The following is a 57,122-nucleotide window of genomic DNA, read 5'->3' on the forward strand; positions in this document are numbered from 1 at the left end:
ATTAATCATACTTACAGCTTTTGTCCTGCATCAAAGGGATAAAAACAGGAAAAGCAGGACAGCATTGCTCAATCTTACGCTCTTTAAATATAAAACTTTTAATATGGCACTGGCCGCCGTCGCCCTTTTTATGCTGATGCTTGACTCTTACTTTTTCATACTCACTTTATTTTTACAGAAAGGATTACAGCTGTCTCCCATGCAGGCCGGCTATTTTGTAGTTGCCCAGGGACTGGGTTTTATCTCAGCCTCGCTGCTTACCGCTAAACTGCTTCTGCGATATGGCAGGGCGGTTTTAATTTTTGGTGTGCTAATGATTATTGGGGCTATAATTTTACAGTTATTCACCTTTTACCACAACGGATTGCCATACGTAAGATTAACAATAATGTTTCTGCATGGCTTGGGTGTAGCTTTGGTTTTACCATCCTTTGCCAATATTGCCATTAGCGGGTTAACGGAAAATCTGGCCGGCAACGCATCAGGGCTGTATGTTACGGTGCAACAGCTCTTTGGAGCATTTGGAATCGCCATCACAGGCGCGGTATTCTATCATATGGTTAAGGGCGGTGATAACTTCGAATCTTACTACAATGCCTTTTTGTATGGGATGGGCATTAATATCCTCTGCCTGACTGGCGTACTTTTACTGCTTGTCTTACTGCCCAAGTCATCACTTCCTAAAGGTGATTAAAAAAACTAAAAAAACATTTGAATAACCTCTTCTACTTCCTTAGATGTTGCTTATACAAGAACTTACGGTCCTGGGTAATGATGCCTGCCCTACTAGAGACAAAAGACTGTAAGAAGAAAATTCTTTTAAAAATGACAGCCACTAAAAACCGGATTCAACTTTTTAGCCCCGATAGAAGTGGAAATCCTTTTGTGCCGGCGTTCGGCACAAAAGATTGCAACGGATAGCGGGAATAGCTCCAAAAAAATACTAAATAAAATATCCATACCACATTTTACGACAGCCAATCTTATAACCATCTGAAAATAATACAAGTATATCAGATGATCGTATAATTTTATCAGGTTTCTAATTTTTAATTTTATGCTACCTTCTTCTCACTAAGCTTTAAAAAGCAAGGAATACAAAGAAGACCTTTACAAAAATTATTAACTATTTAATTGAAACATTATGATACCACAAGAAAACTACGATACCTACCGTCAGGATGACAGCATGTATCACATGGGCGAAGAATCCATCCAGTCCGAAACCATGGAACACACGGGTCCGGGTGTTAACCAGCATTACAGCGATGAGAGGTCTGCCGACCACCAGCCCACCGAACTGGACCATGACGATGCGGACAGAAGAACCCTTGATGAGTCCCAGGCCGATGAGGATGATGAAGATTAAAGATATTGCTCTTTCCAAATATTCAAAATAGAAAAGCCTGCGAAGTGACTGCATTTCGCAGGCTTTTTTTGGGATATTTTTTCTTATCTACGCTTTAAAAGCCCCTCCGACTTAATATCAAAAGGGACAGCAATTCAAATAAAACCCGTAATTTTGCCTTTTACATTAAAGCTGAAGCTGCCAAAGCTTGGGCGGTCATGAGATATGAAAAAGTTTGAAATAAAAGACGCAGGAGCCGGCATATGGCTGGTATCGCACAACGAGGTGCCAAAATTCACCTGCCGCTTTGAAAATAAAAAGTTCAATTACCAAAGGACCATAAGCGGCCTTACCAATCCCACAGGCGACAAAAACGAAATCCAGCTTCTTGAGAAAATGGAACAATGGCTCAGGCGCTATCACCGGGAAAAAACAGATGGATAGATTCCGGGATAACAGGACAGACAAAACGGATGGTCTGACCTCTTTTTCGATAAATAGGTATAAAATAAGGCTGGAAATAAACAGATTACAGGAAATAAAAAAAATCCAGTACCCAGCTTCAAAGCAATAAACTACCAGATTAGGAGTTTACTGCTTTTTTTTTTTTACACCGCTGTTATAGGCAATAGGATAAAAGTTATTTAAACAGAAATTTTCTGTTTCCTTCTAAAGCCAAAATAAGGTTCATGCCCAGGATATCCTCCAGCAGGGATTTCAGCTTTTCAAATGAACTGGGCTTGACTGCGTAAAATGCGGCTCCCAGATCGAGTGCTTTCTGAACATTGTCCGGATCACTGCTGGTGGAGAGCATAACAACATTCACTTCTTTGAGCCTGCCGCTATGGCTTCTTATTTCTTCCAGACATTCAAGGCCTGATTTGCGGGGCATATTGATATCAAGAAAAATAAAGTCAGGAAGCTCATCACTTGAAAGAGCAAACAGCTTATCCATTAAATACATCCCGTCCTCTGCCTGTTCCAGCACAGCATCGGGAGCAGCTTCGCTTAGCGCATCGGCAAAAAATTCCCTGTCGTCGCTGTCGTCATCTGCTAAATAGATACATCTCTGGGCATTGTCGTTGTCAGCGGCCATAATCAAAAATTTTATATTATTAAATGGAGAATTCTGCAGCAGCAGAACAGCATTTATAATTTACCGCGGGCGTAAATTCAGGGTTCGTAATAATGTCCAAAACCGGACCAAGGATAGTAAAGATAATTCTTATTTAGGAAAAAACACATTAAAAAAAAATCTTTTTACAATTTCTTAATTCAGCTGTATCTATAAAATTTCAATATTTACAGGCACCCGTTGCTATGGAAAAATAATGACTAAACAATTTTGTTAGTAATTATAACAAATATTTTTTTTTAAAAATATCACAATCTGTAATAATTGTGTTTTGTATAAATGATAAGATTATGGAAAGGTCAGTGGTACGTATCGATATCAATACATTTTTTGTCTCCTGGGAAAAACCGGCAAATTCAGCCCTAAACGGCATCCCGCTGATCATCGGCGGAGGCGAAAGAGGTATTGTGGCATTATTCTCGAAAATTCGGCGTCCGCTCGGCCATACCGATCCATCTGGAGATGAAACTCTGCCCGCAGGCCAAAATCATGAAAGGCGACACGGAATTATACTCAAACCTGCTCTAAAAAAAAGAGTCAACGGCTTTATTAAGCACAATTGACTCTCTCCATGAAACAAATTTTAAGATCTAAATTAGTTCACCTATCAGCTACTATCCTAAGTCGTTAATTTTTGATCATCCACCCCCGCTTCTTTTAGCTGTTGATATGGATTTTAATTTCTCTTGTGCCTCTTTAAGCTTCAAATAAATATCAATAGTAATTGGACCGGGATACAGGTTGCTTTGTACTACATGAGGCGGATATTTTTCATAAGTTTTAGCAAATTCCCCAATAATGTTCTGAATCGTCGGCAAAAACCAGGTTTTCTCTGTAAAGTTATTCATGAACAAGTCGTAGCGCTCTTGAGGATCTGCCCATAAGTCAAATATCTGCGGTACAGTGGCTACATAACTCGCAGCGCCTTTCCAGCCTAAATTAGAATCTACTGCCAAACCTCCTGTTGCCTGTCCGTTATCACCGCGTAAATTAAATACCGCTTTGAATTTCCCAACTCGTATAGCCCCCGGCAATAGTTCATCTTCTGTAAAGTAAAACCACATTGTTCGTTTTGATTTACCAGTACCAAATAAAACGGGCGACATATCATAACTGTCAAATATCGTTGGTTTCCCATCTCTGTCAACCGTTGGCAGTTCATGCCCGGATAGGGCTGCAAATGTTGCCATAAAATCAAGCGTTCCTAAAATGTCGCTATTCTTGCTATTTGCCTTAATTTGTCCAGGCCACCATGCCAATGTTGGAATACGGCTTCCTCCCTCTCTGTCTGTCCCTTTTGTTCCTCTAAAAGGAGTATAGCCGCAGTCTGGATATACATCCTGCCATGTACCATTATCTACAGTATAGATTATTAAAGTGTTTTCTGCAATTCCAAGATTACGGACCTCGTCCATAATACGGCCTATTCTTGCATCAAGTTCAACAATACAATCGGCGTATTTATTTTTTCCTGCAGATTTACCAGCATAGTCTGGGTGGGGCAGGTTAGGCTGATGGTTTTTAGCAAAAGAAATTTCCATAAAAAACGGTTTGTCTTTTTTTGCATTTTCCTTGAGCCATTTTAATGATTCTTCTTCGGTATACTGATCTAAAAACGGAATTACTTTACCGTCAATTTTTCTAACTTCTCTGTATGGTTTCCCAGCTTCTCCCTCTAAAGCTCCTTTGGTTCCTTTAACCCATGTTGCTCTGATATCATCCGGCATATCAGCATTCCATTCCGGATCGGTATAGGTGTATGCATTTAAGTGATACAAAGTTACGTTCTTCATAACATCAAATCCCTGTGCAATAGGCATAGAGTAATCTTCTTCGCCGAGGTGCCATTTTCCTGCAAAAAAAGTATTGTAGTTTTTACGTTTCAATAAAGACGCTAATGTCCACTCTGCTTTAGGAAGTCCACCACCGTCACCAGGAAACGCAACCGTTGTCATTCCGTTTCGATTTGGAATTCTTCCTGTGATCAAAGCTGCCCTTCCGGGCGTACAGCTTGGCTGTCCATAGAATGACCAGAACTGCATTCCTTCGTTGGCCATCCGGTCGATATTTGGAGTTGCAGCTCCTCTTGCTTCCCCGCCGCCGTAGGGACCTAAATCTCCCCATCCGGTATCATCTGACAATAAAATAATAATATTCGGGTTTTTCTTTGACTGTGCATTTGTAACAAAGCACTGTAAACTAGACATGACCAGTACTAATAGTAAAAAGTTTTTTAAAATTCTATATTTTTTCGCATGTTTTTAATGTAGCGGCCAAGCAAATTTTTTAAAGCAGTATGTAGAAGTATGTCATTGTTAAAAACAAGCTTACTTCTCATTATAATTTAAAAGAAAAGCCAGGCAAACTATGACCCGGCAAATTCCCCTTACTATGTGGCTACTTCCTACTGTAATCAGACTTACTTTGAAAAAAAACTTCGCAAAATCCGAATGCCATAATCAAACGACAGACAGTACAATTTACTTTGAAAGAAAATTTATTTTATTTATTTTTAGATAATAATATGACGTTAATTTTATGAAATGGATTACCAGAGAAAGACCAAAAATTGACCGGATTGCCTGTCCGTGGCTGATTAAAAAATTTATAGATCAGGAAGCTGAATTTATATATGTGCCCTTTGATGAAGTGATCAGCAAAGCAGAAGAATTCGGGGCCATTCCCTTTGATATTCCTAATGTGGAATTTACACATTATGATGAGCAGTGTACGTTTGACTATATTATTAAAAAATACAAAATTGATGATCCTGCTGTATCAATTATGGCGGCAATAGTGCGGGGAGCAGATACAGACCGTCATGATATTGCAAAAGAATCTGCCGGACTTTGGGCCGTTTCAGCCGGACTTTCTTATAATATTAATGATGATTATGAGCTGTTAAAAACAGGCATAATACTTTATGATGCCTTATACAGCTGGGCAGCTCATTTATACCAGCAGAATCATCTGCAAAATAGTCCTTTCGAAAATTTACTTCATCAGGTCTATAATAAGTTTTTGAGCGAAAAAAAATCTAAGAATAAAAAAACACCTTCCTGGGTGAAAGATTTAAAAGAAATGATCCAGGATCAGATTGACACTCAATTTACATTTGATCTAAGACAAATCTCAACCGACCTCGAACTCAATCCATCCTATTTATCACGAGAATTTTCCAAATATTTTGACGACCTAAATTTTGGTGAATATGTCAGAAAGTTGAGAATTGAAAAAGCTATTGCTCTTATCGAAAACTCTTCTTATACCTTAACAGAAATTGCCTATGTGACGGGCTTTTCAGATCAAAGTCATTTTACCAGGATCTTCAGGATGCATACCGGAAAGAATCCTTCTTCATATCGAAAAAAAGTAAAAAAAAGTAATCCAGATACAAAAGGTAAATAAGATACTATTTCCAGCTGTTTAATAGTCCTAGTTTTGTTTTAGTATTAAACCAAACATGTCATTTAAACATCTGCTTTTTCTATCCGTATTAATTACAAGCCCGGTTTTGCTGTCTCAAACAGTGTATCCTAAAGTTACAGGCTACTTTGGGATAATGCATCCGCTGGTTAGCCTTAGTAAAGACCAGACCAATATTAATTTCAGGGATTACTATGCTGTAGGGTTTCCGACTGGTATTAACATCTGGAAAAATGAAAAAATAGGTTTTTCTTTTGAAATAGTTCCTAATATAAAGGATGCTCAGGGAACAGACAAAGTAACTAATTTATTATTTCATCCGGGAGTTCTTGTTTCTTTAGGTAAAGGATATGCATTTGCCGGAAGGGCTGCTTTTGAAACCAGCGGCAGATATGGTTTTACACCAGTATTTAATAAAACTATAATCAAAAACAAAACCTGCAGTTACTATGCAGCGATACCGCTGCCAGTACGTTTTGGCAATAATCATCCCGCCTCTTTTACAATAGGCTTTCAATTCGGAATTGCTTTCTAAATATATGATCATGATCGAAAATCACACCTATTCTTTAAAAGCACTGACCTTGTATTTTTTAAAACTTGGCACTATTGGCTTTGGTGGTCCCGTTGCTCTAGTGGGGTATATGTACAAAGATTTAGTAGAAAACAGAAAATGGATTTCTGAAGAAGAATATAAACAGGGTCTGGCTCTGGCACAATTAGCACCAGGCCCTCTGGCTGCGCAGTTAGGTATTTATCTTGGGTTTGTTCATTATAGGATATTAGGTGCCACTTTGGCTGGATTTGCATTTGTTCTTCCTTCTTTTATAATGGTTGTACTGCTGGGTGTTGTCTATCAGCTGTATGGCGGACTTTCTTGGATTCAGGCCGTATTTTATGGAGTCGGCGCCGCTGTTATCGGGATTATAGCATTGAGTTCTTATAAACTTACCTTAAAATCGATCGGCAGATTCAGTTTAGATTCTTTTAAGTCCAAATGGCTTTTGTGGCTGTTTTTTCTATTTGCAGCACTTACCACCTATAGTACAGAACAGGAACAAGTACTTTTTTTTATCGCGGCGGGTCTTTTATATATGGTCATAAAAGCACCAGCCGGCTGGTGGAATAGAGAAACAGTAAATTCTTTCTGTCTCCTTCCATTTGCATTTTATAATTATGGAAGCACAAGGCTTACAGAAATTGCCGTTTTCTTCGCCAAGGCAGGTGCTTTTGTTTTTGGAAGCGGGCTTGCTATTGTTCCTTTTTTACATTCCGGAGTAGTAACAGAAAAAAACTGGCTCACAGAACAGCAGTTTCTCGATTCGGTCGCGGTGGCTATGATCACACCGGGGCCTGTGGTTATAACAGTGGGCTTTATAGGATATCTGGCTGCCGGATTCCTTGGTGCTTTAACTGCTGCACTCGCAACATTTTTACCCTGTTATTTCTTTACGATCGCATTAGCACCATACTTTAAAAAAATTGCCGCCAATAAATCGGTTAAAGCATTTGTGGATGGAATTACTGCAGCCGTAGTCGGTGCCTTAGCTGGATCTGTAATCGTTATTGCCAAAAGAAATATTATAGATGTCCCTACAATTATGATAGCTGCTGCAGCTATTTTTTCATTACTTTACATAAAAAAAGTTCAGGAGCCGCATATTATCATCATAGCAGCTGTTTTAGGAATAATCATTAAAACAGCCGGCATTTAAAAACAGCCATAAAACTTTTAGGTACGTTTTTTGTTTTATTACTATTATTAACTATTAAAATATTGGAATTATGAAATCATTAAGATATTTATTCGCCGGATTACTTCTAGCAGCAGTAAATTTTTCAAACGCGCAGGTCAATGTAAATGTCAATATCGGAACACCGCCGGCATGGGGACCAGCTGGATATAGTGACGCAAGGTATTATTATCTGCCAGATCTTGAAACCTATTATGACGTAAGCACATCTAATTATATTTATATCAGTAACGGCAAATGGTTAAGAGCAAGAACACTGCCTGGTGCTTATAGAAATTATGATCTTTACAACGAATACAAGGTAGTGCTTACAGATTACAGGGGAAATGATCCTTATGACAATTTTAAAACGCATAAAATAAAATACGGAAAAGGTTATAAAGGAAAACCTCAAAAAACAATTGGACAAAAACCTGGAAAATGGAACAATAAACAGGGAAAAGATAATGGAAATGGCAGGGGACACGGAAATGGCAAGGATAACGGAAAACACAATAACTAAGAGGCTCAAAAGGCCTCTTTTTTTTTCGTTGTAAGGTAGTGGCGACATCATGACGCACAAATATAGAAGTTACCCCAAATTTCGTCAGAAAAAGTTAAGTCCCCTTTTTAGAATACTTCATGGTCTAAGTTTTGCTGGCAGAGCGGTGGTACATATGCATTTAAGAAATAAATCCCCGCAGAATCAAGTAACGTCTTAACTATTATCAGTTATTATAGAATACATAATTGGAAAATGCCGATCATATATATTTTAAACATTGAAATTATGTAAATTTTAACTTAGAATTATGAAAACTCGATAATATAAATTTGCAGACATTTGATTTTGTAAAATTTAATAATTTTAATATTACAAACCAAGTTCAATGTACCCTTCCTATCTGGATATGTATAAAATTCATTTTTTTTAAAAAAATTTCACATGAAAAAAATACTTACAGGTACATTTCTACTAGTCCAGACCATCACCTTTTCTGCAAATCCTCCTCCCCCTGGTCTTCCTGACGATCCAGTTGTCGTTCCAATTGATTCATTGATTTATGTTTTGTTGGCAGCAGGCACCGTATTTGGCATTTATACTATTTCTAAAAGGAAATAAAATCTGTTAACTTATTATCATTTGCAATAAAATATAAATTGATACTATGATAAAAAAATTATCTTTACTTTGTATTTTTATTTATGTGGACTGTTTCGCTCAGATTCATATTGGTGCATCAACACCTATGTACGTCAAAAACCAGGTCCTATACGTAACGGGAAACATAAATCTGGCATCAGGGTCCAATCTTTATTTAAGGAACAATTCCCAGCTGCTGCAAGGCACAGCAGCAGCATCCACAAATTCGGGTGCAGGTACTGTTTCGGTTTATCAGGAAGGCACCTCTGATAATTTCGAATACAATTATTGGTGTTCTCCGGTCGGTGCTGCAAATGGTGCGGCAGGCAGTTCAAATTTCGGAATTACTTTACTTAATCGCCCTGTCACCTCAATTAATGCTGCACCGGCGACAATACTTCCCGCAGGAAATTATAACGGAACCGCGCTTCCTCTAAGCATAGCCTCTAATTGGATTTACAAGCTTACAAATGCAGGCAGTTACTCCCAGTGGACTTTTGTCGGGGCAGCATCTTCAATAGCGCCCGGAGAAGGATTTACAATGAAAGGAACCAGCGGATCTGACCCTGCAGACCCTGAAACAACGGGAGTTGTTAATAATAACGGCAGCGGCAGACAGCGCTATGATTTCCGGGGCAGGCCCAATGATGGGAACATTTTAGTTTCAGTAGGAACCGGCAATGCGGCGACACTTACAGGCAACCCCTATCCTTCTGCACTTGATCTAAATGCTTTTCTGATGGATCCCTCCAACAGCGCCTGTACCCGCGTAGCTTATTTTTGGGAACAGGACAAGACAGTGGATTCTCATTACCTTTCAGCATACAGGGGAGGCTATGGCACGTATTCACCAGGTTCGCTGGGAAGCAATGGAATTTATGTCCCTGCAACATTTAACAGTTACAACAGCGACGGGACACTCAACACAGTGGGAACATCATCTGGTTTAGTAATCCAGCGGAAATACAGTCCTATAGGGCAGGGATTTCTAATAAACGGAAATTCTAACGGACAGGTTACCTTAAAGAATGCCCATAGGGTATTTTATCAGGAAGGGGGCGCCTTATCTCAATTTGCTAAAAATTCAAATACCACAGACACACAGAAAGCGCAGGAAAATACGCAGATTATACACATCAAAATAAATACGATCATCAATAACGCTTTCACCAGACAGCTTGCCCTTGCCTTTATGCCGGAAGCTACAGACGGCGTTGATCCTGGTCTTGACGCACTGAACATGGATGAGGCCCTGCCTGCTGACGTTTCATTTTGGCTGGAGAACAGCAGGTATGTGATTCAGGGGGTAAATTTTGACCCTTCTAAAAAAATACCGCTTGCCGTACAGGCCGACAAGGCCTGCACCTTAAAGTTTTATATACCGGAAACTATTGACTTTGATGCTTCCCAGAACGTGTATTTGCTGGATGAATTTGATTCATCCTATCATGACATTAAAAGCGGAAGCTATCAGGTGAGTGTTGCAGCCGGCATTTATAACGACCGCTTTAAAATAGCTTTCGACAGCCAGACATTAGGCACTGCGGGAGGATCAAAAAGCAGTCTTACCCTCTATCAGGAAAATAAAAGCAGGACATTGAAAGCTTTAAATCCCAACCTTCTTAAATTTCGTTCTTTTAACCTCTATGATATGACAGGGAAAACAGTATTGACCAAGAAAGAACTGCCCCAGGAACAAGTCTACAGTTTTTCAACGGCAGGTTTAAGTTCCGGCGTTTACATAGCTGTTTTCCTAACCGATGAAAATGAAAAAATCACCCAGAAAATCATAATTTTCAATTCGGGCGGCTAAATCAGGATCAAAACGCTTTACTCAAAAATACTTTTGACTGCCAAACTATTATTCAAAATAAATTACTACCACTATGACAGCATCTAAACTTACAAAAAAGTACTGCATATCGATTTTGTGCATTTTATTTACCTATGCTTCCCACGCACAAATTGGAATTGGGACTGTCACGCCGAATGCAAGCTCGGTTTTGGACATCACCTCCACCACGCAGGGTCTCCTGATGCCGAGAATGACCACTGTGCAGCGAAACGCGATAACAGCGCCTGCTGACGGTCTTATTGTCTATGATACTGATCAAAGGGCTTTTTATTATTACGCCGCCGCTGCATCATCCTGGATCCTTATCAATAACGCGTCCAATTCAAGACTTAACTTTAAACGCATACGTTCGACAGATAATTTGGCTGTGGTGCTGGCTGCCGAACTTGCTGCCGGCGGAGGAGCGAAATATGTTTTAACTTCCAATACTTTATATGAAATCAACGGCACAGTGACCTTCAATCTACCTATTGAACTAAACAATGCCTACATTCAGGGACTGGATGCCAATGAAGACATTATAGCAAAAACCTCGGGTACTCTTTTCGACGGTACCACAGGAGGAAGTATCAGAAGTGTGACCATTACAGCTCCCGGGGCAACTGTATTCAACCTAAATGCATCATCATCAACTGCCACTTTTTTGTTTAGGGACTCTATCATTGCCAATTCAGGAAGCGTGGGAACTATATCGGGATTTGGACTTGTTTTTGCCAGCATAGTTAATTTTTCCGGAAATACAAACGGAATAACATACAGCAATATCGGACAGCTTCTGCTGAGCAATCAGGCATGGTTCAGCAATAACGGCGGCACCTATGAAAAATTGACCGGTACCTTTAACTTGGTATCAAAGCAGGGCGGTTTCTCGAATGTTGCATCAGGAGCTTATGGATTTGACGTATCGGCCGCTGGTATTTCCATTTTAAGCGATGCTGTTTTGGAGTCGGTGGTATTTACCGGCCCTACACCTGCCAATTACGTTCGTCCTTACGCTTCAGGAACTTATTCGGGATATAACTTCAGCAACAGCTGGAATGTCAGGGCGGCGGGTATTCCGACAGAAACCGATGCGAACGCAACAGGCGATTTTGCAATGGACTATGCAGTCGGAAGCGGGCTAGCGGTAGCTTTTACTAACAACTTAAATCCCAGTGATATTGTAAAAGTAGGATCTGGCACACCCTCTACTGTTTACTCCAATTTATTCCGATTTTCCACCGACGCTGCTAATCGTCTGCGATATGTCGGTAAAAAGAAAAGGATTTTCCAAATTTCGGGATCTATTTCATTTCAGGTTCCAGCTGCAGGCACTTACATCATTTATATTGCCAAAAATGGAACCATGCTGACACAATACAAGATCTACGGCAGGGGGGCCTCCACAAATGATATCGTGGTTCTTCCGCTGAACGCTACAACCGAAATGATTACCAACGATCAAATTGAGGTTTTCGCACAGCGTTACACAGGAAGCAATGGAAACATAGTGGTGCCGAATATGACATTAACCATCAAATAGAACTCTTAGAAAAAGTACATCCAGTGCCTCTTTGTAAAAGCTGAATAAAAAAGTTACTCCGCGGATAATTTTTATTCAGCTGCAATACTTGTCATACCCTGAAAAGAAACAGCTAATTGTGCCGGTCGAACCTGAAAAATTCAGCCAGGTAAACTTCAATTTATGGAAAACGCAAATAAGCTCTGCAATGAATCAACCCTGAATTGTCAGAAAATAAAACTGGATAAATTTGAAAAACTTCTTGAGGATTATTTAGAATGTGATAAAGCCTCTCGTTTCGGTCTTCCAAATGCTGCGTACTTTTCAGATATACTGAAGATTCAGACTATTGATTTAGAATACCTTATTAAAAAAGAGAAAGATTCCACAGTGTGCGAATACATAGATGGATTCATAATTAATACAGCAAAATTAAAAATTTTTGACACTAGTAAGTCTATCAATTATACTGCATCAGAATTAGGTTTTAAAAACATTCATCAGTTCACCAGATTGTTTAAGAATAAAACAGGAATGACGCCTTCTAAATACAGAGAGACGGTGATAAAACATTTTAAAGATAAATAAAAATTCAAGTCAGTATCAAAAACTTTGATCAATAATTTGAATGATAATGGAACTGCCTTCAAATTTTCCACAAAAAAGCCGGGTCATTTTAAAGATAATCCATTACTCAAAAATTTACTTGAAGGTTACATCGGATTGTGTCTGTCGCATCTGTAAAATAACCCGAAAGAATTAAGGACCGAAAATTATGCAGCCAGTGTACAAAATGATTTGGACATACTTGCACTAAGCATCTGATTGTTTCTCACGTTATGTACTACTTCAATTCCTGCCAAGCTTTTTTTGACGAACTGAAAACTTTTGAAAACTAATCTCTATTTAATGCGCCGCTTGATAAATTTATGATCCAGCACAACCTTGACTTCTGCCATGGTAAAGTTATAATGTTTGAGGCTTACCATAATTTGTACCAACACGATTACGAAAGGGTGAAAAACTGGACTGAAGTAGTGATGGTACTTCGCCGGGAAAGAAATTATCGGATAACACCAGGCACGAACGAAAAATAAGCCTTCAGAATCAAATGACTTTGACGGCTGTACTTTAATGCATTCTGCGAAAAATAAGCATTGAAACACGTTTGCATTACAAATGACATATTCAAAGCAGTGTATTTTATAATCTACTATTATATTCTATTTACCATATTTCCAAAAGGAGCGTAAATAGAAGGCTCACGCACGACATTGATGTCTAGAAGCAGCTGGTCCCATTCCTGTGCATACGTTTTTTTTTGGATGCACTTGTAGAAAATACCCAACAGTATAATTCCAGATTTCATAACCAGAAACTCTTCCGGTTTTTGAATATTCTGATGAATGACAGCACTAATCAGATTTTTTTAGTGGCAAATGGAAAATATCGGTTTTGACTTTGTTACAACAGGCAGAGAAGATTTTCTGATTTATTGGCAGATGTAAGTGACATCACCAATAAAATGCTCAGCAAAGCGCTCAAAGAATTGGAAACTAACAGGCTGGTAAAAAGGACTGTTATAGACCGCCACCCAATCATAATTAATTATGAGTTTCCAGAACATGGCATAAAACTGACTTCCGTTATCCGTAACCTTTCCGAATGGGGAGCTCAACATCGCCGCGAGATCATCAGAAGTTCCAGCCAAACGACGCTGGGTAACGCATAAAACCAATCCATTTGATGAATTGTTTTTTTTCTAAAGTTTACTGGCAAGTTACGATTGGGAGCGCAGTTTTTTATTTAGCAATAAAATTATACCCACCAATTTCTGTTGCATATACAGTAGTTTCATTAATCAGTAATTCATTGGAACGAGAAGCTGATCAACTTCTCAATTTAATATCCGCTCTCCTTACAGTGGCCAGCAGATCATGGGGATATCCCAATGATATTGAGCTGCTTTTATCCAACAGAGAAATCTGTTCTTCTGTCAAATTTATGCTTGCAGCTTTTAGACTGTGTTCAAAGTGTTCAAGTTTACGCGCTCCAATCAATGGAAATGCTCCTTTTGATAATACCCATGCAAATGCAACCTGACCTGGGGACGCATTTATATCTTTCGAAATACTTAATAATGTGTCAAGAATTGTCTTTGTTTTTTTATCTTCATTATAAACTGCATCAGCTACAAAATTAATACGTCCAAGTTTGCCTGTCCTATATTTACCAGTCAGTACTCCTCCAGCAAGCGGCGAATACATCATTGTTCCTAAGCCAAATTCATCTGCCATCGGAAGGAGATCACGTTCCGCTGTTCGTGCCAATAAATTGTATTCAATCTGAAGCGCAGATAACTTTACTGATGTTGCAATGGCCGCAACTTTCCATGCGGGAAAATTTGTAAGACCGGAATACAATACTTTACCATCCTTAACCAGATCTTCCAAACCTCTCGCTATTTCATCTAAAGGAGTAATACCGTCATCAAAATGTGGCATATAAAAATCAATGTAATCAGTCTTTAATCTGCGTAAGCTTGATTCAACTGCCTGCTTCATTGATTTACGATTATTACCTGTATTGCTGATTGATGGCGTTAATTCACTACTTCTGGTATATTTTGTACAGATAATAAAATTAGTTCTCTGCTTTTCCAAAAACTTTCCCACAATTTCTTCTGCTTGACCGAATTGATATACATCCGATACATCAATAAAATTCCCTCCTGCTTCTTTGTAAGCTGCGAGAATTTTTTGAGATTCTCCTGGATTCGCCCCATATCCCTTTAGAGTTCCGAAATTTGCCGCACCAAGTGCTAATTCACTTGCATACAAACCTGTACGTAAACCAAATAATTTATATTTCATATCTATATTTTTTACACTGCAAAGATATCGGCAGATATAATTTATGTCAAGTACGGATAAATTCAGCCGTATTAAAATCTTATCTTTGCATATTAAACTGCCTGTCATGTATAAGAGGAAAAAAAATATAACTGTTGAATGCGGCCTTCACTTGTTTTTGGAGATTATCAATGGAAAGTGGAAGATTACTTTAATTTGGCACATCTACAATGGAGTTATCCGTCCCGGGCAGCTCCAGCGAAAAATTCCCAAGGCTTCTCGAAGAGTTTTAGAAACACAGCTTAATCAGCTGGTAAAGCACGGAATCTTATCAAAAGAAACTTACAACGTAAAGCCTCCTAAAGCCGAATACTCCTTAACTTCATTAGGTGAATCACTTATTCCTATCATTGAGTCTACTGCTAAATGGGGGGAGAACAACCGAGCGCAGTTAGAAAAGTTAATCATATCTTAAAGTGTCTAAGATATATTATTATTTTAATTTCCAAAAATTTTACAAACTAATAATTAATTTATTTTGGTATTGCATATTTTGATCTAATTGAGAAGTAGAGCATTAATTTCAGTACCTTGCAATAAGTACCTTTTTTTTAAGGCAACTTGCGCCATTGGCCAACTTCATATAATCGTTCAAAAAAACGCATTTTAGGATACGTTAGATTGCAACAGATTTAATATGCATTCAGCATATATGAACCTGATTCTGAGGGGACAATTGTATTATACCATTACCTTGGAACTGCAAATCGATTCATATATTATTGCACCGGTAACTTAGCTCCTAGGTGAAAATAAAAAAATTTCCAAAGTTGAACTATACATTAATACACACTGTAATGGACTTAATATCGTTAGATGTAACAAAAGAACTACGGTCACCTCCCAATTAAACTGTTACTCAAAATTCTGAGACAAAAATCGTGGCAAGTAAGTTTTGGAGTTACTACCAAATTTGCTACAAAAAAGCAGGCAGATTTAATAAAAAGAGCTTAACTATTTTGTTCATTTATACATTTTTCCGTCAATCCCCAACAGGAAATCCAAACCAAATTCACAAATTCACAAAGTCACTGGAAGACAGACAACTCCATATAATAAGCCAATTTCTTCAAATCATCCAAAAAAAATGTTGAAATTTGTCCCGTCGGAGTCACTACAGCCAAATGGCGCCAATTGAAGACAATGGGCGCCATTTATTATTCAAAAAATTATTAATTAATATATTTGGTAATTTTTTGTTTTCGTTTCCTTTATTGGAATCGTACCAGAAAAAAATAGCGCAAACAATGCATTAAAAGGATTAATATTTATATGAGATTCTGGATTTAAATTTTTATAAATAAAATTTTCAAAATTTAAAATTTTATTTCCTAATCTTTTTATCTTAAAACAATAAAATCTGAAAGATTTAATGTATTGTCAGAGGTTAAAAAGTCGTGACGAATAGCAGTTCTCCGGAATAAAACAGGGCGCTGCAGCAGCCCTAGCCCCGGTAGAAGAGGAAATCCTTTTGTGCCGGGGTTCGGCACAAAAGATTGTAACGTATAGCGGGAAGAGCTCCTAAAAAAGAATTATATGCAATTGACGATTCTGACACTCAAATACATTCCGGTAAAAATTCTAATATATTATTTATCCAAACCATCCACAATTCTGTCCACCTATAACTTCAAAATCGATATACTGTCCTCAAGCTTTTCCCTTGCAATAAATGCTGTAATGAATTCGCGTACCTCGCTGTCACTTCCATTCTCAATCCCAAAAGAATTGATATGAAAGTCATCATCCTGGTCCAAAATGTGGATGATCTCCGTGTAGCCCTTTGCAATTAAACTGCCTTTTAATTTAATAATACTTGACTGCTGCCTGCCGTCCAGTTCTTTTCGAACTTTTAGCTTCATCCCCTTTTCCATCGCCGGTAATTTAAAATAATATGTTAGTGGTATTTCATCTCAAATATAAAACATTATTAAATGATAGATAGTTTCTTATAGAGAATTTAACTTCATTTTTTTGATTAAGTCCCGGGATGGATCCGAATGTAAATTTGATAAGAATTGCGTATTTACATATAAAAAAATATTGAAGCTATGGTATTACTTTTAAGTGCCTTAACAACCGAAATTTGTTTCGGATGTAAAATTTAGCAAACGATGAACAATTTCTTTAACCATAAATAAAAAACAATGGAAGACCTGATACAACAGTTCGAAAAAGACCTTAGGCAGCACCTTGAAAATGTATATAATGCTTCTTTGGAGCCCGATGATATTAAAAGACTTGACCAGGCCGAAAAAACGGTTTTTGATTTTGTGGATGATTACCTGCTGGAATCTGCCCTGATTGCCAGGGACGTGGAACGCCCCACCCAAGAGGTGCTGGACCAGTTTGCCAGATCAAAAATAAACTTCATTGAATAGCTTTATATGGAACCAGAAGAACAGCGTAATAAATATTTAAGGTTATGACATCAGAAATTATAATCCAATGCAGCGAGGCCATTGCGGCCAAATGCTGGAACATTGCTTTTGCAGAAAGCGCATCAGCGGGAAAACTAAGTGCTGAATTTTCTTTAACCCCGCTGTCGGGGAAAATTTTAAGGGACGGTATTGTCTGTTATGAAGTTTTTGTCAAAGAGCAGATACTTCTGTTGCCGCACGAACTTATAGAGAAGCATACGCCCGAATCAGCAGAGGTCACCAGTGCCCTTGCCCAGCGCACAGCGGTCATATTCAATGCCGATATAACTGTGGCCCTGACAGGGCTTACCAGTCCGGGAGGAAGCGAGACCGCGCAAAAACCGGTCGGCACCATCTTTTTGTACATCATTACGCCTTCGGGCACCATAGACCACAGGGAGGTTTTCCCCGGCAGTCCCGAGCAGATTATACAGCAGGCAGCCGATAAAGCCGCAGCATTGATCATTGAAAAAATAAAATCGGAGTAAATTGGATCACATTCGCAAAATTAAATCAGTACCTGCCGAGCACAATTTCAGTACCTGCCCTGCGAATTTACTGTAATAAATATACGTATTATTTCACATAATTTGGTGAAACACAATTATTCCAATACTCAACAATATTCTTTATCATTTCTTTCATTTTACCAAGCTCCGCTGGCTTAACAAAAAATCCCTGTACAGATTTGGAATAGGCATCAACAACATGTTTTTGTTCTGCTGTTGTTGAGAAAAAAAGATATGGAATAGATTTCATCCTTAAATCCTCGTTCTCATGAACTTTTGCCCGAAGTTCGATACCGTTTAACTTTGGCATATTGATATCAGAAAATATTATAAACGGCTCCACAGTTGTCTCAGTAAGATAATTAAGAGCTTGTTCTCCGTCACCAAAAAAAATAATTTCATTTGGATATTGAAGCTGTTCAAAAACATCTGCCAGGAATTGCTGGTCATCCACATCATCTTCTATAATTATTATCGGACCGCTTTTATTCATAATTCAATTATATTTATTTCTGCAGCAAGGTAACAATATAACTTCATTTAAGGTCAATATACCTGCGAGTTAATTTATATAATTGCAGGTCCGAGGTATTAGTTGAAATTATCCAATTTGCATATTATAACGCTTATGCATCAAGAACAAGGTAGAATCAGCTCTATTTTGTTTACTTCCATAGGCAATTAAGCAATTGGTTCAATCGTAACTGCCATTCAGCAAATATTTTGGCAGTTTCTAAAAAAAACTTGGAGCTATACCTGATTTTTAAAGCCGTTAATTTTTTTTAGTATGCCGGTAACAGTTTTACCACCAATGTTTTATAGCGGATTGCAACAATCATGAAAGGTATCAATGCATGATTATGTTACTACAGGTTCTTTTGGTGCATATTTTTGTATATTTGATACAATTGACTTGTTTAAACATTGTTCCTAACTATTATGAAATGCTTTTTAATTGACGACGACCAAGACGACAGGGAAATCTTTTCAGCAGCTTTAGATGCCGCTGATCCATCTTGCCAATGCATGACTGCCGAGTCAGCTGAAAGCGCCTTGAGAATATTGGACGAGGAGGCTGATTATGCACCGGATTTTATTTTCCTGGATCTTAATATGCCCCTTATGGACGGGCGTGCCTGTCTGGCTGAACTGCGAAAACGTCCCAAAATTGACAATATCACCGTGATAATTTATACCACTTCTTCCCACAGTAAGGATATTGAGGAGACACGTCGATTGGGTGCCTCACACTATTTGGTTAAGCCTGCCAGTTTTAACGGTCTGGTAACTTTCCTTAAAGCCTTACTCGAAGGAAAAAATGAAATCTACGAGCCTGCCGTCCAATTTTAACATTTGTCTAATGTTTTAGAATCACTTATCTTTATCCTTATATGAAGATAAATAATACTATGGAAAAGATAAGTGCTGATACAGCTGAGCTTTTCGAAATTCTCCCTGCCGCAGTTTTTGCCTGTGATATCAAGGGAAAAATTACGTACTTCAACCAAAAGGCAGCAGATTTTTGGGAGAAGCCCCATGAAATAAGTAGCGATATTTATTATCAGTCACTGAATATATATCACCCTGACGGAACGATTTTAAATATTGATCTGTATCCAATGCAGATGGCAATACGGGAAAGAACGGCCGTTAAGGATGCAGAAATCCTAATTGAGAGACCCGATGGTGTCTGCCTTTACGTGGAATCACACTGTACCCCAATATTAAATCCACTGGGAGAATTGACAGGTATAATCACTATGCTGATTGATAAGTCCGACAAAATGAGCCAGGTGCAGCACAATATAAGCAATCAGAAAAGCCAGGATAATTTAGTGAAGCATCTAGAGCTGAAAGTCATACAAGACAACCTGGACCTGCAAAAAAGTGAGGATCGTTATCATAAAATGGTTGAAGAAGTAGAAGACTATGCCATCCTGATGCTTGACACGGACGGCAATGTGCAAAACTGGAATTTAGGCGCACAAAAAATAAAGGGCTATACTGAAGAGGAGATTCTTGGTAAAAACTTTAGTTTGTTTTATCTCGATGAAGACAGGGAAAGAAATTTACCCCAGTCGCTGATCAGGCAGGCCGAACTTGAAGGTAAAGCCACCCATGAAGGCTGGAGGCTAAAGAAAAATGGGGAAAAATTTTGGGGATTTATTGTTTTAACCGCACTTCACGATGATGAAAATAACGTTATCGGGTTCTCAAAGGTTACAAGGGATCTGACAGAAAAAAAATTACTGGAAGACCAATTAAGGGAACACGCTAAAAACATAGAATTCCGCAACAAACAGCTGGAGGAATACGCCCACATTGCTTCACATGACCTGCAGGAGCCATTGCGCAAAATCAGGATTTTCTCAGAAATGCTGGCCAGTAAAATTACGGACAAAGAAGCCTTAACAGATATCCATAAGATTGAATCAGCAGCCGAGCGGATGACAGTGCTGATTAAAGATGTTCTTGCATACTCTGAAATTGCACAAGGTCAGCATATGTACAGCTGGACTGACTTGAACCACGTGCTCAATAATGTGAAAGAAGACTGCGAACTTGCAATTCTGGAAAAAAATATTAAAATAGAGCAGTCAATTCTACCCGAAATATATGCTGTTCCTATTCAGATGCACCAGCTATTCTCAAATCTGATAACTAATGCATTAAAGTTTTCCAAGCCTCTGGGAATAATTTCTATCCTTGGAACAATAATACCTAAATCACAGGCGAATGATTTTTTTGATTTTAGTGACGATACGAGTACCGACTATTTAGAATTAAAGTTTCGTGACAATGGATTGGGCTTTGATCCCAAATACAGTGATCATGTTTTTAAGCTGTTTCAAAGATTAGACACCACTAAAACCGGAACTGGAATAGGTCTTGCTCTTTGTAAAAAAATAATAGAAAACCATGGGGGTAAAATTACGGTAAAAAGTAAGGCGGGTGAAGGCACGGAATTCCTCATCTACCTTCCATTAAAGCTGCAGGATGGTACTGAAATCTGAAATAAATGTATTCCCAATACAAAGTGTAATTTGGATCTCACTGCTCTATTTTCACATACTGATGCTACAATTTAATAAGTAACCTGCTGCTGTACTGATAAAGCACATCAGTTTTCTTTATTGGAATCGTACCAGAAAAAAATAGCGCAAACAATGCATTAAAAGGATTAATATTTATATGAGATTCTGGATTTAAATTTTTATAAATAAAATTTTCAAAATTTAAAATTTTATTTCCTAATCTTTTTATCTTAAAACAATAAAATCTGAAAGATTTAATGTATTGTCAGAGGTTAAAAAGTCGTGACGAATAGCAGTTCTCCGGAATAAAACAGGGCGCTGCAGCAGCCCTAGCCCCGATAGGAGAGGAAATCCTTTTGTGCCGGGGTTCGGCACAAAAGATTGTAACGTATAGCGGGAAGAGCTCCTAAAAAAGAATTATATGCAATTGACGATTCTGACACTCAAATACATTCCGGTAAAAATTCTAATATATTATTTATCCAAACCATCCACAATTCTGTCCACCTATAACTTCAAAATCGATATACTGTCCTCAAGCTTTTCCCTTGCAATAAATGCTGTAATGAATTCGCGTACCTCGCTGTCACTTCCATTCTCAATCTCAAAAGAATTGATATGAAAGTCATCATCCTGGTCCAAAATGTGGATGATCTCCGTGTAGCCCTTTGCAATTAAACTGCCTTTTAATTTAATAATACTTGACTGCTGTTTGCCGTCCAGCTCTTTTCGAACCTTCAGCTTCATCCCCTTTTCCATGGCCTGTAATTTAAAATAGTATGTTTTGGTATTTCCTATCAAATATAAAAATTATTAAATAATATTTAGTTTAAGGTCGGAAATTTAACCTGCCTCAAATATTCAAAGTGACAGTATGGCCTGTGATTCTAGTTTACTTTTTTTACAGTGAAATATAAATGCAATCCCAAATACATCACAATGCTTGGAACAATACCTGTAAACAAAGACAAAAATAAATTGCTAAGATCTGAAAGTCCGGTTTTGGAAACCTGGTAAAATAGCAGCGAGCCGTAGGGTTCTTTCCCTTTAAAGAGAGCCTGGGCCAGATTCCAGCTGAAATGCATTCCAAGGGCAAGCCATATAGTGCCGGATTTAAGAAAGGCACCTGCCCATACATAACCTGCTAATCCGGTAATAATAAAAATATACATCATCGGTACGATACCGGCTCCAAACATTTCATAGGAAAACCAATGATAAAATCCGAAACAAATTGCTGAAAATATTCTGGCAGTTTTTGCATTTACAGCCTCTGCCAGCGCGTAAAGCAGAAAACCGCGGAAAACAAGTTCTTCGGTTAACGCCGCAATAAAATAATAACGTGCTGCTGCTTCCAACAGAAAGAAATCAACAGGCTCCTTTATTTCCCATCTGATAAGGCGTATTGCGCTGTCAATCCATATAGTGGAAAAGCATAATACTGCGACCAGCAGCATACTGATAAAAAAATACCGCATCCTTTTTCCGGCAGGTAAGATGCCCAGTACATCCCACTGTTTTCCATACATAAGAAAAGCAGTAACTGATGATAAAACGATTAAAAATAGTACTCCCAACATATTATAATAAATTTATTGAATTAATACGGCAAACTTATATTTTTGTTTAATAAATAAGTGGCGTCACATACAAATGGCGTTTAAATGACATGTACAATTATGCAGTATGATAAAATTAAAATCGGTGAATCTGTTAAATCACAAAGGCTGGCAAAGGGATGGACGCAGCATCATCTCTCGCAGATCAGCGGCATAGGCCTGCGGTCCATCCAAAGGATAGAGAATGGAGAGGTCGATGCGCGGATGTACACCCTTAATATACTGCAGGAAAAACTCAATTTTCAATTCGATGAAACTCATTTTAAGCCTTCCCCGTCCCCGCTGGACTATAAAGAAAAAAAAATCGCGCGCAGCCGGTTTGGGAAGATTGTACTTTCTTACGCAGCCGGCATCACAATAGTAATTTTAGCGGGAATATTTCTGACCCGCTCGGCCGCTTTCCCGGAAACAAACTTTGAATCCTTTATATTTATAAGCAGTATAATAACTTTATTCAGCTTTATGCTATTTTATATTTGGAAAAAATAAGGTTCTAATGGACGGTGCATTAAGCTTCAAAATTAACTTAAAAACACTGTAATAAAACCACCCGAAACTAAAGATCGAAACATTACAAAACTTATTAATTGCTATATTTGCATGACAGCACGCCAGCGGCACCATTCGGATTAAAAAGCTGGCCAAACAGTCAAAAACAATATGTCATTTACTCCGGATGCACAATATATTCAAAAACCATATAGCCAAGTTCGCACAGGTCTCAGACAGTGACTTTGAGCAGATCATAAAATTCTTCGACATCAAAGAGGCGGTCAAAAAAGAAAATTTACTGGAGCAGGGACAGATCTGCCGGCATCATTATTTTGTACTGGAGGGGCTGCTCAGAAAATTCTACATCAACGAGAAAGGCACCGAACAGACCACTGAATTTGCCATAGAAACCTGGTGGCTCACCGATAACTTTGCCTACGAGAACCGGCTCGCGACGGAATTTTTTATTCAGGCAGTGGAAAAATCAACGCTGCTTTACATCACTTCGGAGAAGCAGCAGAAGCTCCTGGAGGAGTATCCGGTAATGGAGCGCTATTTCCGTTTTGTCTACCAGCGGGCTTATGCAGCGGCCCAGAAACGCATCAAATTTCTTTTCTCTTTCTCCAAGGAAGAGTTTTATTTTCAGGCTGTCAGAAACCACCCCGAATTCATCCAGCGCGTTCCCCAATACCTGGTCGCTTCCTATCTGGGATTCACCCCCGAATATTTGAGCGAAATCCGCAGAAGGCTTCTTTCTTAAACCAGTTTAAGTTTTTTCCTTTTCTTATTATTCAATTTTGCATGAAACAATTTTAAAAGAATAATACCATGCAAAAAAGACTTAACATCAAGCAGGCCGCCCCGGATGCACTGAAAGCTATGATCGGCCTTGAAAGCTACCTTTCAAAGATTTCCATATCCAAGACAGCCAAAGAACTCATAAAGATACGTGCCTCGCAGATCAACGGCTGTGCCTACTGCATCAACATCCATACCCAGGATGCCGTTAAAAACGGCGAGACAAACCAGCGCATTTTTCTCTTGAGTGCCTGGAGGGAAGCGGGGGATATTTTTACAGAAGAGGAAAAAGCAGTGCTGGCGGTAACCGAAGAAATAACGCTGATCCATGAGAATGGCCTAACGGATGAAACCTACTCAAAGGCCCTGCAGTTCTTCAGCGAAACCCAGATAGCCGATATAATAACAGCCGTAATTACCATCAATCTTTGGAACAGGGTTGTTCTCAGCACCCGCCTTCTTATAGGAGAAAGTTTAGCATAAGATAGCAAAAAGAAACGGATTTAATCACGAATGATTCCAAAGGTTTAGAACTGCAATAGAATTTGATTATAAGGGGCCCGATTTATTTCGGGCTCAGTGCTTTTACGAAAAACTCATTTAGGATCGCCAATTGGTAAACTATTTAATATTTCCAAAGAACAGCATATTGCATATTCCGCTATTTGCCATAAAACTATCCCGTCAGCTGCTTAGCTGTGATAGCAGCGTAAATCTTTTTGCACTCAGGTCCAAGAAGATCAGAACGGAATAGCGGAAAAAGCTCCTAAAAAATGCCATTAGCAGCCCTTGCCGCCTAAAGGCGTCTATTGACGGTCAGAAATTTTGTAAAATTCTTTTATCGGCAAACTAAAGCTAAACAAATCGCAGGCAAATGCCGTTAAAGGATAACTGTAATGAGCAGCACCGCTATAAACGAAAGTATCGAAAAAACCATCACATTTATCATCATGCTTTTTCTTTTTATTGAATGCTGCGCTTTATCTATTTCATTGATTCTTTTCTTTTCGTGCTTTTTCATTATATTGTCAATTTTGAATGAGTGCAAAATTATAGCTCTTAGGCGGGAAACATTTACAACTTACTCCTTCAAATTATCATAATTCGATAAATGGCGGGTCAAAATAAACGACAATACTGGAGCTGCCATCAAATTTTATGATAAAAAATTAATACAGTATGTTCTGTTAAATGGATTATTCAATAACTTTTCCATCGATCCCCAGCAGGATAGCCAAACCAAATTTATAAAGTCAATGAAAGACAGTCTCAGTATGCCAATCTGTTCAAATCCTTCATAAAATATTTTGTAATCTGTCCTTTATGGGTCACCGCAAAGCCAAATGGCGCCAATTGGCGCCATTTTTTTTATTTACACTTTTAGACAAAGTAACTTTCATTCATATAACCTTCCGTATTCTTTCCCCCTATCAAAACAAAAAACATATTCATTTACACTAAAGATAAGATAGATTTTAACTTAATAGAATTCAAATACCAATAAAAGAAGAAAAATTATGACTCTTTAATATCCTAGATGTTTTCAATTTCTGCTCAATTACAAATAGCTCAATTACAAATAATAAAATCTTATTTTAAAAATCGTTAATCAATTTACCATTACTTGAATTTTCAACTTTTATACTTTCGATTATTAATTGTCCCTAAATTGAGGAAAAAAAAATGGTTTATCTTCCGCCGGCGTTACTTGCCGATAGTGTTGTTTGAAAAGGTAAAAAATTCTTGTGCGTCAGATACATTAATCGCTAAAAACAGTAACGCAATACATTTTAATTTTGCAAAGTGTTTTGTAATCTATAGTTTTAGTTAACATTTACTTTTTCTTGTACCTAATATTTACATTATTAATTTTTCCGTTAAAAGCAAAAGGAGCTTTTTCAAAGTAAGCTTCAGATATAGGAGAACCTAAATCAGTTCCAATATCTAAGCACTCATATACCGTAAATCCAAGATTAACAAGTATAGGAACATTACCTGTTGCATAAACTTTGCCATTTACACTTATATTTACTTTTGCTGAATTTAAATGGGCATATTGTGAATGTTTAGTTGTGTTTAAATCAATTACAATTTTTGCTTTACCTTCGGGTATTTTTGTATTTCCTTTAATTATAGATCGATCAATTTCCATCATATTATATTCATAGTACAATATTCCATCTTTTACATAAATGCTTAAACCTCCGGAATATCCTCCCAATGCCAATAATACTCCATTAGCATCTTTAGGAACTTCAGCATCAATTGTAATGGTATTGGCAACTGTTGCTATTTTTGGTGCAACCACTTCTGGAAGTCTTGTAATGTTTCCTGTATAGTTGAACTCCGTTGCAGGATTAATTGGTAAAGCCTCAGGATGAAGTGCGAGGTATAATCCTCCTCCAATTGGAAGATTATTGTTTTTAGCTGATTCAATAAGGAAAAGCTCTTTTAAAGCGTTTAATTTTTCGGGATTTTTGGCTGATAAATCATCTGCCTGAGAGAAATCATCATCTAAATTATAAAGTTCCCACTTGTCTTTATCTGGTGTCCAAGCTGCCAATCCAGGCGTTATAGTAAGCCAGGGAACTCTAGGCCCAAATGTCGAAGCCATCCACCCATCATGGTATATTGCCCGGCTACCCATAATATCAAAAAACTGTGTATGCTTTTGATCTTTGGCCTTGCCGTCGTTAAATGAATATAGCATACTCACACCATCAAAAGGATCCTGATTATAACCATTTACAATATTTGGAGTCTTAATTCCGATAGCTTCATATATAGTGGGAACTACATCATTCACATGATGAAACTGCGCGTGCGGAGTTTTGTCAATTTTTATTTTCTTAGGCCATGAAATTGCCAAAGGCTGTCTGGTTCCTCCAAAATAAGCTCCTAAAAGTTTTGTTCCTTTAAAAGGAGTAGATCCCGCCCAAGCCCATCCTGCATGATACATGTTATCAGCTTTTGGAGATCCTAAAACATCTAAACCTCCTAATTCGTTTGCTGTTTTAATATGGTCTTCGATTTTAGACGGAATTTGATTTTGTGTCAGCAATTCACTGATAGACCCATTAATTCCTTCTGCACTTGAACCATTATCCCCCCAAATGTAAAATATTAGCGTATTGTCTTTAATACCCATTTTTTCTAACTCATCGATAACTCGTCCAGCATCATAATCTGCCTGTTCAGCAAATCCCGCGTACACTTCCATTAATTTTCTTTGAAAAGGCTTTTCGCTTTCGGGAATGGCATTCCACGCAGCTAAATTATCAGGACGTGGCGTTAATTTTGCATTTGAAGGTATGTATCCAAGTTTTTTCTGTTTTTCAAAAACTCTTTCACGGTATTTATCCCAGCCATCATCAAATTTTCCTTTATACTTGTCGATCCATTGTTTTGGTACTTGATGTGGCCCGTGTGCTGCACCCGGAGCCCAATACATCAAAAAAGGCTGTTCAGGATGAATTGCCTGATGATTTTGAATCCATTCAATCGCATTATCTGCTAAATCATCAGAAAGGCTATAACCTTCTTCGGCAGTTTTAGGCAATTTTACAAATGTTGTGTTTTTAACTAAAGTTGGTTCATATTGAGATGTTTCTCCACTAAGAAATCCATAAAAGTATTCGAATCCATAACCGATGGGCCAAAATTCAAACGGTCCTGCCTGGCTTGTTTGGGCTCCTGGCGTGTTATGCCATTTTCCAAAGGCCGAAGTACTGTATCCATATTGTTTTAAAACTTCAGCAACTGTGGCAGAAGTTTTCGGAATAACGCCGCTGAATCCATCCCAATCATTCGCCAGCTCTGTAATTTGTCCGTTTCCAATACGTGTATGATTACGCCCTGTCAGTAAAGATGATCGTGTAGGCGAACACATAGCTGTAGAATGAAATCTATTATATGAAACACCGTTATTAGCCACTTTGGTCAAGTTTGGTGTATGCACTTCTCCTCCATAAGTATCTGGTAAACCTGGACCTGCATCGTCAATTAAAATAATTAAAATGTTTGGGGCATCTTTAGGAAGGTGTGATTGCACAGTTCTGTTTTTATAAACAGATTCATCAATTGTGCGCCCTGCCTGACTTGCCGTTGGAGTTGGACGAAATGGTAAAATTTCCTGAGCGTTAGAATTAATAGTATTACATAAAAACAACAATAGCAAAAGTTTGATTTGTACTTTCATAAAAATTACGTTTTAATTTGAATCAATTTAATTGCAGGTATAGCTGAGGAAACTTTGGGATAATAAAGTTACGCTTAAGAATATAAATCCTCTCTAATGTTGATGTTGCATATTATAATATGGAACAAGAAACTATTGTTTAGCGTAATTACATAAGGTTAAAATTAGATTAAAGCGTTCTGAATACTATTTTTTGGATCTGAATCCTTGCCAAGATTTATCATTATTGGCAAACTAAAATTGAAAAGAGATTAAAAATTATTTTACTAAATTTGAGAAGCTCTGTATTAGCATGTTAAAATTTCCAAAACCAATCCAATATGATTTCGATATTTTCAGCTTGTGTAGCGGTAGTAATTATTATTTGCTTCTTAGTTTCTATTCTATTAATTGGATATTCCCCGAAAACAAAGAAATATAACATTCTCCTTTCTATATTTTTTTTGTTATTATCCTATCCGTGTTTTATATTATTTCTAATCAACACTGGATTTCTCGAATATTTACCACATGTCTACAGAACAGGCATGATAGCGCATCTTTTGTATATGCCTGCCTCTTATTTATATATTAGATCAGTTGTAACCAATAGAGCATTAACCAAAATAGATTTTATACATCTCATTCCGGCTTTGATATATATAATAGACTATTTCCCTTTTTTTTGGTTGGCAGGATCGGAAAAAATAGCTTTCATGCATTCTAAACAATTGAGTAAAATGGTTTTGTTTTTTTATGAAAGCAGATTTTTTGTACCTGGCTTTTATATAGTTTTTAAATATGTTCTGGCTTTTACCTACTGGGTATTACAATCCATACTTTTGATAAAACTTTACAAAGTTAAAAACTCAGAATTTAAAAAAGAAAATGGAGTTTGGCTAAAGTGGCTGACTATTTTTCTGCTATCACAAGTATTTCTTTTTCTTCCTTCGTTACACATTTTACAGCCTGGAGGTGGAGATGATGAACTTACGGTATTTCTATTCATAGGTGGATTCACTGGTTTAACAGCAGTTTTTCTTTTCTTATTTCCTCCAATATTATACGGGATAAAAGGTGTCGTGCTCTTAGATAGTAAGGCTGTAATTTCTGAAACGGAATATAATTCTACCCTTTTTTCAATAGATGAAAGCAAAAAAGAACCCCAAAATTATCGGTATTTGTCAGAAGTAAAGATGAGAGAAATTGCAATAAACATTAAAAATCATCTTACTTTAAATAAATCATATTTGGATAGACAATATTCTTTACAGCAGTTAGCACAAGAACTTAGTATTCCCGCTCAATATATTTCTGCTGTCATTAACGAATTTGAAAAGATTAATTTTAATGACTTTATAAATTCCTATAGAGTAAAATATTGTCTCGAATTATTGAGTAACAATAATCATGGAAATCAAACTCTTGAAGCTATTGCGGCAGAAAGCGGATTTAATAATAGAAATACCTTTACTATCGCATTTAAAAAGGCAATGGGAAAAACACCTTCTGCTTATATTAAAAATATAAATAGCGCTAAAAATGTTTGATTTATCTATCTGAATATAAAAATTTATTTTTGTGGCAAAATGATTTGGAATTATTTACTTTCATGTAAATACTCCAGCTGCTGCACCGATTTTAAACATGCTTATAAATGGATTTTTTTAGAATTATGTCGCAATTGATTTGAATCTAAAATGTTTTTTGCCACAAAAAGTTAAGGCTGTTTATTTTTACTTTAAATAAATTATTAAATAATATTTTCTTGAACTCATTTGTGATAATATTTTTTTTTTCATATAATCCCCAACAGTACATCTAAACCAAATTTACTAAGCCAATGAAAGACAGCGTCTAGATGTAGTAGGCCAATATCTTTAAATCTTCCATAAATTTTGTTGAAATTGTCCCGTCGAGGGTCACAAAAAGCCAAATGGCGCCAATTGAAGACAGTTAGCGCCATTTTTTATGCTATTGCTATTATTAGTAAAAGCAAATCTTTTCTACTCTTATTAACTTAGCCCCGAGAGCATATAATTATAGTTAATTAATTTTTGGCGTTTGTTGCTTTAGTAAATCCGGCGGGGAATAACTGCCATCGATTATATCCTGCGATGGTCCATAATATCTAAAAGTTAGGTTGTATTTTTTACCCTCAGGCGTCGGTATCCAGTTGGATTCCGGCAAATTTTGAGGTTTTTTAGGGCTATAAATAATAGTCAGTGAACCGTCATTATTGAATTTTAATGGTGATTGATTATTTAAAAGATATCTTTTCAAAGGATTTGGAATCACCTTAAACTCTTTTCCGTCAACACAGATCACAGACCAGAAATATTTTACTTTGGACTGAGGCAGCTCATTTTTAGCAAAAGTCTGAGTGTAGACTGCACTTCCATCATTTCCCGTTCTGATAAAGTAAATAGCTTCTTGTAAATTATTAGCCCAGATTCCTCCCAGATTAACCACGGTTCGGGTTTTAAAGTTTGATCCATAATTTCCTATTCCAACAGGATGCGACCATCCATTCTGTTTTTCTCCGGGCGTTTTAATTAATTCAGCAAGCTCCTTTAATGACTTCTGTTTAATTATTTGATCCACTCTGGTTCTAGCTTCACTTCCTGATTTTACCAATTTTTCTACCTCCTTAACTTTAGCTCGTACATTTTCCATTCCTTTGTTAATATCTGGCTCGCTGTTTAAAATTCCACTGGCGTCATCAAATAGTTCTGCTCCCGGCAATTTATCATTTGTAAAGTGAGCTAACTTATAAAATGGCCTTATCTGTGGTTTACCGCTTTCAATTACTTTAAACTGCTTTTCAAGAATTACAGCCTCCTTAACATTTTTACCTAGTTCCAAACGCGCCAAAACCCGCGATGTTTTCACGGGAAGATCAACTCGAAGTGCATCACCCGGTATTTTTGGATTACTGCCTTTCAAGCATAAAGCATATTTACCGTAAGGTTTTTGAGGAAAGGTTCTCTCGTTAATATTAAGTATGGTTTCTCCCCATCCATTTAGCATATGCCAGGTGTAATAACGTCCCTCAATTTTAGGAATTTCCAATATCACATAATTATTCTCATCAACCGCTATCCAGGCTTCCATATAGACTACGTCCAAATTTGGATTCGCCCAGTTAACTCCACCCGGTGCGCGATACTGAATTTTATTCCATTGAAAACCTTCTTTTTCAAAATCAAGACGCTGTTGTCTAAGTACAAATGCTCTCCCAAGCAGATACAAATAGGCATCTGAAATATCATTATCTGATAATGCTTCGACTTTAGATACATTATTATTATCAATTACTTTTTGTTCTTTTTTACAAGACAGTAATAACAAAAACATAGAAAGGTATAGAAATGATTTTTTCATAAAAATATTTTTAAATAGTTAATATCAAAATCGTTATTTAAAATTATTTATAAAAGTTTACTTACCCTTACAAACTGAAAAAAAATACGTTTCATCTTATAAAATGAAACAAAATATTTGACCATTCTAATTTTTCCGGCAAAATCGTGCCATGCAAATATTGGAGCAGCTTCTGATTTTGCCACAAAAAAGCTAAGGCGGTTTTAATAAAAACAGGATAATATTTATTTTTTTGATGCTACATTTTCCACAAATCCTCAACAGGACATCTAAATCAAATTACCAAAGCCACTGGAGGACAGATAACTACATATAATAAGCCAATTTCTTAAAATCATCCAAAAAAAATGTTGAAATTTGTCCCGTCGGGGTCACAAACAAGCCAAAAGGCGCCAATTGAAGACAATTGGTGCCTTTTTTATATAACCTTTCTAATTTTTATTAGTCTAAAGAGCTGAAATATACTTTGTTTTATTATATCAGTATAAAAGCTAAGTGTACAGCAAAGCTGAGAGACAACTCCCTGTGTTGAATAGATAGACATCAATTGGGTTTGAATGGTACATCTCTCCAACACAAAAACAGGGCTCTTTGGCAGCCCTTAGCCCCGATTGCCTCGCCAGTTCGCTTCGCTCGTATGCAGTGAAATCCTTTTGTGCCGGGGTTCGGCACAAAAGATTGAAACGGATAGCGGGAAAAAGCTCCCAAAAAATAATATTACATACAATTGACCCGAGGCTGGGCACAAAAGATTGCTACGCCAGTTCGCTTTCGCTCGGGTGCATCTTACAGCGGGAAAAGCTCCTGAAAAATAAATACTAATAATATATACACCACATCCATAAAACAAAAAAGGCACCTGATTAGAGGTGCCTTTATAAGTTAACTGTGATAGTATATTATGCTACAACTACGTTTACTGCGTTTGGACCTTTACGGCCTTCTTCTACGTCATATCGAACTGCATCGTTTTGAGCGATGTTTTCTGACAGACCTGAAGCATGAACAAAAACTTCGGCCCCTCCATTATTAGGAGTTATGAATCCGAATCCTTTTTCTTCATTGAAAAATTTTACTGTACCTTCTTGCATTTTAATGTATTTAATTGCTCAAAGATAAGATTATTAAAATGGGAACCTATTAATATTGAGGGTTTTATTTTCAAAAGTAATTCTGCATCCCAAAAACAAGGTTAAAAGCGCATTATAATTACAGTACACAATGATAAAGACTATTGTTTAATCCTTATGGGATATATTCTTCTCCGAAACAAAAAATAAACTTACAACCGGTCTTAGTAAAGCTTTTGTCCAGTGCAGGAGAAAGACTTTCTTTAGCAGCAACACAAAGCCGGTAAAAGAATTCGGCTTCTGCACGTACAGATCCGCTCCCTTATCAAATGAATCTTCAATATCTGCTGGGTGGCTCCAAGTGGAGAGCATAACGGCTGGGATGTCCCGAAGCTCTTTATCGCTTTTTATTTCTTCCAGCGCCTTCTTCCCGCCTTTAACAGGCATATTGACATCGATAAAAATAATATCGGGATTGGGTTCGGACTGATCTCTGAGAGTATCCAAGAGCTCCTGCCCGTTTTCAACGGTCGTTACCTCAGAGGGGACCTGCGCCTCATCCAGGGCATCGATGAATAATTCCTGATCGTCTTTATCATCTTCTGCCAGTATAATTTTTACAGGCTCTTTTTCATTTGACCCTTCAGGGGCCAGGTGGTGATTCTCGGAACTTATCATCTCGCAGGGGTTTTAAACTTACCAAATGTACAGAATTAATGCATGCAAAGGTTTTAATAAAGCAGCATTCTTTAAATCAGAACCAGATTGCCTGAGCCAGACTCTGCACACCGCTGAGACCTTAAAAGCCAGTTTGAGGCTATTGTTCTTCCCTAAAAATATGCAGATATTTTTGAAAAACGGGCGCAATAGCTTTGTACTAATAATCTTAGATATGCTCGAAGTGAAAAGATCAATAGTGCTTTTACTATTTGCCGTACTGCCTAAAATAAAATTGAATTTTTCCAGTACAGATTTTATTTCTCCTCCAGTATATTTTTCAGTAGTGCCGTCAACTCTGCAAAACTATTGGGTTTACTAATATACCTCTCCGTATCATGAATAATCGACAATTGTGCAGCCGCATTTTCGGAATAGCTGGAATATATAATTACCGGAATGGGTTTGAGCTTTTCGACAGCTCTCATTTTTTCTATAAATTCATTCCCATTTAAAACAGGCATATTGTAATCTAAAAAAATAAGATCAGGAAGAATTTTTGTACTTTTCAAAAACTCTAAAGCTTTAACGGGATTTGTTTCTGCCAGGTAGGTAACATTTTTATCCAAAGAATTGATGGCTTCGATAAACACATCGGCATCATCACTATCATCGTCAATCAGCAGTATATTTCTATATAACATGGCATATAATTATTTATAGTTATTATCTAACCGCTTTTAATTTCACTGAACATGAAAGTTTAATTTCGGTATTTTTTTTTAAGTTTTATTGCTTTAAAGACACCTGTGCTAGAAAGTAGAGATCAAACAGTTATTAAACAGAACTTTTTCAATTAATAATTTTATGGAGATCTTTGTTTTTTATAATTCCAAAAAGCCGCTTGTTTTTTAAGCAGCAAACTGTCAGAACGTTTTAATTTTTGACTATTCCCAAAATTAAACCACTCTCACTGCTGCATCTTACACAATACTATTGAGGTATTACAGGATTCAAACATAAAAATCTTTATATCAATACTTTACATGAAAAGCATTGAATAGGAGATGAGGATTATCAAATTTTATTAAAACTTCCTGCTTGGTAAAATAACATAGATGATTTTTTTTTCAGTATAAAAACTTAAAAAAAACTACCGCAATTCACTGTAGATCAAAATATTGAAAATGGCAATTATATAACAATGCCTGCTAAAAATCTACTACCTTTACTATCCCGTCAAACTTATTGGTTTAAATTTTATGAAATTTATTAGTAATAATATCAAACTGCCGCAGATCAACTCTATTTAAACGATTTTAATCTTTTATATACCTTGCATTCTCATCATATTTTATCTTGGTCTTACAACTGTAATTTTTATATATGATGCATCCAAGTTAAACACGCAGTAGGTCACCTATTTTTTAAACTTTATACTTTCAATCCGTAATTTGATTTTGAGGCAGCTGCATGGTGCAGCTGCCTCAGCTGGAAACTGCATTAATTAAAGCAGAAGTGAAATGCGCTGCTAAATCAAACGAATGCTTATGGAAACTGCTGCACTTGAAAAAAATCAAATTAACCTTCCCTTTTTTCCCGTCGTTGGAATTGCTGCGGAAGGCTCTGAAATAGATATTGTTAAACAAATCCTTTCTGGTATTACTCCAAATTCCGGTATGGCATTTCTGGTTATGGAGAATTTAGAGTCCCGCCAGAATGCGGATCTTACCCAGCAGCTTGCGGATTGTGTTAAAATGCCGGTTTATGAAATAGTAAATACCGTAGAATTAAAGCCGGATCATATATACGTCATACCCGAGAAAAACTTTCTTATACTTGAAAATGAAATTTTAAAGCTAAAACCGGCCATTCGAGGCAGCAGGACTAATAACTGTCTGGATATTTTTTACAATGCTCTGGCACAAAAATACGAGAGTTATGCCATAGGACTGCTGGCTTGCCAGTCTTCTATAGATGGGGCGGCAGGACTTAAAAATATCAGAGAACAAGGCGGTGCATCGGTTTCTGCAGTCACAAAAAGCGGTTTTGAACTTAATAAGGCTAATGCTGAGTTTATTGATTACTTTACAGCCCCCCTACAAACTGCCGCTAAGCTGCTGGAGATTAGAGAAAGTTATTTAATCAATGGAGCCTACGAGGAAAAGGAAGCATCAGCAGAACAGGACGAATTCTTAAGGCAAATCATTGATCTCGTGGCTGCAAGATCCGGTACTGATTTTCATCATTATAAAGAACAGACCATTCGAAGGAGGATTGCCAAAAGAATGGTAATTACCAGACAAGAAAGTGCGGAAAGCTATCTTACCTTACTAAAAAGTAAAACGACTGAACAGGATTTATTATTTAACGATATTCTTATTCCTGTAACCTACTTTTTTAGAGATCAGCTTTTCTTTGATAGTCTGTCAAAAGTAGTTTTTCCCTCTCTTGTAGAATCGCTTAGAGGAAAAGAATTAAGAATATGGTCAGCAGGATGCTCTACTGGTGAAGAAGCTTATTCATTGGCAATTTCACTTACTGAATATCTCGAACAAACCAATAACAGCGAGATCATCATCAAAATATTTGCTTCTGACTTATCCGAAAAATGTATTGAAAAAGCCCGTCTTGGCATATATACGAATCAGGATGTAAAGAATATAAGCGGGGAAAGACTGGCAAAATATTTTACGAAAAAGGAAAGCGGTTATCATGTCAGCAAGTCAATCCGTGACAGCTGTATTTTCGCTGTCCATGATCTCACAAAGGATTTTCCTTTTTCTAAAATTGATTTTATAACCTGCCGTAATGTATTGATCTATTTTAATGCTGATATGCAGAATAAGGTCCTTTCTTCTTTTCATTATGCACTTCGAGACCAAGGTTTTCTTTTCTTAGGAAAGTCTGAATCTGCCGCACGCGTCGAACAGTTATTTACAGCTGTGGAAAGACAGGTAAAAATATACCGATGCAGAAAAGCATACTATCGCTTTACCTCTGAAATGCCGGGTTATACAGCTGAAAAATCAATCAGTAAAATAGACAGTCCTGAAAATACAGTTACGAATTATAAAAAAATTGCAACTGACATGCTTCTTGAACAATATTCGCCTGCTGCTGTTGTAATTAACGAAGATTTTGAAATCGTCCATTTTCATGGTGATACGAGTTCTTTTTTGCAGCCTTCTGCTGGTAAGCCCAGCTTTAATATCATAAATATGGTTTCTCATGAAATTCGTTTTTCACTTAGAAATGCCATTTTAAAAGCGCGAAATGATAAAAGAAATTGCACTGGAGGCCCTATTACAATAAAAAATCAGGATTTCAGCACTTCTTTCGAAGTGGTATATCTTCCATCAAATATCGAACTGCTGCTTGTTATTTTTCACAGAAAACCAAATTCAGCAGAAAAGGAAGCACAGAATAACAATACATCAGAACAAAAAGAGATTGAAACACAGCTGTTTCAGCTTCAGAATGACTTCAAATATTTAACAGAGGAACAGCAGGTTTATTTTGAAGAACTTCGCACCTCTAATGAGGAGCTTCTGCATAGAACTGAAGAACTTCAATATCTAAATGAAGAACTGCAAACTTCTGTAGAGGAGCTTCATTCTAACAATCAAGAGCTCTCCTGTACAAATGATGAGCTTCAGAGTCATAGAAAGCAGCTGCATTCAATGAGAAATTTCTACGAATCGATTGTTAAAACAATTCGGGAGCCGCTTTTAATAATAGACCGTAATTTTATCATCCACAGCGCTAATCCTTCCTTTTACAGCTATTTTAAAACTAGTGAAGAACTTATTGAAGGAATTTCGATTTCTGAAATAGGAAATGCCCTTTGGAATACAGTTGAATTTCAAGAATTAGTGATGAAAAAAATAAGCAGGGATCAACCGGTTGTGAATGCCAGAATACAATTCAGTGAAAATCCAGCCGTGAAAAAAGTAATGATTATTAATGCCGCACCAATTACTGACTCTATACCTGAGGGCTTGATTTTAATTGCTCTTGAAGATATTACAGATTTGGAAAAAAGCAATGCAGATTTACAGCTAAAAAATAACGAGCTGCTAAAAAGAAGCACACAACTGGAATCTTTTACCGCCGCAGCGGGCGAACAGCTCTTGGAACCGATTCGAAAAATGTACATGTTCGGCAAAAAGATTATTGATCATGAACCTGAATTATCGACATCTTCCAAACATAATGTAAGACGACTGCTTCATTCGGCCGCCAATACAAACCAGCTCATAGAAGATTTGGTCACCTATTCCAAACTTAATTTTGCGGAAAAAAGATTCAAAAATGCAGATCTTAATTTAATAATAAAAAAAGCCTTAAACGATCTAAAAAAGGTTATAACAGAGCATAAAGCCATTATTACAGTAGACCCACTGCCTCCTATGAAAATTATAGCTTCTCAGTTTCATCTGCTGTTTGTAAATGTAATTTCTAACGCAATAAAGTTTGCCCAGCAGGATATAGCTCCTCATATTAAAATTGGGATGCATTATCCAAATCAGGAAATATTTGACACATTTAATGCTGATTCTGAAACAGATTATATAATACTCTCGATAAGAGATAACGGAATTGGCTTTAAAAAAGATTTTGAAAACCGCATCTTTGATCCATTTTTCCGCCTGCAGAGCAATGATGAGCAGTACGGCAGCGGACTTGGCCTGGCTTTGGTGCAAACCATTATTTCGAACCATAACGGTTTTGTAAGAGCTTCGAGCGAACCTGGAAAAGGCACGACATTATATTTGGGCCTGCCTTTAGAAAAATCATTGGTTGATTCTTGTGCGCGAGATTAAAAAATGTGAAATAAAAATATGTTAACGCAAAACTTATAAATCAAAAATCAAATTCTGTAAGCAAAAATCAATGTGTTATAAGATATTTGGATAAATCAAACATTTGGAACAGAATAAATTATCATGTAACGCATTAAATTACAAAAATACAATTATGGGAAATTTATCAAACTACTTTGGACAAAATATCGACAGAAAACGTATTGTCATAACTGGAGGTACAACAGGTATCGGAAAAGCGACTGCCGAGCTTTTATCATCTCTTGGCGGACATGTTTTTATTTTTGGAAGAGATGAAAAAGATTTTCAAAAAGCTATGAGCGATATAAAAGCTCAAGCTCAGGGAAATGTTTTTGGCACTACAGGAGATATTTCAAAAAAGGAAGATTTACAGCTTATCTGCAAAGAAATAGACAATACTCTTGGAGGCATTGATATCTTAATCAATAATGCGGCCTTATCAGCTGACGGAATTACCAATGAGAACTATGATAATATTAAGTATGTACTGGAAACTAATATTTTAGGATATCTGGCTTTTACCAAAGAGGCTGTTTCCAGAATGAAAAACCAGCAAAGCGGTCACATTGTAAATATTGGATCTATGAGCGCGGAAAGCAAGGAGAAAACCAGTACGGTTTACGTCGCAACAAAATCGGCTATAAGAGGATACAGCACTTCTCTCCGAAAAGAAATTAATGAGTTTGGAATAAAAGTTTCGCTTATTGAACCTGGTTCTGTTACCAGCGACATGCAGCGTGATCCTATAGAGCAGCAGAAAGAAAAAATCAAAAAATTAGAAATGCTTGAAGCGGAAGATATTGCCATGAGTGTATTATTTTGCTTATCGCAGCCCAAACGATGCGATATTGTAACGATGCAGGTTAGACCCCATTTGCAAGCTATATAACGTATTTTGATAGTCAGCAAATTTAAATTGATTCAATATATTAAATTTCAGTAAAAAAATAAAGCTGTCTTTACATAAGTTAAGGCAGCTTTATCATTTTGAATAAGATATTTAAAGGGCTTATTATGCTCTTCCATAAAACTTAGCCATTTACTGTTTTGTCTTCGGCATCATGTCCTTCTAACTTAACCAGCTTATTATAAACTCCAAGTAATAAAAATGGTGATGCCCATTGACCTACAAATAGTGCAGTATGCTTTCTGCCCAAACATTTTAAGGTTAATGACGTTCCCATTGCAGCAAGTGCAGCGTATAAAAATAAATCTGATGACAGTTTTGAAGTTTGTTCTTCGATTGCTTTTGCCGTAGCTCCTTCTGTGTTTTGATTTTCAAATGACATAATATTTTGTTTAAAATTAATAATTGGAAAAGTAGAACATCACTAAAGAGGGTTTTTACAGAATTCAACTCAAAAGTTACAACATTGATTACAATTTATTAATTATCAAACAATTAACAGTAGTTTTAAAATTTTGCAAAGAGCTTGCAAAGATTTTAACCAAGTTATTATATAAAACAATAAAATTTGGTTCTTCTCATTTAAACCTAAAGCGAAAATGACTTTTAGCTTTTTTAAACATAAGCAATGAAAATTATACAACTATAAATGTTCAGACTATAAATTTAAACTGGATAGCTCTTTTACATTTGCAAATGATGCTTCAGGAAACGAATAGAATAGCATCAAATAAGGCGTAACAGTAAAAATTACTGCAGCAAAAAAATAATTTAAAAAATTGTATTATGAATTTAAATAAAACAGAAAATTACGGTCAGGAAGATCAGGATTTTCAAAATAATGAATTAAGAAACGAAAGACAGGAAAATGAAACCTCTTCAGTAGATCATTCTATAAGCAATAATGCTGAACCAGATTATGGAAATGAGTTTAGCAGCGAAGAATTTAAAGCTGATGAACTGGGTAATCAAAACCTAGGAAATGATGAATTCAATAACGAGGAACTTGATAGAGATGCATTTGAGACCGAAGACAATGATGAATTCGGCACGGAAGAATTAGATAACGAAGGTCTTGATGATATTGATGAAAAGAACTAATCTCGATCGTATTTCGTAAATCTATTTCAGAACCGACTTTTGAGGCGGTTTTTTTATGAAAAATTATAAATTACTATTTTCGATTTCCTGCCTCAACAGCATTAAAAATAAAAGCCTGTTTTTTGAAAAAAAACAGGCTTTTAAATCAAATAATCAACAAAGATATATTACGGTCTTGTTGTTCCGTTAAGAGTATCTCTTCGTTGAGGAGGCGACGTTTCAGTTTTAGGGGTAGTACCTTTCTTTTTGTTAGAACGCTGTTTAGTAATCGTGTCTCCTTTTTTATTACCAGACTTATGCTCAGAACCTTGCTTACTTTTCTTGTTGTAAGTAGAATCTGTTTTAGTTGTAGACTTTGTTTTCGCAGGAGTTGTCTGTGCTGATGCATATACAAATGATAATGCCATACAACAGGTTAAAAATAAATTTTTCATAATTCAATAGTTTAAATAATAATTTGATATAGAAACAAATAGCTTTTTGTTCTGCTGTAAATGTTGCGCACTTAGTATTCAGTTATTTATAAAACCTTATGTATTAATTATATGATTACCATTATCATTCAAAATAAACGCATAGAGATACTTTAACAAAAAAATTTATCGCATGATAATAGAGCAAAAAAAAGCCTGTAATCTCTATTATAGAATTACAGGCTTTTAATTATTTTTTTGGAATATTTACTCCTCATCTTCTTCCGAAGCATCAAAATTAATAGTATTATAAGCAGCCTCAGTTAAAATAGTATCTGCTTCCTTTTCTTCTTCTAGCGTCTGCTGTAATAATGCTGCGGCTTGCTCTTCTCCCAAAGTTGTGGCAAACGCGGCCAAAGTTCCGTAAGTTGCAATCTCGTAGTGTTCGATTTTTTGCGATGCCGCAATAATTCCGGCGTCTCTCACTGGTCCTTCCTGCGTTTCTTCCATAATACTTTCTCCTTCCTTAATTAGACCTTCCATTGCATCGCATTTTTTTGCAGCAGCTTTTTCTCCAATTATTTCAAAGACTTGTTCCAATCGGCTTACTTGTTCTTCTGTTACAGCCAAGTGTTCATTGATCGCCGTAATTAGGTTTTCAGAAGTTGCATTTTTAGCCATCTTAGGCAATGCTTTTGTTAATGCTTTTTCTGCCCAATAGATATCTTTTAAGGAATCTACAAATAAATCTCTCAATCCTTCGGCTGCAGACGATTTAGCTTTTACCGTTTTTCCTTTAGATGCTGTGGCCGTTGCTTTCTTAGCAGTGTCCTTTGTGTTTGTTGCTTTCATAATGTTTTTTTATAATTAACGATTTCAAAAGTAGCTGAAGACATAGGGCGATTTTTACATAATTATGGCGGGTATTTGTAAGATTAGCATCATTTCATGAATTAATTTACAAATATTTGAAAATTTAGAGGTTATAAAAGGAAGCGTAGCACCAGACTTTAAAATGAGTAGTATCGTCAGTAGATTATAAAAAATTGAATCATGGACACTAATTGCTAATTATCAAATAATGAACTGGTAATTATACAATTACAAACAGCTTTAATGTAAAATAGAGCTGTATCACACCCTTACATTTACCAATATATTAATCATTAAAACTATATTATCATGAGTACTTCAAACAATAAAAAAAGCACTGGTAGTGCAAAAGCATCAGATAAAAAAACTGATAAAAAAGAAACTGCTTCAAAAAGCACAGATAAAACTGCTTATACAAAAAAAGACGCAGCAGACACTAAAAAGGGAACAGATAAAAAATAATCTTTAAAAAAACGAGTATGAGTTTAGATGAGAGAGAAAACTACGGTCAAAGTGACTCGTATTCTCAAGAAGACGAAACAAGAACTGGAAATGAAGAGTATACTACTTCTGTAGATAGTACTGAATCTAACAATGAATTGCAAAATAAGGATCCTGATTTTAATCAACAAGATGATTATAATAAATTAGATAGTCTGGATGATGAGGATGAGTTAGATGATGAGGATGATCTGGAAGACGAAGATGATTTAATTTCCAGTGATGAAGATGATTCGGAGTTGGATTCGGACAATGACTATACCCAAAGTGACATCAACAAATCGCTTTAAAACACTGCTTAAACCGTCTGAAGTTCAGACGGTTTTTTTATTCTAAATAAACGCAACAATCAATTGTGTAATGAAAATAAAAAATGCTGTAAGTAAAAACATTTTTAAGCATCTAATTTTAATCGCTGATAAAATTGGAACAGAAGACAATCTTAAATTATTATAAAACCTAAAAAAACAATAGTATGGAAACTCTTTCAGTATTAGCAAATAGAACTTCAAAAAAGGCACTTAAAACAAACGTATCAACACTAGAACGTGTATTAATGGTAACAAGCGGTGCCTATCTTTTATATAATGGACTAACCAATAAAAACAAAAGTATTACTAAAGCTGGTGCCGGCGGTGCTATGCTTCTGAGAGGAATTTCGGGGTATTGTCCCGTTTATGATGCTGTTGGGCATTTGATGAATGATAAAGCGTCAAATGTAAATATCAGATTTACTTCTGTTATTAATAAGCCTGTTAGGGAAGTATTTGCTTTTTGGCACAATTTGGAAAACCTTCCAAAATTTATGAGTCATTTAGAATCTGTTAAAACCATCGATTCAAATATCTCTGAATGGACTGCTAAAGGGCCTGCCGGAATTGGAAGTATTTCTTGGAAAGCCCGAATTGTAAAAGACAGAAAAGACAGGCTTCTGAGCTGGAATTCTGTTGAGGGAGCTACCATTAGAAATGCGGGAAAAGTAAAATTTAAAGATAATGGAAGTTCTACTGAACTAGATATCACAATTTCTTATCATGCGCCGCTAGGTATTGCAGGCGAAAGTGCGGCGAAATTGTTAAATCCTTATTTTGAAAAATTAGTTAAAAATGATATTGCTGGTCTAAAGGAATATCTTGAATCTAAATAATTCATAATTACTTCAATAAATAAAAATACCTGTAGTATATTTTCTGCAGGTATTTTATTGTTTTATTAAAAAATGATTCAGAAAATTTATTATTTAAACATGAAATTACTTCCACAAATAATAGCAATAGGTTTATTCTATTTTAGCTCTACAGTTTCGGCTCAGCAGATACAAACCGATAGACCAAATGAAACTGAAAGTCCAAACACGATTTCTGTTCATCATCTACAGGTAGAAAGCGGTTTTTCGTTTGAACAGCAAGAAGGCGAAAAAGCATACGAGATTCCTGAAATCGTATTGCGATATGGAATTTTTAAAAATGCCGAATTTCGAATTGAAAGTGCTTTTACAATAGATCATGATCACGAAGAAGATTCAGACGGTATTAAACCCATAATATTTGGAGCCAAATATCATCTTATTGATCATAAAGGAATTATTCCTGATATCAGTTTATTGGGTCGTTTAAGTATCCCGTGGATGGCAGATCATTCGCTGCAAGAGCAGAAATACAGTCCCGAAATTCGAATGCTTGCACAATATTCCCTATCAAAATCGGCTCATTTAGGTTACAACCTTGGTGTGCATTGGCTCTCTGATACTGGTAGACCAGAATACATTTATACTATTTCAGGAGATTATGCTTTGACTAAAAAGATAAAACTGGTGGCTGAAGTTTACGGACTTACAGAGTCTCATCATCATGCCAAAAATACGGCAGATGTGGCAGTACTTTACGTAGTTAACAAGAAAGTGCAATTAGATTTTATCACAGGATCAGGAATTATGCATGCCAATTCTGAAAAATTCGCAGAACTGGGATTGTCTTTTAAAATTTAAGCTAATCTAAATTTCTGCTTGTCATTTTGAATCGAAAGACAATCCATCTGCAAAACTTTTTTAATTAATAGTTTGATATCTTCGAATGTACTTGGTTTTACAGCATAAAAATTGGCTCCAAGCTGCAACGCTCTATTAATAGTGAGTGGATCACTGCTGGTAGAAAGCATTATGATAGGCATTTTATTTAGTTTCTTGTTCTGTTTAATCTGTTCAAGACATTCAAAACCTCCTATTTTCGGCATATTAATGTCCAGAAAAATAACCTCGGGTAATGGTTTTGGATTTTTAGAAAGAATCTCCAGTAATTCCTTCCCATCTTCAGCCTGAGTTAAAACTGCATTACTATTAACTTCGAGCAGTGCTTCATGAAACATTTGCCTGTCATCTTCGTCATCGTCTGCTAAATAATTATACCGTTGTGATTGTGAGATCTGTAATGTCATCTGCTTAATTATTTATATCGCAAAACATAAGACAAGAATTTAGAAATCTGCAAATGTTTATATAAATATAAGCTTCTGAAAATCGATAAACGATCGAATTATATCCGTGAAACGGTTAATAATAGTTAAAGATACTCATTTAACTTAAGAAAAAACACATAAACTAATATTAACTTGAATCTAAATAGTACGATTACTGATAATTTTCAAATAAAAAAACTACATAAACTATGTTAATATAAAAATCATAAACAATTATTCTCATTCAAAAAATAAAAAATAAAGACAATTGCTTCTATTTTACTGCTTTAAACAAAGATTCTGCCATTGCTTTAGCATCTTTGGCATAATTGCGCTTATAATAATTAAGAAGCTGAGATTTCTTTTTATTTTCTCCTTTTGCATGACCGTCCCAAATTACACCCAATGACGCATAAGGCGCAAAAGTAACACCGATGCTGCAGAAAAAATTGGCAATATTTCCGGTCACATGCTCAACACCGTCAGAATCTCCCGTAATAATTACGCCTCCAATTTTACCGTCCAGTGGAGAATCTTCACCAGCCAAAATTTTGTCGTAAACCTCATCAAGACGTTCGATGCATCTTTGTAGTTCAGACGAGTGATTATTCCACCATAAAGGAGTTGCAAAGAGTAGAATTTCTGCATCAAGAATTTTCTGATAGATTTCGGGCCAATCATCTTTACTTTCCATTTTTGTATAAGTTCCGGGAAGGATATGATGCTCTGCGAGTTTGACAACTTCATAATCAATATTTTGTTTCTCCAGATAAGTGCCCAGAAATTCTGTAAGTGTTTCAGTGTTAGAACTCCCCTTTCTTTTTAGGGTTGCTAATAGTATAATAGCTTTCATAGATTTTGTGCGTTATGAGTATTTATTATATGCCGGAAGTTTGAAATACATTGTCGTTAATTTTACTTCTTCTTTTCCCCAAAAAAGAAATAAACCTGCAGCCAGCAAATGCCACAGGTTTACAAACATTAAATAATAAACCTAGGGCAGTTACTATCTGCCTTTATTATTACTTGTTGCAGTTGAATCGGTTTTTACATTTGTTGTTCCTTCTTGTTGTGTACCCGCAGCTCCAGATCCGGTTGAACCTTCTCCTGTTGCTCCGGTTGTTCCAGCACCATTAACTGTTGTACTGTCTGTACCTGGACCAACGGTGTCTACTGTTGTAGAAGTAGAATCTGCAGTGTTATTGTAATCAGCCTCATTAGTGGATTCATTTTTTTTACAAGACAGAACAGTTGCAAACAAGGCAATCAGCATTGTAGTTTTAAATAGCTTTTTCATAATATTACTTTTTAGTTTGTATATTTTCAAATATACCTTTGCCAATAAAGCCGTTTTTACACAATTAATCTAAAATCTTACACTTTTCGATGCAGCTATCTAAATTGAAGCAATATTTTCAGGTTAATTACCAAGCAATTTGCACTATGCTATCTCCTGTAATTTTATACTCTAGTAAAATTTTACTTTTTGCCGTGGGCATAATGCGTTTTTTATTGTGAAGTACATCTATTTTAATTTTACTGCTATTCTCATTAAACAGTATTTTGAAATTACAGTCAAATTCGGCACTGCCTAAAACAGTAAACTGTACCGTATTTTTTGATTTTTTATAATTTACTAGTGGATAATCTGCAAACAATAAAAAATCTTCGTCCTTAACCTTATGATATTGTCTGGTCATTACGCCAAAACCAAGTCCGGCTCCGTATACTTCCTGACCTACCTGCCCACTTTTCTCCCAACCGGTATAAAGATCCTCAAGCGGAATCCATAAATCTTTTACAATTTCACCGGTTTTAACGTCTTCAGAAAGCATTTCCTCGGGAAGCATTGTCGGATAATAATACGGTAATCGGCTTACGGCATATTTTAGAAATTCTGGAATTAAAATTTTTAATGACGGGAGTATTTCTACAGATTCCGCCTGTATTAAATATTCAGAAAGTGCGGCATACACTTCCATCTCTTCATAAGCAGCGGTGTAAGGCGCTTCATTGAGCGGAAATATAGAAAAATAATTACGATAATTTTTTCCATATCCATATTGGCAATCCCATATCTGCATGTTTTTGAAAAGTCCAGCCAGACAGGCATAACTTAAATCTAAATATTCCTGCTTATTTGTGATTTTGTATAATTCTAAAAGTGCTCCCGCAGAAAAAGCTGTAATATTGGCCTGATAAAAAATATCAAATCCCTTACCTATCAGCTTTTTAACTGATTTTTCTGCTTCATTAAAATAGCGTTTTTCATTTGTAAGCCTATACATCAGCAGCATTAGGTGAGCATAAGATCCCGGAACATCTTTTTCGCCGCCTTTACCAGGCGCAGTTTCTTCTTTTATGACTTCTAAGGTGTCCATTTTATAGAAAACCGGCCATTGGTAATTAAAATGATGCGCTACTTTAATGGCATATTCAATCGACTGCAAAACCAGTTCTTCTGCTTTTTTTTCACCCGCTAGTGCAAGCCTTGCAAGGTTCATCAGCGGATGATGCAGATACCACGAATCCATAACCATTTCCTTTTTTTGTTCTTCCGATTTATCAAGATCGTCCTTTAGCTGAGGAAGCCATCGGTTTAAGGTTTTTAATTTTGGATCATAAAAGGCATCCAATCCGCTAAGCAGATCATTATACACAGGATCAGTTTCCGCACAAGTCCAGTTTTTTAGTTCATTTAAAGGGATTAATATAGCGAGCTGTACCATAATTTCTGCAGGCGTATCATAATCGCATAAATAAGCATTGAGATACGGAATTCCTTTGGTCTGGGTCCAGCACCCTTTATTGGTAAAAATATCCTGAAGACAATTTTCTGTAATTTCAGGCCATTTATGATACTGCACTTCGGGATGGGGTAAAAAACGATACACTGCTGCAAGATTGTCTAAAAATTGTGTAGTCTGCTGAATTTCATTTTCAACAGCATCCGCTGAAAAAAGAACATAAGCATCTGAAATAATATAAGCTCGGTCTGAGGGAAGCGGTTTGTTTTCTAATACGGGTAATTTAAATCCTATTTCCGGCCATGCCCCGCCTACAGTTTCTGCCAGTGAGGTTTCTGTTGCTTCACAATAGTCGCTCATAGAGCCCAGATTCTGGAAATAGAAAAAAGAACCTGTTTTGGGTTTGGTCATACTACCGAAAAGTATACCGGAGCGTGAACCGATCTGATTCATGTAAATTTTGCCATTTGTATTTTCGACACTTCCATTTTGGGTAAGCGGAATAATGTCGCGCGGCCAGAAAGGAATCATTAAAGGCTGATTTGTTTTAAATGAAGCTGTATAATGCAGCAGCGGAGCGTTATCATCCGGAAAGGAAATCTGAACTTCGTACTGCCCCAACCTGGTTTGCAAATTGATTACAAGTAACTGTCCGTCATCAAATAAATTGGTTATTTCAAAGCAGCTGTTCATACCAAAAGCAGGACGAAAAGCCATTTTTCCTTTATCGGGCCAAGTGACCACTATCCATATGGAGTCGCCGGTATTAAATACCTGAAAAGTATAGTTTTGGAATTCCTTCTCCCAAATTACGGCGCTGTTTTCTAAATCGGCGTGCACAGTGGCTGCCCAAGGTGAAATTGTATGCATAAGTTATGGGTTTAAAAAAACATTTTTAAATAAAGAAAAAACTCTATCTGAAAGTATTTATTCTCCAGTTTCCATATGAGGAGCGTCAACTGGTTTAGATTGAGAGGAACCTATCTGTCGCAGATAAATAGACAGCACAATTATGGCAAAAATCGAGAGAAATTCACTCTGCCAATTCTGAAAAGATTCAAACCAAAATCTTGAATCTGTGAAATATTGCGAGGCGGTTTCTAAAGCTTTTCCCTTTAGCGAAAGCTGTTGGTTTTCATCTTTTAAACTTCCATAAAAATGCAGTAAAAAAGATAAAGCAAACAACAAAAACAACGCAATGGTGAGTGAATGTTTGTAAATCACTAAAACCCAACCGCCTTTTTTAACAGCGCTTGGAGCACCTTTTCGCGAGGCTGAAGGCTCTCTGTTTACTTCTTCATCTTTATCAAAATCTTTAGATTCTGATGAACCTTTTTGCTGTAAAAAAATGGTAAGCACTACCAGAAGTCCCATTTGTAAAAACTCGCTTTCCCAGTTTTCAAAAGTAGATTCTATAAAATGCCCAGTTGTAAGATAAGAGGATAATGTTACCGCCGAGGCGCCTTCTTCAATCAGGTCTTTATTGTATTCCTCAAACCCAAAAATAATTTGTCCAGCCATTGCTGCTGCAAACAGCAGAAAGAAACAGACGGAAAGTCCGTTATTGCGTAAAAAAGTTTTCATGATTTAATATTTAGTATAAAGATGAATTGATTTAAGAACATTTTTTTACATCATTCTTGTATGATGTTACATTATTAAACTTAATCCTTACTATAATCTTTATGCGGCAGTAACTTTAGGATACAATTTAATAATCAAACCTTTAAGTCTATTTTGATAATCTTCCAACAGCCATGTCTTATAATTTCTACTGGCATTATCCAGACATTTTACATACTGTTTTACACGCCAGTCTATCTCTGGTTGCAAAGCTTCTGCCAATGCGATTGCCTGTGAGAGTGTTTCGGCATTGTCCATACACATTTTGGCGTGCTGCCTGATCGATTGCTGAATGACGGTTTTTGGTTTTTTATCGGTATCAATAGCTTCCTGATAATGTCCTTCGATATCAAATGTCATTTCCAACGTATTAGGAAATTGAGCACGTAATTCGGCAGAAAGTCCGTGCGATTGTACTGCTGAAGAACCTCCACTCAATTGATAATGCAGTTGTTTTGCAAATTCCTCCGGACGTTCAAAAACATATTTCCAATCTACAGGTTCTTCCCAAGCCCCGAAACGCTGGATATTATTCCCCAGATCGATAATCGTAAAAGTTTTTTTAGACGGAAGTTTTCTTGATCCGCGACCTATCATTTGATGATAAAGTGTTATCGACGTTGTGGCGCGGTTCAAAATAACATTCTCTACTGTAGGTTCATCAAAACCAGTGGTTAAAATAGAAACCGAAGTCAGAACTGCATCTTTGGTTTTCTTAAACCATTTTAGAATTTCTTTACGTTCGCTATCTGGTGTTTTATTATCAAGATGTTTGATGGCAATTCCTGCTTCAGTAAAAGTTTCATATACTTTTTGAGAAGCTGCAATTCCGTTGTTAAAAATCAGCGTTTTTTTTCCTGAACCATTTTCGTTGTAGGCTTTTAGCAATAATTCCAGCATTGCGGGAGAACTATATAATTCATTGGAAGAACTTACTGTATAATCGCCATGTATTCCTGTTTTTAGCGAATTTAATTCTACTTCATATACATGCGATTGTGGTTTTGCTAGAAAACCTTGTGCAATAAGTTCTGAGATATTCTCGCCCACAACCAGTGATTTGTAATGCTTTTTCATAGGTTTAGAAATATCAGAACTAAAAGGCGTGGCAGTAACTCCAATAACGAAAGCATTTTTAAAACTGCTCATTAATTTTCGGAACGAATTATGATGTGCTTCATCTACAATTACAAGACCAACATTATTGGTTTTTATTCTTTTATCTTTTATGCGGTTACGTAGCGTTTCTACCATAGCAACATAACAATCAAAATCAGATTTAAAGTTGCCGCTTGTACTGCTTATAATGTGGTTCTTGATTCCCATCTTTTTTAATGTCGACGAAGTTTGGGTAGATAATTCTTTTCTATGCGTCAGGATAATAACTGTTTTATTAAATTCTTCTGTAAACCTTCTTGCAATTTCAGAAAAGATTATAGTTTTTCCCCCGCCCGTGGGTAACTGATATAAAAGCTTCCCGTTATTTTCACTTTTGATATGATCAAAAATAGTTTCGATATCTTTTTCCTGATAAGCATAAAATGCTTTTTTAGGCTGCGTATTAGTTTTCATTTTGATCTAATTAAATTTATTTTTTGCTTTTTATTCCGCCAGCGACAATTGCGATTCCATAAATTTTCCCGTTACAATTGTACCTTCTTCATCTTCCCATTGTGTAATGACGTTTTCAATCAATTCTGGTTCAAAACCTATGACTTCCATAACCTGATTCCCAAATTCCTGCTGTACTCTTTGACCTTTCTTAAACATATTTTTATAGTTAAGCTGTTATCTAATTTCTTTCTGTGTCAATCAGGTATCAAGATACCTGCATCGCCTTTTTAATACTTTAAAATTACCGTTCGGATAGCTTTGCGAATTACATTATTATTTGAAGATTTTATATTATTATTCATCAGGAAGGATTTGAAAATAAGTTACTTATAAAAACTAGAGTAAAATGAAAATTCTGTAAGAGGCAAGCCAAATTATGTAAAAACCACTCCTCTTCTACCGTTATATTTGAATTCCTGAAAACCAAAATTCTACATCAGGGCTTTTTATTTTAACCACTAATACTGTACAATATGAAAAATTCGCAGGATGATAAACAGAGAGATCTGTCGGTCAACAAATCTGACGGCACTAATAAATTCCTGACCACGAATCAGGGTATTAAAATTAATGACGACAATAATACTTTAAAGGCAGGCGAAAGAGGTCCTTCTTTATTAGAAGACTTTATTTTGAGAGAAAAAATTACGCATTTTGACCACGAAAGAATCCCTGAACGAGTAGTTCATGCGCGCGGCTCAGGAGCACATGGTTTTTTTGAAGTAACAAATCCGATTCCTGAATTAACAAAAGCAGGTTTCTTGCAGGAAATGGGACAAACTACACCTGTTTTTGCAAGATTTTCGACTGTGGCAGGATCGCGAGGATCTACAGATCTCGCACGTGATGTAAGAGGTTTTTCGGTAAAATTTTACACGCAGGAAGGCATATATGATTTTGTTGGAAATAATATTCCTGTATTTTTTATTCAGGACGCTTCTAAATTTCCAGATCTTGTTCATGCCGTAAAACCAGAACCACATAACGAAATTCCGCAGGCAGCATCTGCGCACGATACTTTTTGGGATTTTATTTCCTTAATGCCAGAATCCATGCACATGATCATGTGGGTTATGTCTGACCGCGCCATTCCTAGAAGTTATCGAATGATGGAAGGTTTTGGAGTACACACATTTCGATTCATAAATGAAGCAGGCGACTCTTCTTTTGTAAAATTGCATTGGAAACCAAAATTAGGAACTCATGCAGTGGCTTGGGATGAGGCGCAGAAAATTTCTGGTAAAAACCCAGATTTTCACAGACAAGACCTTTGGGAAGCTATCGAAATGGGGAACTTTCCTGAATGGGAATTAGGAGTTCAGGTAATTCCAAATGAAGACGAAAACAAATACGAATTTGATCTCCTTGATCCGACAAAGATAGTTCCGGAAGAATTGGTTCCCGTAACGATTGTGGGAAGAATGGTTTTGAACAGAAATCCTGATAATTTCTTTACAGAAACGGAGCAGATCGCTTTTCATCCCGGACATGTTGTTCCTGGAATTGATTTCTCTAATGACCCATTATTACAAGGAAGATTATTCTCATACACCGATACGCAGCTTACAAGATTAGGAAGTCCTAATTTTCATGAAATTCCAATTAACCGCAGTATTGCTCCGACTCATAATAATCAGCGCGATGGACATATGCGACAGGAAATCAATAAAGGCCGTGTAAGTTATCACCCAAATTCTTTAGGCGGAGGATGTCCGTATCAGGCACAAATCAGCGAAGGCGGATTTAATAGTTTCCCAGAACGTATTGAGGCGCATAAAGTGAGAGAAAGAAGTGAAAGTTTCTCTGATCATTTCGGGCAGGCAAAATTATTTTTTAACAGCCAGACTCCAGAAGAAAAAAGCCATATTGTAAAAGCGCTTCGTTTTGAATTGGGTAAAGTAGAAACCACTGCTATTCGAGTTAGAATGCTGGGATTGTTATCTCAGGTTGATACAGAACTTGCTGAAAAAGTGGCGATTGGACTTGGAGCAACTGTACCATCCAAACTTGAATTTCCGGTTAATAAAGGCGTTTCACCAGAAAATGAAGGCGGCGAACAGGAACCTAAAACAGTAGAACAATCTGTTAGTTCATCGGATGCGTTAAGCATGCTAAAAAATCCAACCAATACTCCAACAATCGAATCCAGAAAAGTAGCAATACTTTGTTCTGACGGCGTTTCTGAGGCAGCGGTAACGAATATGAAAAACGCACTTAAAAAGGCAGATGCTAAAGGTTTTGTGATTGCACCGCATTTAGGTGCTGTACTTACAGATTCTGACGGAGCTCTTAAGGCTGACTTTAGTTTTCTTACCGCATCTTCTGTATTATTCGATGCAGTTTATGTACCTCACGGATTAGGTCTTAGTGTTTTAGCCGAAAATGACGACGCATTGGAATATCTAAATGATGCTTATAAACACTGCAAAGTAATTGGAGCAGACGGTCAGGCATCAGAATTGCTGAGCGAAACCACTTTTGCTTCAAAATTAACCAATGATGATGCTGGAATTATTGTCACGAGCGATGTTGCATCAGAAGCATTTGCTCAAGAATTTATTGACGCAATGGGTTTACACCGTTTTTGGCAGCGTGAACCAAACCTATACTTATAACCAAAAAAAATCAAACATGAAAAATTCAGAAAAACAAGGTCAGACCAATGCTCCTCAAGCAAAGGCATCTGAAACAAAAGCTATAAAAAATAACAATAAAATCAATATTGTCGAACCATCATCGGATGCAGCGACAGATTTAAAAGAACTTTTTGTTGACAGTTTAAAAGATATTTATTGGGCAGAAAATGCATTAGTCGGCGCATTGCCAAAAATGGCAGCAAATGCAACATCTCCGGGACTTGCAGGCGCAATTCTAGAACATCTTGACATTACTAAACTTCAGGTAAAAAGATTGGAGCAGATTTTTGATCTGATAGGAGAAAAAGCAGAAGGCAAAAAATGCGAAGCGATGGCTGGATTATTAAAAGAAGGCGATTCTATTATTTTAGAAACAACTCCTGGTCCTGTCAGAGATGCCGGAATTATTGCTGGCTCGCAAAAAATTGAACATTACGAAATCGCAACATACGGAACTCTTGTGGCTTTTGCTAAAACTCTGGGAGAAAATGATGCTGCAAAACTGCTGACTCAAACTCTTGCCGAAGAAAAAGAAGCAGACTGTGTGTTAAATGACGTTGCTTTGAATACAGTCAATACTACAGCTGCTGAATACGAGTAGTAAATAATTCATAGACTTTATATTAAAATAAACCCGACAGTTTTAAAAAAGCTGTCGGGTTTATTATATATTGAAATTTCATTTAAAATTTGTTAATGAAAACGATTCTATAATTTACTTCCAAGGATCCAGCACTACTTTCACACAACCGTCTTCACGTTTTTTGAAAATATCATAAGCATGCGCAATTTCTGATAATGGCAGTCTATGCGTAATAATATCATCCAGTTTTACTTTTCCCTGAACTACATATTCCAGCAATTTATCTATATGTTTATGAGCCGGAGCCTGTCCGCCTTTTAAGACTATACCTTTATCAAAAAATTGCCCTAACGGAAAGTTATCATAATTAACTGGATATACGCCTAAAACTGCAACAATTCCACTTCTGCGTACGGCGCTCATACAAGCTTCTAAAACTTTGGTAGATCCTTTTTCAAAATTAATGGTAGCTTTGATTCTGTCACCCAAATTTCGGTCTGGTTCAAAACCTACAGCTTCAATACACACATCGGCACCACGCCCATGCGTTAAGGAACGAATCTGTTCTACAACATCTTTTGGTCCATCTTCCCATAAAATAGTTGTACAGCCTGTGCTTAGTTTTGCTTTATCGAGTCTGTATTGAAGCGTATCGACTACAATAACTTGTGCAGCACCTCTTAAAACAGCACTTTTAGCAGCCATAATTCCAACTGGACCAGAACCAAAAATCGCCACTGTTTCTCCGCCTTTTACTTCTCCCCAATCTACTCCTGTATATCCTGTTGGAAAAATATCAGTTAGAAAAAGAACCTGCTCATCGCTGAGATCTTCGGGTACAATTCTTGGTCCATAATTAGCATATGGAACTCTTACATATTGCGACTGGCCTCCATCATAACCTCCGTATAAATCAGTATAGCCAAAAAGCGCACCGCCTTTTTGGGTCAGTATTCCTCCTTCTGGTCCATAATGCTCGGGATTACTGTGCTCACAATTCCCAGGAACATCATGATTGCAGAAAAAGCAATTTCCGCAGGCAATCGGGAACGGAACCACTACTCTGTCTCCTCTTTTTAAATGGGTAACATCAGATCCAACTTCTTCTACTATTCCCATAAATTCATGCCCTAAAACCATAGGTCTTGGCTGCGGTAATCCTCCCGAATAAATGTGCAAATCAGATCCGCATATGGCTGTGGAAGTTACTTTGAGTATAATATCATCTTTTGCTTTTAAAATGGGATCGTCTACTGTATCGTATATAATAGATCCGGGACCGTGTATAACTGCTGCTTTCATAGTTCTTTTTATTAAGATTAATAGAAAGCTAATCAACTATTAATAAAGCACTTAATCTTACAGTATTTTGACAAAGTATTATATAACATACACAATGGCAATGATATAAACTTAAAATTTTAACATGTAAATTCTATACATAAACGTCTTTTAAATTTGGCTTAAAACCTTTTTCAACTAAAAAAATAAAATCATGAATAAGATAACAGATCAAATTAATAACGGAAGTATTTCATCAGGAGAAAATGTATCGTTTTGGATTGATTCTACTCCTCCGATAGCCTATAATATCCCTGATCAAAATTGTGGAGCCGAAGTACTTGTCATTGGAGGCGGAATTGCAGGCCTTAGTACTGCTTACAAGTTACTAAAGGCTGGTAAAAAAGTCGTCGTTGTCGAGGATGGGTTTATAGGCAGCGGCGAAACAGGTCGTACTACCGCACATTTAACCTGCGCGCTTGATGACCGCTATTATTATCTGGAAAGTACTTTTGGCAAAGAAGCCTCAAAATTAGCCGCCGAAAGTCACAGCAAAGCAATTGATGAAATTGAAAAAAATGTAAATGATCTAAATATAGACTGTTCCTTCAGAAGAGTCAACGGTTATTTATTCCTGCATCCGAGTGACAAACCGGAGAATTTAGAAAAAGAATATGAGGCTACTAGAACGGCAGGAATCAATACATCGTTTCTAAAAGCAACACCTGCCATAACAGGCGGAGAAAAAACACATTCTATAGTTTTTCATAATCAGGCGCAGTTTCATGTTTTACATTATTTGAAAGGTCTAGCCGATGCCATTACAAATTTAGGAGGCATTATCTACACAGAAGCGCGTGCAGAAAATATAACCAAACATGGTGCAGAAGTAAATGGTTTTACTTTTTCGGCAGAACATATTGTGGTCGCTACCAACTCTCCTATTAATGATACGCTCACCATGCATACTAAACAAGCTGCCTATAGAACTTATGTTATTGCAGGTAAAATACCTAAAGGATTATTGCCTTATTCTCTGTGGTGGGATACTGGTGATGCAGATTCTGAATGGGTTGCAGAGCCTTATCATTATGTGCGTTTAGAAAATTTTGACGATCAGTATGATCTGCTTATCTCAGGTGGCGAAGATCATAAAACAGGACAGGAAGATCAAGAAAATATTTCTGCAGCCGAACGTTATGAAAGGCTCGAACGCTGGACAAGAAGTTATTTTCCTATGCTTGAAGATATATCCTATCATTGGTCAGGCCAGATTATGGAACCTGTGGACGGTTTAGGTTTTATGGGCAAAAATCCCGGAGACGACAATATTTATATTATCACAGGCGATTCTGGAAACGGAATGACACATGCCACTATTGGCTCTATGATTATCAGTGACCTTATATTAGGGAACAAAAATCAATGGGAGGATTTATACAGCCCATCAAGAATTACGCTAAAATCTACAGGGGACTTTTTGAAGGAAGCTGGAAATATGGCCTCACAATACCTAGACTGGATTAAAGGTTCTGACTTGAAAAATACAGCTGATCTACCTGCCGGCGAAGGTGGTGTACTCTCTTCGGGGCTTAAAAAAATTGCGGTTTATCGAGATTACGACGATACTTTAAAAGCCTTCTCTGCAGTATGTCCGCATTTAGGCTGTATTGTTCATTGGAACACTGACGAAAAATCTTTCGATTGTCCTTGTCACGGTTCGAGATTTTCTACAGACGGAACCGTGATCAATGGTCCGGCACAAACTGATCTTAATCCTATACAAATTAAATAAAAATTTTATATATGGACTTTTACACACTGATTCAAATCGTAGTCTCGTCAATCGCAGCTACTTCTGCCATGACTTTGTTTAGTTATGCAGTATCAGCAACTGCCAGAGAACTGTACAAAGAACCTGTACTATTGAGCTATATTTTAAGTCATCTACATTTAGAAGTATCACCTAGTGTCAAAAATATACTGGCGTGGATTTTACATTATATAATTGGTTTGGGTTTTGTTTTGGCTTACCATTTTTTATGGATTTATAAAGTTCTCGAACTAACATGGCCAATTGGTATTCTTTTAGGAGCTATTAGTGGCATTATTGGCATAATTACCTGGTTTTTTCTATTTAAAATGGTACCTCAAAAACCTAATATTAACTTTGCGGGTTATTATACACAGCTTTTCGCAGCACATCTTATATTTGGTTTTATTGCTTACCAAGTTTACATTCTTTTTTAAGATTTTAAAATTACTTAATTAGATTAAAATCAAATTTCAAACGAAGTTAAAATACAAAAGTTAGAATTTGATTTACT

Annotated in this window: 58 protein-coding genes (1 of these 58 running past the window's edge); 33 read left to right on the plus strand and 25 right to left on the minus strand. The window is 36.6% G+C overall.

What is annotated here, in order from left to right; translation table 11 throughout:
* From ACFSC2_RS21310 to ACFSC2_RS21320, 3 genes are all read left to right on the plus strand, one after another.
* Positions 1-694, plus strand: the end of a protein-coding gene (locus tag ACFSC2_RS21310) for an MFS transporter (protein ID WP_379813101.1). Its footprint begins 716 nt before the window's first position; the window shows 694 of its 1,410 coding nt (coding positions 717-1,410); the start codon falls outside the window, past its left edge; it ends in the stop codon at positions 692-694.
* Positions 695-1,144: 450 nt separating this feature from the next.
* Positions 1,145-1,369 (plus strand): hypothetical protein, encoded by a 225-nt coding sequence (locus ACFSC2_RS21315; protein ID WP_379813103.1) that lies wholly within the window; start codon positions 1,145-1,147, stop codon positions 1,367-1,369.
* Between the two features lie 204 nt (positions 1,370-1,573).
* Complete coding sequence (locus ACFSC2_RS21320; RefSeq protein WP_379813105.1) at positions 1,574-1,792, plus strand: hypothetical protein; 219 nt, start codon at positions 1,574-1,576, stop codon at positions 1,790-1,792.
* A 196-nt stretch (positions 1,793-1,988) separates the two neighbouring features.
* Here ACFSC2_RS21320 and ACFSC2_RS21325 read toward each other — a convergent pair whose 3' ends face one another.
* Positions 1,989-2,444, minus strand: a complete 456-nt coding sequence (locus tag ACFSC2_RS21325) for a response regulator (RefSeq protein WP_379813107.1) — start codon at positions 2,442-2,444, stop codon at positions 1,989-1,991.
* 329 nt (positions 2,445-2,773) lie between these two features.
* Between ACFSC2_RS21325 and ACFSC2_RS21330 the strand changes: the two genes are divergently transcribed.
* Positions 2,774-3,046, plus strand: coding sequence for a hypothetical protein (locus tag ACFSC2_RS21330; protein WP_465254559.1), 273 nt, complete (start codon positions 2,774-2,776; stop codon positions 3,044-3,046).
* Positions 3,047-3,121: 75 nt separating this feature from the next.
* Here the strand turns inward: ACFSC2_RS21330 and ACFSC2_RS21335 are convergent, their stop codons facing one another.
* Positions 3,122-4,690 (minus strand): arylsulfatase, encoded by a 1,569-nt coding sequence (locus tag ACFSC2_RS21335; RefSeq protein WP_379813109.1) that lies wholly within the window; start codon positions 4,688-4,690, stop codon positions 3,122-3,124.
* Between the two features lie 331 nt (positions 4,691-5,021).
* Here ACFSC2_RS21335 and ACFSC2_RS21340 point away from each other — a divergent pair, with 331 nt between their 5' ends.
* The 8 genes from ACFSC2_RS21340 to ACFSC2_RS21375 all read left to right on the plus strand — a co-directional run bounded on the left by ACFSC2_RS21340 (position 5,022) and on the right by ACFSC2_RS21375 (position 12,730).
* Positions 5,022-5,891 carry a chromate resistance protein ChrB domain-containing protein gene (locus tag ACFSC2_RS21340; protein WP_379813111.1) on the plus strand — a complete coding sequence of 290 codons (870 nt, stop codon included), beginning with the start codon at positions 5,022-5,024 and terminating at the stop codon, positions 5,889-5,891.
* 55 nt (positions 5,892-5,946) lie between these two features.
* Entirely contained in the window at positions 5,947-6,444 is a 498-nt protein-coding gene (locus ACFSC2_RS21345; RefSeq protein ID WP_379813113.1) for a hypothetical protein, read from the plus strand.
* A gap of 10 nt (positions 6,445-6,454) precedes the next feature.
* Positions 6,455-7,624 (plus strand): chromate transporter, encoded by a 1,170-nt coding sequence (locus ACFSC2_RS21350; protein ID WP_379813115.1) that lies wholly within the window; start codon positions 6,455-6,457, stop codon positions 7,622-7,624.
* Between the two features lie 70 nt (positions 7,625-7,694).
* Complete coding sequence (locus tag ACFSC2_RS21355; protein WP_379813119.1) at positions 7,695-8,165, plus strand: hypothetical protein; 471 nt, start codon at positions 7,695-7,697, stop codon at positions 8,163-8,165.
* Positions 8,166-8,588: 423 nt separating this feature from the next.
* The gene (locus tag ACFSC2_RS21360) at positions 8,589-8,765 is read left to right on the plus strand and encodes a PID-CTERM protein-sorting domain-containing protein (RefSeq protein WP_379813121.1); all 177 of its coding nucleotides are present in this window, start codon (positions 8,589-8,591) and stop codon (positions 8,763-8,765) included.
* Between the two features lie 46 nt (positions 8,766-8,811).
* Positions 8,812-10,599 carry a T9SS type A sorting domain-containing protein gene (locus tag ACFSC2_RS21365; RefSeq protein WP_379813123.1) on the plus strand — a complete coding sequence of 596 codons (1,788 nt, stop codon included), beginning with the start codon at positions 8,812-8,814 and terminating at the stop codon, positions 10,597-10,599.
* A 685-nt stretch (positions 10,600-11,284) separates the two neighbouring features.
* Entirely contained in the window at positions 11,285-12,163 is an 879-nt protein-coding gene (locus tag ACFSC2_RS21370) for a hypothetical protein (RefSeq protein ID WP_379813125.1), read from the plus strand.
* Positions 12,164-12,325: 162 nt separating this feature from the next.
* Complete coding sequence (locus tag ACFSC2_RS21375) at positions 12,326-12,730, plus strand: helix-turn-helix domain-containing protein (RefSeq protein WP_379813127.1); 405 nt, start codon at positions 12,326-12,328, stop codon at positions 12,728-12,730.
* Positions 12,731-13,358: 628 nt separating this feature from the next.
* Here ACFSC2_RS21375 and ACFSC2_RS21380 read toward each other — a convergent pair.
* On the minus strand, positions 13,359-13,511 hold the full coding sequence (locus tag ACFSC2_RS21380) for a hypothetical protein (protein WP_379813128.1): 153 nt from the start codon (positions 13,509-13,511) through the stop codon (positions 13,359-13,361).
* Between the two features lie 156 nt (positions 13,512-13,667).
* On the opposite strand from ACFSC2_RS21380, the gene ACFSC2_RS21385 reads away from it, so the two are divergent.
* Positions 13,668-13,874, plus strand: coding sequence for a winged helix-turn-helix transcriptional regulator (locus ACFSC2_RS21385; protein WP_379814301.1), 207 nt, complete (start codon positions 13,668-13,670; stop codon positions 13,872-13,874).
* 157 nt (positions 13,875-14,031) lie between these two features.
* On the opposite strand, the gene ACFSC2_RS21390 is transcribed toward ACFSC2_RS21385, so the two are convergent.
* Positions 14,032-15,015, minus strand: a complete 984-nt coding sequence (locus tag ACFSC2_RS21390) for an aldo/keto reductase (protein WP_379813129.1) — start codon at positions 15,013-15,015, stop codon at positions 14,032-14,034.
* Positions 15,016-15,121: 106 nt separating this feature from the next.
* Here ACFSC2_RS21390 and ACFSC2_RS21395 point away from each other — a divergent pair, with 106 nt between their 5' ends.
* Positions 15,122-15,469 (plus strand): winged helix-turn-helix transcriptional regulator, encoded by a 348-nt coding sequence (locus ACFSC2_RS21395; protein ID WP_379813130.1) that lies wholly within the window; start codon positions 15,122-15,124, stop codon positions 15,467-15,469.
* Between the two features lie 1,207 nt (positions 15,470-16,676).
* On the opposite strand, the gene ACFSC2_RS21400 is transcribed toward ACFSC2_RS21395, so the two are convergent.
* A complete protein-coding gene (locus ACFSC2_RS21400) occupies positions 16,677-16,928 on the minus strand; it encodes a hypothetical protein (protein ID WP_379813131.1) in 252 nt (83 codons plus the stop codon).
* 273 nt (positions 16,929-17,201) lie between these two features.
* Here ACFSC2_RS21400 and ACFSC2_RS21405 point away from each other — a divergent pair, with 273 nt between their 5' ends.
* Together ACFSC2_RS21405 and ACFSC2_RS21410 are read left to right on the plus strand one after the other, a co-directional pair.
* Entirely contained in the window at positions 17,202-17,435 is a 234-nt protein-coding gene (locus ACFSC2_RS21405; RefSeq protein ID WP_379813132.1) for a hypothetical protein, read from the plus strand.
* A gap of 44 nt (positions 17,436-17,479) precedes the next feature.
* Positions 17,480-17,962: a CinA family protein gene (locus ACFSC2_RS21410; protein ID WP_379813133.1), complete on the plus strand. Its 483-nt coding sequence runs from the start codon at positions 17,480-17,482 to the stop codon at positions 17,960-17,962.
* A gap of 88 nt (positions 17,963-18,050) precedes the next feature.
* Here ACFSC2_RS21410 and ACFSC2_RS21415 read toward each other — a convergent pair whose 3' ends face one another.
* Complete coding sequence (locus ACFSC2_RS21415) at positions 18,051-18,476, minus strand: response regulator (RefSeq protein WP_379813134.1); 426 nt, start codon at positions 18,474-18,476, stop codon at positions 18,051-18,053.
* A gap of 446 nt (positions 18,477-18,922) precedes the next feature.
* Between ACFSC2_RS21415 and ACFSC2_RS21420 the strand changes: the two genes are divergently transcribed.
* Together ACFSC2_RS21420 and ACFSC2_RS21425 are read left to right on the plus strand one after the other, a co-directional pair.
* Positions 18,923-19,333, plus strand: coding sequence for a response regulator (locus tag ACFSC2_RS21420; protein ID WP_379813135.1), 411 nt, complete (start codon positions 18,923-18,925; stop codon positions 19,331-19,333).
* 59 nt (positions 19,334-19,392) lie between these two features.
* Positions 19,393-20,997 carry a PAS domain-containing sensor histidine kinase gene (locus ACFSC2_RS21425; protein ID WP_379813136.1) on the plus strand — a complete coding sequence of 535 codons (1,605 nt, stop codon included), beginning with the start codon at positions 19,393-19,395 and terminating at the stop codon, positions 20,995-20,997.
* A gap of 528 nt (positions 20,998-21,525) precedes the next feature.
* On the opposite strand, the gene ACFSC2_RS21430 is transcribed toward ACFSC2_RS21425, so the two are convergent.
* Positions 21,526-21,777: a hypothetical protein gene (locus ACFSC2_RS21430; protein WP_379818706.1), complete on the minus strand. Its 252-nt coding sequence runs from the start codon at positions 21,775-21,777 to the stop codon at positions 21,526-21,528.
* A 128-nt stretch (positions 21,778-21,905) separates the two neighbouring features.
* Positions 21,906-22,598: a CPBP family intramembrane glutamic endopeptidase gene (locus ACFSC2_RS21435; protein ID WP_379813138.1), complete on the minus strand. Its 693-nt coding sequence runs from the start codon at positions 22,596-22,598 to the stop codon at positions 21,906-21,908.
* 99 nt (positions 22,599-22,697) lie between these two features.
* On the opposite strand from ACFSC2_RS21435, the gene ACFSC2_RS21440 reads away from it, so the two are divergent.
* The 3 genes from ACFSC2_RS21440 (at position 22,698) to ACFSC2_RS21450 (ending at position 24,410) form a co-directional block, all read left to right on the plus strand.
* Entirely contained in the window at positions 22,698-23,126 is a 429-nt protein-coding gene (locus ACFSC2_RS21440) for a helix-turn-helix domain-containing protein (protein ID WP_379813139.1), read from the plus strand.
* Between the two features lie 187 nt (positions 23,127-23,313).
* Complete coding sequence (locus ACFSC2_RS21445; protein WP_379813140.1) at positions 23,314-23,889, plus strand: Crp/Fnr family transcriptional regulator; 576 nt, start codon at positions 23,314-23,316, stop codon at positions 23,887-23,889.
* A gap of 68 nt (positions 23,890-23,957) precedes the next feature.
* Positions 23,958-24,410: a carboxymuconolactone decarboxylase family protein gene (locus ACFSC2_RS21450; RefSeq protein WP_379813141.1), complete on the plus strand. Its 453-nt coding sequence runs from the start codon at positions 23,958-23,960 to the stop codon at positions 24,408-24,410.
* Between the two features lie 397 nt (positions 24,411-24,807).
* Here ACFSC2_RS21450 and ACFSC2_RS21455 read toward each other — a convergent pair whose 3' ends face one another.
* Together ACFSC2_RS21455 and ACFSC2_RS21460 are read right to left on the minus strand one after the other, a co-directional pair.
* Positions 24,808-24,948 carry a hypothetical protein gene (locus ACFSC2_RS21455; RefSeq protein WP_379813142.1) on the minus strand — a complete coding sequence of 47 codons (141 nt, stop codon included), beginning with the start codon at positions 24,946-24,948 and terminating at the stop codon, positions 24,808-24,810.
* Between the two features lie 813 nt (positions 24,949-25,761).
* Positions 25,762-28,125 carry an arylsulfatase gene (locus tag ACFSC2_RS21460; RefSeq protein WP_379813143.1) on the minus strand — a complete coding sequence of 788 codons (2,364 nt, stop codon included), beginning with the start codon at positions 28,123-28,125 and terminating at the stop codon, positions 25,762-25,764.
* Positions 28,126-28,652: 527 nt separating this feature from the next.
* Here ACFSC2_RS21460 and ACFSC2_RS21465 point away from each other — a divergent pair.
* Positions 28,653-29,654 (plus strand): helix-turn-helix domain-containing protein, encoded by a 1,002-nt coding sequence (locus ACFSC2_RS21465; protein WP_379813144.1) that lies wholly within the window; start codon positions 28,653-28,655, stop codon positions 29,652-29,654.
* 496 nt (positions 29,655-30,150) lie between these two features.
* Here ACFSC2_RS21465 and ACFSC2_RS21470 read toward each other — a convergent pair whose 3' ends face one another.
* From ACFSC2_RS21470 to ACFSC2_RS21485, 4 genes are all read right to left on the minus strand, one after another.
* The gene (locus ACFSC2_RS21470) at positions 30,151-31,461 is read right to left on the minus strand and encodes a DUF1214 domain-containing protein (RefSeq protein ID WP_379813145.1); all 1,311 of its coding nucleotides are present in this window, start codon (positions 31,459-31,461) and stop codon (positions 30,151-30,153) included.
* Between the two features lie 926 nt (positions 31,462-32,387).
* Positions 32,388-32,579, minus strand: coding sequence for a cold-shock protein (locus ACFSC2_RS21475; protein ID WP_091490833.1), 192 nt, complete (start codon positions 32,577-32,579; stop codon positions 32,388-32,390).
* 147 nt (positions 32,580-32,726) lie between these two features.
* On the minus strand, positions 32,727-33,236 hold the full coding sequence (locus ACFSC2_RS21480) for a response regulator (protein ID WP_379813146.1): 510 nt from the start codon (positions 33,234-33,236) through the stop codon (positions 32,727-32,729).
* Between the two features lie 296 nt (positions 33,237-33,532).
* On the minus strand, positions 33,533-33,919 hold the full coding sequence (locus ACFSC2_RS21485; RefSeq protein ID WP_379813147.1) for a response regulator: 387 nt from the start codon (positions 33,917-33,919) through the stop codon (positions 33,533-33,535).
* An 846-nt stretch (positions 33,920-34,765) separates the two neighbouring features.
* Between ACFSC2_RS21485 and ACFSC2_RS21490 the strand changes: the two genes are divergently transcribed.
* Together ACFSC2_RS21490 and ACFSC2_RS21495 are read left to right on the plus strand one after the other, a co-directional pair.
* Entirely contained in the window at positions 34,766-38,041 is a 3,276-nt protein-coding gene (locus tag ACFSC2_RS21490; protein WP_379813148.1) for a CheR family methyltransferase, read from the plus strand.
* Between the two features lie 154 nt (positions 38,042-38,195).
* Entirely contained in the window at positions 38,196-38,951 is a 756-nt protein-coding gene (locus ACFSC2_RS21495) for an SDR family oxidoreductase (RefSeq protein ID WP_379813149.1), read from the plus strand.
* Positions 38,952-39,093: 142 nt separating this feature from the next.
* Here the strand turns inward: ACFSC2_RS21495 and ACFSC2_RS21500 are convergent, their stop codons facing one another.
* Complete coding sequence (locus ACFSC2_RS21500; RefSeq protein ID WP_379813150.1) at positions 39,094-39,351, minus strand: hypothetical protein; 258 nt, start codon at positions 39,349-39,351, stop codon at positions 39,094-39,096.
* Positions 39,352-39,755: 404 nt separating this feature from the next.
* On the opposite strand from ACFSC2_RS21500, the gene ACFSC2_RS21505 reads away from it, so the two are divergent.
* Entirely contained in the window at positions 39,756-40,070 is a 315-nt protein-coding gene (locus ACFSC2_RS21505; protein WP_379813151.1) for a hypothetical protein, read from the plus strand.
* A 167-nt stretch (positions 40,071-40,237) separates the two neighbouring features.
* On the opposite strand, the gene ACFSC2_RS21510 is transcribed toward ACFSC2_RS21505, so the two are convergent.
* Positions 40,238-40,477, minus strand: coding sequence for a hypothetical protein (locus tag ACFSC2_RS21510; protein ID WP_379813152.1), 240 nt, complete (start codon positions 40,475-40,477; stop codon positions 40,238-40,240).
* Positions 40,478-40,750: 273 nt separating this feature from the next.
* The gene (locus ACFSC2_RS21515) at positions 40,751-41,335 is read right to left on the minus strand and encodes a YciE/YciF ferroxidase family protein (RefSeq protein WP_379813153.1); all 585 of its coding nucleotides are present in this window, start codon (positions 41,333-41,335) and stop codon (positions 40,751-40,753) included.
* Positions 41,336-41,665: 330 nt separating this feature from the next.
* Here ACFSC2_RS21515 and ACFSC2_RS21520 point away from each other — a divergent pair, with 330 nt between their 5' ends.
* The 4 genes from ACFSC2_RS21520 to ACFSC2_RS21535 all read left to right on the plus strand — a co-directional run bounded on the left by ACFSC2_RS21520 (position 41,666) and on the right by ACFSC2_RS21535 (position 43,844).
* A complete protein-coding gene (locus tag ACFSC2_RS21520) occupies positions 41,666-41,818 on the plus strand; it encodes a hypothetical protein (RefSeq protein WP_379813154.1) in 153 nt (50 codons plus the stop codon).
* Between the two features lie 17 nt (positions 41,819-41,835).
* The gene (locus ACFSC2_RS21525; protein ID WP_379813155.1) at positions 41,836-42,147 is read left to right on the plus strand and encodes a hypothetical protein; all 312 of its coding nucleotides are present in this window, start codon (positions 41,836-41,838) and stop codon (positions 42,145-42,147) included.
* A 185-nt stretch (positions 42,148-42,332) separates the two neighbouring features.
* The gene (locus tag ACFSC2_RS21530; RefSeq protein WP_379813156.1) at positions 42,333-43,004 is read left to right on the plus strand and encodes an SRPBCC family protein; all 672 of its coding nucleotides are present in this window, start codon (positions 42,333-42,335) and stop codon (positions 43,002-43,004) included.
* A gap of 72 nt (positions 43,005-43,076) precedes the next feature.
* Entirely contained in the window at positions 43,077-43,844 is a 768-nt protein-coding gene (locus ACFSC2_RS21535; RefSeq protein ID WP_379813157.1) for a transporter, read from the plus strand.
* Here the strand turns inward: ACFSC2_RS21535 and ACFSC2_RS21540 are convergent.
* The 7 genes from ACFSC2_RS21540 to ACFSC2_RS21570 all read right to left on the minus strand — a co-directional run bounded on the left by ACFSC2_RS21540 (position 43,841) and on the right by ACFSC2_RS21570 (position 50,451).
* Positions 43,841-44,290 carry a response regulator gene (locus ACFSC2_RS21540; RefSeq protein ID WP_379813158.1) on the minus strand — a complete coding sequence of 150 codons (450 nt, stop codon included), beginning with the start codon at positions 44,288-44,290 and terminating at the stop codon, positions 43,841-43,843. The two genes, ACFSC2_RS21535 and ACFSC2_RS21540, sit on opposite strands and share 4 nt — an antisense overlap.
* 295 nt (positions 44,291-44,585) lie before the next feature.
* Positions 44,586-45,164 (minus strand): flavodoxin family protein, encoded by a 579-nt coding sequence (locus ACFSC2_RS21545; RefSeq protein WP_379813159.1) that lies wholly within the window; start codon positions 45,162-45,164, stop codon positions 44,586-44,588.
* A gap of 153 nt (positions 45,165-45,317) precedes the next feature.
* Complete coding sequence (locus ACFSC2_RS21550) at positions 45,318-45,608, minus strand: hypothetical protein (RefSeq protein ID WP_379813160.1); 291 nt, start codon at positions 45,606-45,608, stop codon at positions 45,318-45,320.
* Positions 45,609-45,735: 127 nt separating this feature from the next.
* A complete protein-coding gene (locus tag ACFSC2_RS21555) occupies positions 45,736-47,928 on the minus strand; it encodes a hypothetical protein (RefSeq protein ID WP_379813161.1) in 2,193 nt (730 codons plus the stop codon).
* Positions 47,929-47,985: 57 nt separating this feature from the next.
* Positions 47,986-48,642, minus strand: coding sequence for a DUF6766 family protein (locus ACFSC2_RS21560; RefSeq protein WP_379813162.1), 657 nt, complete (start codon positions 48,640-48,642; stop codon positions 47,986-47,988).
* 99 nt (positions 48,643-48,741) lie between these two features.
* Complete coding sequence (locus ACFSC2_RS21565) at positions 48,742-50,253, minus strand: DEAD/DEAH box helicase (RefSeq protein ID WP_379813163.1); 1,512 nt, start codon at positions 50,251-50,253, stop codon at positions 48,742-48,744.
* Positions 50,254-50,283: 30 nt separating this feature from the next.
* The gene (locus ACFSC2_RS21570; protein WP_379813164.1) at positions 50,284-50,451 is read right to left on the minus strand and encodes a hypothetical protein; all 168 of its coding nucleotides are present in this window, start codon (positions 50,449-50,451) and stop codon (positions 50,284-50,286) included.
* 317 nt (positions 50,452-50,768) lie between these two features.
* Between ACFSC2_RS21570 and ACFSC2_RS21575 the strand changes: the two genes are divergently transcribed.
* Together ACFSC2_RS21575 and ACFSC2_RS21580 are read left to right on the plus strand one after the other, a co-directional pair.
* Entirely contained in the window at positions 50,769-52,910 is a 2,142-nt protein-coding gene (locus tag ACFSC2_RS21575) for a catalase (protein WP_379813165.1), read from the plus strand.
* Between the two features lie 16 nt (positions 52,911-52,926).
* Positions 52,927-53,532 carry a YciE/YciF ferroxidase family protein gene (locus ACFSC2_RS21580; protein WP_379813166.1) on the plus strand — a complete coding sequence of 202 codons (606 nt, stop codon included), beginning with the start codon at positions 52,927-52,929 and terminating at the stop codon, positions 53,530-53,532.
* 114 nt (positions 53,533-53,646) lie between these two features.
* Here ACFSC2_RS21580 and ACFSC2_RS21585 read toward each other — a convergent pair whose 3' ends face one another.
* Positions 53,647-54,816, minus strand: a complete 1,170-nt coding sequence (locus ACFSC2_RS21585; RefSeq protein WP_379813167.1) for a zinc-dependent alcohol dehydrogenase — start codon at positions 54,814-54,816, stop codon at positions 53,647-53,649.
* A gap of 193 nt (positions 54,817-55,009) precedes the next feature.
* On the opposite strand from ACFSC2_RS21585, the gene ACFSC2_RS21590 reads away from it, so the two are divergent.
* Together ACFSC2_RS21590 and ACFSC2_RS21595 are read left to right on the plus strand one after the other, a co-directional pair.
* Positions 55,010-56,590 carry an FAD-dependent oxidoreductase gene (locus ACFSC2_RS21590; RefSeq protein WP_379813168.1) on the plus strand — a complete coding sequence of 527 codons (1,581 nt, stop codon included), beginning with the start codon at positions 55,010-55,012 and terminating at the stop codon, positions 56,588-56,590.
* A gap of 11 nt (positions 56,591-56,601) precedes the next feature.
* The gene (locus ACFSC2_RS21595) at positions 56,602-57,045 is read left to right on the plus strand and encodes a hypothetical protein (RefSeq protein WP_379813169.1); all 444 of its coding nucleotides are present in this window, start codon (positions 56,602-56,604) and stop codon (positions 57,043-57,045) included.
* The last annotated feature ends 77 nt before the right edge of the window (positions 57,046-57,122 follow it).

Source organism: Flavobacterium artemisiae, assembly GCF_042678225.1.
GTDB lineage: Bacteria > Bacteroidota > Bacteroidia > Flavobacteriales > Flavobacteriaceae > Flavobacterium > Flavobacterium artemisiae.

What these genes read in the sequence shown, in the direction of transcription:
- ACFSC2_RS21315 (WP_379813103.1), top strand. Translation starts at nt 1,145, where the DNA reads ATGATACCACAAGAAAACTACGATACCTACCGTCAGGATGACAGCATG.
- ACFSC2_RS21320 (WP_379813105.1), top strand. Translation starts at nt 1,574, where the DNA reads ATGAAAAAGTTTGAAATAAAAGACGCAGGAGCCGGCATATGGCTGGTA.
- ACFSC2_RS21325 (WP_379813107.1), bottom strand. Translation starts at nt 2,444, where the DNA reads ATGGCCGCTGACAACGACAATGCCCAGAGATGTATCTATTTAGCAGAT.
- ACFSC2_RS21330 (WP_465254559.1), top strand. Translation starts at nt 2,774, where the DNA reads ATGGAAAGGTCAGTGGTACGTATCGATATCAATACATTTTTTGTCTCC.
- ACFSC2_RS21335 (WP_379813109.1), bottom strand. Translation starts at nt 4,690, where the DNA reads ATGTCTAGTTTACAGTGCTTTGTTACAAATGCACAGTCAAAGAAAAAC.
- ACFSC2_RS21340 (WP_379813111.1), top strand. Translation starts at nt 5,022, where the DNA reads ATGAAATGGATTACCAGAGAAAGACCAAAAATTGACCGGATTGCCTGT.
- ACFSC2_RS21345 (WP_379813113.1), top strand. Translation starts at nt 5,947, where the DNA reads ATGTCATTTAAACATCTGCTTTTTCTATCCGTATTAATTACAAGCCCG.
- ACFSC2_RS21350 (WP_379813115.1), top strand. Translation starts at nt 6,455, where the DNA reads ATGATCGAAAATCACACCTATTCTTTAAAAGCACTGACCTTGTATTTT.
- ACFSC2_RS21355 (WP_379813119.1), top strand. Translation starts at nt 7,695, where the DNA reads ATGAAATCATTAAGATATTTATTCGCCGGATTACTTCTAGCAGCAGTA.
- ACFSC2_RS21360 (WP_379813121.1), top strand. Translation starts at nt 8,589, where the DNA reads ATGAAAAAAATACTTACAGGTACATTTCTACTAGTCCAGACCATCACC.
- ACFSC2_RS21365 (WP_379813123.1), top strand. Translation starts at nt 8,812, where the DNA reads ATGATAAAAAAATTATCTTTACTTTGTATTTTTATTTATGTGGACTGT.
- ACFSC2_RS21375 (WP_379813127.1), top strand. Translation starts at nt 12,326, where the DNA reads ATGGAAAACGCAAATAAGCTCTGCAATGAATCAACCCTGAATTGTCAG.
- ACFSC2_RS21380 (WP_379813128.1), bottom strand. Translation starts at nt 13,511, where the DNA reads ATGAAATCTGGAATTATACTGTTGGGTATTTTCTACAAGTGCATCCAA.
- ACFSC2_RS21385 (WP_379814301.1), top strand. Translation starts at nt 13,668, where the DNA reads ATGCTCAGCAAAGCGCTCAAAGAATTGGAAACTAACAGGCTGGTAAAA.
- ACFSC2_RS21390 (WP_379813129.1), bottom strand. Translation starts at nt 15,015, where the DNA reads ATGAAATATAAATTATTTGGTTTACGTACAGGTTTGTATGCAAGTGAA.
- ACFSC2_RS21395 (WP_379813130.1), top strand. Translation starts at nt 15,122, where the DNA reads ATGTATAAGAGGAAAAAAAATATAACTGTTGAATGCGGCCTTCACTTG.
- ACFSC2_RS21400 (WP_379813131.1), bottom strand. Translation starts at nt 16,928, where the DNA reads ATGGAAAAGGGGATGAAGCTAAAAGTTCGAAAAGAACTGGACGGCAGG.
- ACFSC2_RS21405 (WP_379813132.1), top strand. Translation starts at nt 17,202, where the DNA reads ATGGAAGACCTGATACAACAGTTCGAAAAAGACCTTAGGCAGCACCTT.
- ACFSC2_RS21410 (WP_379813133.1), top strand. Translation starts at nt 17,480, where the DNA reads ATGACATCAGAAATTATAATCCAATGCAGCGAGGCCATTGCGGCCAAA.
- ACFSC2_RS21415 (WP_379813134.1), bottom strand. Translation starts at nt 18,476, where the DNA reads ATGAATAAAAGCGGTCCGATAATAATTATAGAAGATGATGTGGATGAC.
- ACFSC2_RS21420 (WP_379813135.1), top strand. Translation starts at nt 18,923, where the DNA reads ATGAAATGCTTTTTAATTGACGACGACCAAGACGACAGGGAAATCTTT.
- ACFSC2_RS21425 (WP_379813136.1), top strand. Translation starts at nt 19,393, where the DNA reads ATGGAAAAGATAAGTGCTGATACAGCTGAGCTTTTCGAAATTCTCCCT.
- ACFSC2_RS21430 (WP_379818706.1), bottom strand. Translation starts at nt 21,777, where the DNA reads ATGGAAAAGGGGATGAAGCTGAAGGTTCGAAAAGAGCTGGACGGCAAA.
- ACFSC2_RS21435 (WP_379813138.1), bottom strand. Translation starts at nt 22,598, where the DNA reads ATGTTGGGAGTACTATTTTTAATCGTTTTATCATCAGTTACTGCTTTT.
- ACFSC2_RS21440 (WP_379813139.1), top strand. Translation starts at nt 22,698, where the DNA reads ATGCAGTATGATAAAATTAAAATCGGTGAATCTGTTAAATCACAAAGG.
- ACFSC2_RS21445 (WP_379813140.1), top strand. Translation starts at nt 23,314, where the DNA reads ATGCACAATATATTCAAAAACCATATAGCCAAGTTCGCACAGGTCTCA.
- ACFSC2_RS21450 (WP_379813141.1), top strand. Translation starts at nt 23,958, where the DNA reads ATGCAAAAAAGACTTAACATCAAGCAGGCCGCCCCGGATGCACTGAAA.
- ACFSC2_RS21455 (WP_379813142.1), bottom strand. Translation starts at nt 24,948, where the DNA reads ATGAAAAAGCACGAAAAGAAAAGAATCAATGAAATAGATAAAGCGCAG.
- ACFSC2_RS21460 (WP_379813143.1), bottom strand. Translation starts at nt 28,125, where the DNA reads ATGAAAGTACAAATCAAACTTTTGCTATTGTTGTTTTTATGTAATACT.
- ACFSC2_RS21465 (WP_379813144.1), top strand. Translation starts at nt 28,653, where the DNA reads ATGATAGCGCATCTTTTGTATATGCCTGCCTCTTATTTATATATTAGA.
- ACFSC2_RS21470 (WP_379813145.1), bottom strand. Translation starts at nt 31,461, where the DNA reads ATGTTTTTGTTATTACTGTCTTGTAAAAAAGAACAAAAAGTAATTGAT.
- ACFSC2_RS21475 (WP_091490833.1), bottom strand. Translation starts at nt 32,579, where the DNA reads ATGCAAGAAGGTACAGTAAAATTTTTCAATGAAGAAAAAGGATTCGGA.
- ACFSC2_RS21480 (WP_379813146.1), bottom strand. Translation starts at nt 33,236, where the DNA reads ATGATAAGTTCCGAGAATCACCACCTGGCCCCTGAAGGGTCAAATGAA.
- ACFSC2_RS21485 (WP_379813147.1), bottom strand. Translation starts at nt 33,919, where the DNA reads ATGTTATATAGAAATATACTGCTGATTGACGATGATAGTGATGATGCC.
- ACFSC2_RS21490 (WP_379813148.1), top strand. Translation starts at nt 34,766, where the DNA reads ATGGAAACTGCTGCACTTGAAAAAAATCAAATTAACCTTCCCTTTTTT.
- ACFSC2_RS21495 (WP_379813149.1), top strand. Translation starts at nt 38,196, where the DNA reads ATGGGAAATTTATCAAACTACTTTGGACAAAATATCGACAGAAAACGT.
- ACFSC2_RS21500 (WP_379813150.1), bottom strand. Translation starts at nt 39,351, where the DNA reads ATGTCATTTGAAAATCAAAACACAGAAGGAGCTACGGCAAAAGCAATC.
- ACFSC2_RS21505 (WP_379813151.1), top strand. Translation starts at nt 39,756, where the DNA reads ATGAATTTAAATAAAACAGAAAATTACGGTCAGGAAGATCAGGATTTT.
- ACFSC2_RS21510 (WP_379813152.1), bottom strand. Translation starts at nt 40,477, where the DNA reads ATGGCATTATCATTTGTATATGCATCAGCACAGACAACTCCTGCGAAA.
- ACFSC2_RS21515 (WP_379813153.1), bottom strand. Translation starts at nt 41,335, where the DNA reads ATGAAAGCAACAAACACAAAGGACACTGCTAAGAAAGCAACGGCCACA.
- ACFSC2_RS21520 (WP_379813154.1), top strand. Translation starts at nt 41,666, where the DNA reads ATGAGTACTTCAAACAATAAAAAAAGCACTGGTAGTGCAAAAGCATCA.
- ACFSC2_RS21525 (WP_379813155.1), top strand. Translation starts at nt 41,836, where the DNA reads ATGAGTTTAGATGAGAGAGAAAACTACGGTCAAAGTGACTCGTATTCT.
- ACFSC2_RS21530 (WP_379813156.1), top strand. Translation starts at nt 42,333, where the DNA reads ATGGAAACTCTTTCAGTATTAGCAAATAGAACTTCAAAAAAGGCACTT.
- ACFSC2_RS21535 (WP_379813157.1), top strand. Translation starts at nt 43,077, where the DNA reads ATGATTCAGAAAATTTATTATTTAAACATGAAATTACTTCCACAAATA.
- ACFSC2_RS21540 (WP_379813158.1), bottom strand. Translation starts at nt 44,290, where the DNA reads ATGACATTACAGATCTCACAATCACAACGGTATAATTATTTAGCAGAC.
- ACFSC2_RS21545 (WP_379813159.1), bottom strand. Translation starts at nt 45,164, where the DNA reads ATGAAAGCTATTATACTATTAGCAACCCTAAAAAGAAAGGGGAGTTCT.
- ACFSC2_RS21550 (WP_379813160.1), bottom strand. Translation starts at nt 45,608, where the DNA reads ATGAAAAAGCTATTTAAAACTACAATGCTGATTGCCTTGTTTGCAACT.
- ACFSC2_RS21555 (WP_379813161.1), bottom strand. Translation starts at nt 47,928, where the DNA reads ATGCATACAATTTCACCTTGGGCAGCCACTGTGCACGCCGATTTAGAA.
- ACFSC2_RS21560 (WP_379813162.1), bottom strand. Translation starts at nt 48,642, where the DNA reads ATGAAAACTTTTTTACGCAATAACGGACTTTCCGTCTGTTTCTTTCTG.
- ACFSC2_RS21565 (WP_379813163.1), bottom strand. Translation starts at nt 50,253, where the DNA reads ATGAAAACTAATACGCAGCCTAAAAAAGCATTTTATGCTTATCAGGAA.
- ACFSC2_RS21570 (WP_379813164.1), bottom strand. Translation starts at nt 50,451, where the DNA reads ATGTTTAAGAAAGGTCAAAGAGTACAGCAGGAATTTGGGAATCAGGTT.
- ACFSC2_RS21575 (WP_379813165.1), top strand. Translation starts at nt 50,769, where the DNA reads ATGAAAAATTCGCAGGATGATAAACAGAGAGATCTGTCGGTCAACAAA.
- ACFSC2_RS21580 (WP_379813166.1), top strand. Translation starts at nt 52,927, where the DNA reads ATGAAAAATTCAGAAAAACAAGGTCAGACCAATGCTCCTCAAGCAAAG.
- ACFSC2_RS21585 (WP_379813167.1), bottom strand. Translation starts at nt 54,816, where the DNA reads ATGAAAGCAGCAGTTATACACGGTCCCGGATCTATTATATACGATACA.
- ACFSC2_RS21590 (WP_379813168.1), top strand. Translation starts at nt 55,010, where the DNA reads ATGAATAAGATAACAGATCAAATTAATAACGGAAGTATTTCATCAGGA.
- ACFSC2_RS21595 (WP_379813169.1), top strand. Translation starts at nt 56,602, where the DNA reads ATGGACTTTTACACACTGATTCAAATCGTAGTCTCGTCAATCGCAGCT.